58 protein-coding genes (2 of these 58 only partly in view) are annotated in these 56,175 nt (G+C 59.3%); 41 read left to right on the top strand and 17 right to left on the bottom strand.

Translation table 11 applies throughout. The features are described from left to right. Together dprA and tldD are read right to left on the bottom strand one after the other, a co-directional pair. A protein-coding gene (gene dprA, locus BM352_RS17140; RefSeq protein ID WP_090219339.1) for a DNA-processing protein DprA crosses the window boundary here: on the bottom strand, positions 1-687 show its 5' portion. The gene continues 444 nt to the left of window position 1, outside the view; the window shows 687 of its 1,131 coding nt (coding positions 1-687); its start codon is at positions 685-687; its stop codon lies off the left edge, out of view. A 180-nt stretch (positions 688-867) separates the two neighbouring features. Continuing rightward, positions 868-2,298, bottom strand: coding sequence for a metalloprotease TldD (gene tldD, locus BM352_RS17135; RefSeq protein WP_090219337.1), 1,431 nt, complete (start codon positions 2,296-2,298; stop codon positions 868-870). A 201-nt stretch (positions 2,299-2,499) separates the two neighbouring features. On the opposite strand from tldD, the gene coxB reads away from it, so the two are divergent. From coxB to BM352_RS17080, 11 genes are all read left to right on the top strand, one after another. Further along, positions 2,500-3,345, top strand: a complete 846-nt coding sequence (coxB, locus tag BM352_RS17130; protein ID WP_090220389.1) for a cytochrome c oxidase subunit II — start codon at positions 2,500-2,502, stop codon at positions 3,343-3,345. A gap of 59 nt (positions 3,346-3,404) precedes the next feature. Further along, the gene (gene cyoE / locus BM352_RS17125) at positions 3,405-4,343 is read left to right on the top strand and encodes a heme o synthase (protein WP_090219336.1); all 939 of its coding nucleotides are present in this window, start codon (positions 3,405-3,407) and stop codon (positions 4,341-4,343) included. 3 nt (positions 4,344-4,346) lie between these two features. Next, on the top strand, positions 4,347-4,538 hold the full coding sequence (locus BM352_RS17120; protein ID WP_090219334.1) for a hypothetical protein: 192 nt from the start codon (positions 4,347-4,349) through the stop codon (positions 4,536-4,538). Beyond that, entirely contained in the window at positions 4,538-5,134 is a 597-nt protein-coding gene (locus tag BM352_RS17115) for a cytochrome c oxidase assembly protein (RefSeq protein ID WP_090219332.1), read from the top strand. The genes BM352_RS17120 and BM352_RS17115 overlap by 1 nt, the downstream gene beginning before the upstream one ends. 23 nt (positions 5,135-5,157) lie before the next feature. Next, a complete protein-coding gene (locus BM352_RS17110; protein WP_090219330.1) occupies positions 5,158-5,958 on the top strand; it encodes a cytochrome c oxidase subunit 3 in 801 nt (266 codons plus the stop codon). Positions 5,959-6,026: 68 nt separating this feature from the next. Next, on the top strand, positions 6,027-6,701 hold the full coding sequence (locus tag BM352_RS17105) for an SURF1 family protein (RefSeq protein WP_090219327.1): 675 nt from the start codon (positions 6,027-6,029) through the stop codon (positions 6,699-6,701). Between the two features lie 11 nt (positions 6,702-6,712). Next, positions 6,713-8,101, top strand: coding sequence for a threonine synthase (gene thrC / locus BM352_RS17100; protein ID WP_090219324.1), 1,389 nt, complete (start codon positions 6,713-6,715; stop codon positions 8,099-8,101). Further along, positions 8,098-9,357 carry a M16 family metallopeptidase gene (locus tag BM352_RS17095; RefSeq protein ID WP_090219322.1) on the top strand — a complete coding sequence of 420 codons (1,260 nt, stop codon included), beginning with the start codon at positions 8,098-8,100 and terminating at the stop codon, positions 9,355-9,357. Before thrC ends, BM352_RS17095 begins: the two co-directional genes overlap by 4 nt. Further along, complete coding sequence (locus BM352_RS17090; RefSeq protein ID WP_090219320.1) at positions 9,357-9,941, top strand: GNAT family N-acetyltransferase; 585 nt, start codon at positions 9,357-9,359, stop codon at positions 9,939-9,941. Before BM352_RS17095 ends, BM352_RS17090 begins: the two co-directional genes overlap by 1 nt. An 85-nt stretch (positions 9,942-10,026) precedes the next feature. Next, positions 10,027-10,830: an MBL fold metallo-hydrolase gene (locus tag BM352_RS17085; protein ID WP_090219318.1), complete on the top strand. Its 804-nt coding sequence runs from the start codon at positions 10,027-10,029 to the stop codon at positions 10,828-10,830. Positions 10,831-10,867: 37 nt separating this feature from the next. After that, positions 10,868-12,280 (top strand): FAD-binding oxidoreductase, encoded by a 1,413-nt coding sequence (locus BM352_RS17080; RefSeq protein WP_090219316.1) that lies wholly within the window; start codon positions 10,868-10,870, stop codon positions 12,278-12,280. Here the strand turns inward: BM352_RS17080 and BM352_RS17075 are convergent. The 3 genes from BM352_RS17075 to BM352_RS17065 form a co-directional block, all read right to left on the bottom strand. Beyond that, complete coding sequence (locus BM352_RS17075; RefSeq protein WP_090219314.1) at positions 12,277-12,816, bottom strand: adenine phosphoribosyltransferase; 540 nt, start codon at positions 12,814-12,816, stop codon at positions 12,277-12,279. The two genes, BM352_RS17080 and BM352_RS17075, sit on opposite strands and share 4 nt — an antisense overlap. Before the next feature lie 61 nt (positions 12,817-12,877). Continuing rightward, on the bottom strand, positions 12,878-13,705 hold the full coding sequence (locus BM352_RS17070) for a M15 family metallopeptidase (RefSeq protein ID WP_090219312.1): 828 nt from the start codon (positions 13,703-13,705) through the stop codon (positions 12,878-12,880). 327 nt (positions 13,706-14,032) lie between these two features. Further along, a complete protein-coding gene (locus tag BM352_RS17065; RefSeq protein WP_090219310.1) occupies positions 14,033-14,908 on the bottom strand; it encodes an S-methyl-5'-thioadenosine phosphorylase in 876 nt (291 codons plus the stop codon). Positions 14,909-15,167: 259 nt separating this feature from the next. Here BM352_RS17065 and BM352_RS17060 point away from each other — a divergent pair, with 259 nt between their 5' ends. After that, the gene (locus BM352_RS17060; protein ID WP_425434561.1) at positions 15,168-16,769 is read left to right on the top strand and encodes a SulP family inorganic anion transporter; all 1,602 of its coding nucleotides are present in this window, start codon (positions 15,168-15,170) and stop codon (positions 16,767-16,769) included. A gap of 275 nt (positions 16,770-17,044) precedes the next feature. On the opposite strand, the gene BM352_RS17055 is transcribed toward BM352_RS17060, so the two are convergent. Continuing rightward, positions 17,045-17,650 (bottom strand): flavin reductase family protein, encoded by a 606-nt coding sequence (locus tag BM352_RS17055; protein WP_090219308.1) that lies wholly within the window; start codon positions 17,648-17,650, stop codon positions 17,045-17,047. Positions 17,651-17,731: 81 nt separating this feature from the next. Here BM352_RS17055 and BM352_RS17050 point away from each other — a divergent pair, with 81 nt between their 5' ends. Beyond that, the gene (locus tag BM352_RS17050; protein WP_090219306.1) at positions 17,732-18,223 is read left to right on the top strand and encodes a GNAT family N-acetyltransferase; all 492 of its coding nucleotides are present in this window, start codon (positions 17,732-17,734) and stop codon (positions 18,221-18,223) included. A gap of 50 nt (positions 18,224-18,273) precedes the next feature. After that, the gene (locus BM352_RS17045; protein ID WP_090219304.1) at positions 18,274-19,005 is read left to right on the top strand and encodes an EcsC family protein; all 732 of its coding nucleotides are present in this window, start codon (positions 18,274-18,276) and stop codon (positions 19,003-19,005) included. A 185-nt stretch (positions 19,006-19,190) separates the two neighbouring features. Here BM352_RS17045 and ptsP read toward each other — a convergent pair whose 3' ends face one another. The 5 genes from ptsP to BM352_RS17020 all read right to left on the bottom strand — a co-directional run bounded on the left by ptsP (position 19,191) and on the right by BM352_RS17020 (position 24,648). Then, positions 19,191-21,443, bottom strand: coding sequence for a phosphoenolpyruvate--protein phosphotransferase (gene ptsP, locus BM352_RS17040; RefSeq protein ID WP_090219301.1), 2,253 nt, complete (start codon positions 21,441-21,443; stop codon positions 19,191-19,193). 243 nt (positions 21,444-21,686) lie between these two features. Continuing rightward, the gene (locus tag BM352_RS17035; protein ID WP_090219299.1) at positions 21,687-22,925 is read right to left on the bottom strand and encodes an aspartate kinase; all 1,239 of its coding nucleotides are present in this window, start codon (positions 22,923-22,925) and stop codon (positions 21,687-21,689) included. 69 nt (positions 22,926-22,994) lie between these two features. Continuing rightward, on the bottom strand, positions 22,995-23,639 hold the full coding sequence (locus tag BM352_RS17030) for an SDR family NAD(P)-dependent oxidoreductase (RefSeq protein WP_090219297.1): 645 nt from the start codon (positions 23,637-23,639) through the stop codon (positions 22,995-22,997). Positions 23,640-23,652: 13 nt separating this feature from the next. Beyond that, positions 23,653-24,075 carry a DUF1178 family protein gene (locus tag BM352_RS17025; RefSeq protein WP_090219295.1) on the bottom strand — a complete coding sequence of 141 codons (423 nt, stop codon included), beginning with the start codon at positions 24,073-24,075 and terminating at the stop codon, positions 23,653-23,655. A gap of 96 nt (positions 24,076-24,171) precedes the next feature. Further along, entirely contained in the window at positions 24,172-24,648 is a 477-nt protein-coding gene (locus tag BM352_RS17020; RefSeq protein WP_090219292.1) for an NUDIX hydrolase, read from the bottom strand. 123 nt (positions 24,649-24,771) lie between these two features. On the opposite strand from BM352_RS17020, the gene BM352_RS17015 reads away from it, so the two are divergent. After that, positions 24,772-25,896 (top strand): acetoin utilization protein AcuC, encoded by a 1,125-nt coding sequence (locus tag BM352_RS17015; protein ID WP_090219291.1) that lies wholly within the window; start codon positions 24,772-24,774, stop codon positions 25,894-25,896. On the opposite strand, the gene BM352_RS17010 is transcribed toward BM352_RS17015, so the two are convergent. After that, positions 25,893-26,867, bottom strand: coding sequence for a threonine dehydratase (locus tag BM352_RS17010; RefSeq protein ID WP_090220380.1), 975 nt, complete (start codon positions 26,865-26,867; stop codon positions 25,893-25,895). The genes BM352_RS17015 and BM352_RS17010 overlap by 4 nt on opposite strands. 84 nt (positions 26,868-26,951) lie before the next feature. Here BM352_RS17010 and modA point away from each other — a divergent pair, with 84 nt between their 5' ends. The 5 genes from modA (at position 26,952) to BM352_RS16985 (ending at position 31,356) form a co-directional block, all read left to right on the top strand. Then, a complete protein-coding gene (modA, locus tag BM352_RS17005) occupies positions 26,952-27,656 on the top strand; it encodes a molybdate ABC transporter substrate-binding protein (protein WP_090219288.1) in 705 nt (234 codons plus the stop codon). Beyond that, positions 27,656-28,342, top strand: coding sequence for a molybdate ABC transporter permease subunit (modB, locus tag BM352_RS17000; protein WP_090219285.1), 687 nt, complete (start codon positions 27,656-27,658; stop codon positions 28,340-28,342). Before modA ends, modB begins: the two co-directional genes overlap by 1 nt. Further along, on the top strand, positions 28,339-29,430 hold the full coding sequence (modC, locus tag BM352_RS16995) for a molybdenum ABC transporter ATP-binding protein (RefSeq protein ID WP_090219282.1): 1,092 nt from the start codon (positions 28,339-28,341) through the stop codon (positions 29,428-29,430). The genes modB and modC overlap by 4 nt, the downstream gene beginning before the upstream one ends. Positions 29,431-29,606: 176 nt before the next feature. Continuing rightward, positions 29,607-30,662 carry a Hint domain-containing protein gene (locus BM352_RS16990; RefSeq protein ID WP_090219280.1) on the top strand — a complete coding sequence of 352 codons (1,056 nt, stop codon included), beginning with the start codon at positions 29,607-29,609 and terminating at the stop codon, positions 30,660-30,662. A 13-nt stretch (positions 30,663-30,675) separates the two neighbouring features. Then, positions 30,676-31,356: a M50 family metallopeptidase gene (locus BM352_RS16985; protein ID WP_342713613.1), complete on the top strand. Its 681-nt coding sequence runs from the start codon at positions 30,676-30,678 to the stop codon at positions 31,354-31,356. A gap of 141 nt (positions 31,357-31,497) precedes the next feature. Here the strand turns inward: BM352_RS16985 and BM352_RS16980 are convergent, their stop codons facing one another. Then, positions 31,498-32,145 (bottom strand): 50S ribosomal protein L25/general stress protein Ctc, encoded by a 648-nt coding sequence (locus tag BM352_RS16980; RefSeq protein ID WP_090219275.1) that lies wholly within the window; start codon positions 32,143-32,145, stop codon positions 31,498-31,500. 150 nt (positions 32,146-32,295) lie between these two features. On the opposite strand from BM352_RS16980, the gene BM352_RS16975 reads away from it, so the two are divergent. Then, positions 32,296-33,429 (top strand): MFS transporter, encoded by a 1,134-nt coding sequence (locus tag BM352_RS16975; RefSeq protein WP_090219272.1) that lies wholly within the window; start codon positions 32,296-32,298, stop codon positions 33,427-33,429. Here BM352_RS16975 and BM352_RS16970 read toward each other — a convergent pair. Then, entirely contained in the window at positions 33,426-34,589 is a 1,164-nt protein-coding gene (locus BM352_RS16970; protein ID WP_090219270.1) for an alpha-hydroxy acid oxidase, read from the bottom strand. The two genes, BM352_RS16975 and BM352_RS16970, sit on opposite strands and share 4 nt — an antisense overlap. A gap of 72 nt (positions 34,590-34,661) precedes the next feature. Continuing rightward, complete coding sequence (gene trpA / locus BM352_RS16965; protein WP_090219268.1) at positions 34,662-35,453, bottom strand: tryptophan synthase subunit alpha; 792 nt, start codon at positions 35,451-35,453, stop codon at positions 34,662-34,664. A 408-nt stretch (positions 35,454-35,861) separates the two neighbouring features. Between trpA and BM352_RS16960 the strand changes: the two genes are divergently transcribed. From BM352_RS16960 to BM352_RS16925, 8 genes are all read left to right on the top strand, one after another. Next, a complete protein-coding gene (locus BM352_RS16960; protein WP_090219266.1) occupies positions 35,862-36,599 on the top strand; it encodes a hypothetical protein in 738 nt (245 codons plus the stop codon). Positions 36,600-37,610: 1,011 nt separating this feature from the next. Beyond that, positions 37,611-38,231 carry a 30S ribosomal protein S4 gene (gene rpsD / locus BM352_RS16955; protein ID WP_090219264.1) on the top strand — a complete coding sequence of 207 codons (621 nt, stop codon included), beginning with the start codon at positions 37,611-37,613 and terminating at the stop codon, positions 38,229-38,231. A 66-nt stretch (positions 38,232-38,297) separates the two neighbouring features. Further along, positions 38,298-39,713, top strand: coding sequence for a homospermidine synthase (locus BM352_RS16950; RefSeq protein WP_090219260.1), 1,416 nt, complete (start codon positions 38,298-38,300; stop codon positions 39,711-39,713). A 380-nt stretch (positions 39,714-40,093) separates the two neighbouring features. After that, the gene (gene acs, locus BM352_RS16945) at positions 40,094-42,061 is read left to right on the top strand and encodes an acetate--CoA ligase (protein ID WP_090219258.1); all 1,968 of its coding nucleotides are present in this window, start codon (positions 40,094-40,096) and stop codon (positions 42,059-42,061) included. Continuing rightward, the gene (locus BM352_RS16940) at positions 42,061-42,747 is read left to right on the top strand and encodes an adenylate kinase (protein WP_090219255.1); all 687 of its coding nucleotides are present in this window, start codon (positions 42,061-42,063) and stop codon (positions 42,745-42,747) included. Before acs ends, BM352_RS16940 begins: the two co-directional genes overlap by 1 nt. A 343-nt stretch (positions 42,748-43,090) precedes the next feature. After that, the gene (locus tag BM352_RS16935) at positions 43,091-44,335 is read left to right on the top strand and encodes an MFS transporter (protein ID WP_175500718.1); all 1,245 of its coding nucleotides are present in this window, start codon (positions 43,091-43,093) and stop codon (positions 44,333-44,335) included. 66 nt (positions 44,336-44,401) lie between these two features. Beyond that, the gene (locus tag BM352_RS16930) at positions 44,402-45,271 is read left to right on the top strand and encodes a 50S ribosomal protein L11 methyltransferase (RefSeq protein ID WP_090219253.1); all 870 of its coding nucleotides are present in this window, start codon (positions 44,402-44,404) and stop codon (positions 45,269-45,271) included. A gap of 77 nt (positions 45,272-45,348) precedes the next feature. After that, a complete protein-coding gene (locus BM352_RS16925) occupies positions 45,349-45,702 on the top strand; it encodes a hypothetical protein (RefSeq protein WP_090219251.1) in 354 nt (117 codons plus the stop codon). A 73-nt stretch (positions 45,703-45,775) separates the two neighbouring features. Here BM352_RS16925 and BM352_RS16920 read toward each other — a convergent pair whose 3' ends face one another. Further along, positions 45,776-45,967 (bottom strand): DUF1127 domain-containing protein, encoded by a 192-nt coding sequence (locus BM352_RS16920; protein ID WP_090219248.1) that lies wholly within the window; start codon positions 45,965-45,967, stop codon positions 45,776-45,778. 339 nt (positions 45,968-46,306) lie between these two features. On the opposite strand from BM352_RS16920, the gene ruvC reads away from it, so the two are divergent. Genes ruvC through BM352_RS16900 form a run of 4 tightly spaced genes read left to right on the top strand, consistent with a single transcriptional unit; the run spans position 46,307 to position 49,186 of the window. Continuing rightward, complete coding sequence (gene ruvC, locus BM352_RS16915; RefSeq protein ID WP_090219244.1) at positions 46,307-46,813, top strand: crossover junction endodeoxyribonuclease RuvC; 507 nt, start codon at positions 46,307-46,309, stop codon at positions 46,811-46,813. Continuing rightward, positions 46,810-47,463: a Holliday junction branch migration protein RuvA gene (ruvA, locus tag BM352_RS16910; RefSeq protein ID WP_090219242.1), complete on the top strand. Its 654-nt coding sequence runs from the start codon at positions 46,810-46,812 to the stop codon at positions 47,461-47,463. The genes ruvC and ruvA overlap by 4 nt, the downstream gene beginning before the upstream one ends. Positions 47,464-47,515: 52 nt before the next feature. Next, complete coding sequence (ruvB, locus tag BM352_RS16905) at positions 47,516-48,538, top strand: Holliday junction branch migration DNA helicase RuvB (RefSeq protein ID WP_090219240.1); 1,023 nt, start codon at positions 47,516-47,518, stop codon at positions 48,536-48,538. 15 nt (positions 48,539-48,553) lie between these two features. Further along, positions 48,554-49,186, top strand: coding sequence for a hypothetical protein (locus tag BM352_RS16900; protein WP_090219237.1), 633 nt, complete (start codon positions 48,554-48,556; stop codon positions 49,184-49,186). On the opposite strand, the gene BM352_RS16895 is transcribed toward BM352_RS16900, so the two are convergent. After that, on the bottom strand, positions 49,183-50,166 hold the full coding sequence (locus BM352_RS16895; RefSeq protein ID WP_090219234.1) for a mechanosensitive ion channel family protein: 984 nt from the start codon (positions 50,164-50,166) through the stop codon (positions 49,183-49,185). The two genes, BM352_RS16900 and BM352_RS16895, sit on opposite strands and share 4 nt — an antisense overlap. Before the next feature lie 118 nt (positions 50,167-50,284). On the opposite strand from BM352_RS16895, the gene ybgC reads away from it, so the two are divergent. The 8 genes from ybgC to tilS all read left to right on the top strand — a co-directional run. Continuing rightward, positions 50,285-50,683, top strand: coding sequence for a tol-pal system-associated acyl-CoA thioesterase (ybgC, locus tag BM352_RS16890; RefSeq protein ID WP_090219232.1), 399 nt, complete (start codon positions 50,285-50,287; stop codon positions 50,681-50,683). A 111-nt stretch (positions 50,684-50,794) separates the two neighbouring features. Beyond that, complete coding sequence (gene tolQ / locus BM352_RS16885; RefSeq protein WP_090219229.1) at positions 50,795-51,490, top strand: protein TolQ; 696 nt, start codon at positions 50,795-50,797, stop codon at positions 51,488-51,490. 3 nt (positions 51,491-51,493) lie between these two features. Then, positions 51,494-51,970: a protein TolR gene (gene tolR / locus BM352_RS16880; RefSeq protein ID WP_090219226.1), complete on the top strand. Its 477-nt coding sequence runs from the start codon at positions 51,494-51,496 to the stop codon at positions 51,968-51,970. Positions 51,971-51,977: 7 nt separating this feature from the next. Continuing rightward, on the top strand, positions 51,978-53,099 hold the full coding sequence (locus BM352_RS16875; protein WP_090219224.1) for a hypothetical protein: 1,122 nt from the start codon (positions 51,978-51,980) through the stop codon (positions 53,097-53,099). A gap of 87 nt (positions 53,100-53,186) precedes the next feature. Continuing rightward, on the top strand, positions 53,187-54,527 hold the full coding sequence (gene tolB, locus BM352_RS16870; protein ID WP_425434560.1) for a Tol-Pal system beta propeller repeat protein TolB: 1,341 nt from the start codon (positions 53,187-53,189) through the stop codon (positions 54,525-54,527). Between the two features lie 83 nt (positions 54,528-54,610). Beyond that, positions 54,611-55,132, top strand: coding sequence for a peptidoglycan-associated lipoprotein Pal (gene pal / locus BM352_RS16865; protein WP_090219219.1), 522 nt, complete (start codon positions 54,611-54,613; stop codon positions 55,130-55,132). Between the two features lie 12 nt (positions 55,133-55,144). Next, positions 55,145-55,960, top strand: coding sequence for a tol-pal system protein YbgF (ybgF, locus tag BM352_RS16860; RefSeq protein WP_090219217.1), 816 nt, complete (start codon positions 55,145-55,147; stop codon positions 55,958-55,960). After that, a protein-coding gene (tilS, locus tag BM352_RS16855) for a tRNA lysidine(34) synthetase TilS (protein WP_090219216.1) crosses the window boundary here: on the top strand, positions 55,957-56,175 show its 5' end (the start). The gene runs 1,005 nt beyond the window's last position; 219 of the gene's 1,224 nt are visible here — the first part of the coding sequence; its start codon is at positions 55,957-55,959; its stop codon lies beyond the right edge, outside the window. Before ybgF ends, tilS begins: the two co-directional genes overlap by 4 nt.

Below are 56,175 nucleotides of genomic sequence, written 5' to 3'. Positions count from 1 at the left end.
GCCGGAAATTATACGATTGCGTCGCGGGAAGTCACGCGCTTGCGGCTGCAGGCCCAAAGGCCGTTCCGACAGGATCAATCCTTGCGCGGCAATCTGGTCATGCAACTTGGCGTTCTCGCGCGGATAGACCACATCAAGCCCCCCCGCGACCACGGCAATGGTTCCGTGGGGAAGGGCTGCCAGATGTGCGGCGGTATCGACGCCGCGCGCAAGGCCGGATGTAATCACGAAGCCAGCATTGCCTAGATCATTGGCCAGTCCTTGGGCCATTCTGGTGCCCAGAGAAGAGGCATTGCGTGCCCCGACCATGGCGATGCTGTGTTCTTCCGTCAGGGTCTGGTTGCCCAACGCCCAAAGCACTGGCGGAGCATCCTCAAGATCCATTAACGCGCGGGGATATTCATTTGAGCCATGAAGCAGCAACTGCGCGCCAATGCGCATCCCGTGTTCCAATTCGCGTCTTGCGACTTGTTCAGTGCAAGGGGTGTAACGCGACACACCTGCCGCAGAAGCTATACGGGGCAGCGCCTCGAGTGCAGCCTCCGCTGAACCATGCTCGTCGAGCAGGCGGAAAAACGTGCTCACGCCGACGCGGTGAGACCTGATCAGACGAAGCCAAGAAATCTCTTCGCCCTGAAGTCTTGGGGGTGCGAGGGGGGGTGGGGTAGACAGCAGGTCGCCGGCCATTCTTCGCTCCGTCTAATCAGTGAAGCTACTTTGGATCGGCGGAGTTAAAGGAAGGTGAACATGAACAATAAGATGAGATATTTCACCTAAGCATTTGAATATATGACATTAAAATTAAAACTAAATTGCATTGACCAAAGGGGCTGGAATGCCCGCACCTCGCCGCTCGAAGCGACTCACTCATGTTGCAGAGCCGCCAACAGTAAGTCCGCCAATCTTCAAGGTCGGCTGACCCACCCCGACCGGCACCCACTGACCGGCCTTGCCGCAATTGCCCATGCCCGGATCCAGCGCCATGTCGTTCCCGATAGCCTGAATGTGCTTCAATGCTGTGGCTCCGTCACCGATGAGTGTGGCGCCTTTCACGGGAGCGCCGACTTTGCCATCTTTGACGCGGTAGGCCTCGGTGCAGCTGAACACAAACTTGCCGTTGGTGATATCGACCTGCCCTCCGCCAAATCCTACGGCGTAAATTCCGTCCTTAAGATCGGCGACAATGCTCTCGGGCTCGGCATCGCCGCCGAGCATATAGGTGTTGGTCATGCGCGGCATCGGGGTGTGAGCGTAGCTTTCTCGGCGCCCGTTTCCGGTTGCACGGACGCCCATAAGACGTGCGTTCTGGCGGTCCTGCATGTAGCCGACCAGAACGCCATCCTCGATCAGGACATTCTTGCCGGAGGGCGTGCCCTCGTCATCAATCGTGATAGAGCCTCGGCGATCCGGGATCGTGCCGTCATCGAGAACCGTCACCCCCTTCGCCGCAATCTGCTGGCCCATAAGACCCGCGAAGGCCGAGGTTTTCTTTCGGTTGAAGTCTCCCTCAAGCCCGTGGCCGATAGCTTCGTGCAGCAAGATGCCGGGCCAGCCTGGCCCCAAGACCACGTCCATAACGCCAGCAGGTGCGGGCTCTGCTTCAAGGTTCACCAGCGCGATACGTAGTGCTTCGCGCACCAGACCTTGCCAATGCGCGGGCTCCAGAAGCCCGTCGAGCATTGTGCGCCCGCCGCCGCCTGCGGTGCCGTTTTCGCGGCGACCGTCCTTCTCAGCGATGACCGATACGTTGATACGCGTCATCGGGCGATTGTCTGTGGCCAAAGTTCCGTCTGGGCGCAGGATCGCCACCTCTTGTTGCGATGCGGCCAAAGAAGCGGAGACCTGCACAACACGCGAATCCAGCGCGCGGGCAAAGGCGTCGATTTCGCGCAGCGTATCGACCTTGGCGGTGAAGGCGATCCCTTCCATCGGGTCCATGTCGGAGTAGAGTTTGCGGTTGGTGCGTGCTGGGGCTGGGGCCAGCGTGCCACCACCTGCGCCAACAGCAAGGCGGGCCGTCTCAGAGGCGCGGATCAAGGCGTGCTCTGATATTTCGGTTGCATGGGCATAGCCTGCAGTTTCTCCGCGCACGGCACGCAGCCCAAAGCCTTCGGACGCGTCGTAACTTGCGGTTTTGAGGCGGCCATCGTCAAAGGCGAACATTTCGCCGCGCTTGCGTTCCAGAAACAGCTCCCCATCGTCGGCTCCGGCGGTCGCGGCTTGGAGAATCTCTAGTGCCCGATCTTCGTCCAACATGGTCTCGAACGGGCGGAACGGGGCGGCGTTAGCGGAGGTCATTGGTGATTCCCTTGATTTAGCGCAAAATTGTGTGCGGCATCGTGGCGCTTTCAACGTGTCTGCGCTTGCCCCTTGCATGGTAATATGGTTTCTCACGGGCCAGACGCAAGCGGGGGAGCGCGTGCCAAAAGTGCATCGCCCTGACAACGACGGGAACACTAGATGAGAATTGCAAAACTTTTTGCTGCCGTAGGGGGCCTGATGGCTGCTACTGGCGCCCATGCGCAAGCTGCGCTGGATAACTTGGAAATCATCGGCAAGCCAAACGCCGAAACATCCTTGAGTTTCCAACCAGCGGTCACCGAATTGGCCCGCGATATTCATTGGTTGGACCAATTTGTATTCGTGATCATCACAGTGATCACCATTTTTGTAACGGTCCTGCTGCTGTGGTGTGCCTATCGCTTTAATGCGAAGCGGAACCCGAATGCTGCGACCTTTACCCACCACTCCACCCTCGAAGTGGCCTGGACCATGATCCCAGTGGTTATTCTGGTCATCATCGGCGCGTTCTCAGTGCCGGTGCTGTTCAAGCAGCAACGCATTCCTGAAGGCGACATCGTTATCAAGGCGACTGGCTATCAATGGTACTGGGGCTACGAATATGTTGACCATGGTTTCGGCTTTGACAGCATCATGATCGGCGCTGGCGAAAACCGCCTGACGCCAGAGGTTGAGACTGAGCTGGTTGAAGCCGGTTACAGCAAGGACGAATTCTTGCTGGCCACTGATACCGCAGTTGTTGTGCCCGTTGGCAAAACCGTTGTGATGCAGGTCACCGGTGCGGACGTGATCCACTCTTGGACCATTCCAGCGTTTGGCGTGAAACAAGACGCCGTTCCAGGCCGTCTGGCAGCCCTTTGGTTCAAAGCCGAGAAAGAGGGCATCTACTTTGGTCAATGCTCCGAGCTATGCGGTCAGGCCCACGCTTACATGCCGATCACCGTGAAAGTCGTTAGCCAAGAGGTATATGACGCTTGGCTGGAAGGCGCGATCGAGGAATATGCGGGTACCCCGCTTTCCGTGCAGGTCGCTTCGGCTGACTAATCTTAGGTGCGGCGGGGTCACCCCCGCCGACCACTCATTCCGCAACCGGGTGTAACGCCATGTCTGACGCGACACAAAACATCGGAACGACAGCTGGCGAAGGTCAGTTCGGCGACTATTGGGCGCTGCTGAAGCCGCGCGTGATGTCGTTGGTTGTCTTTACCGCGGCTGTTGGGGTCTTCGTGGCACCTGTCAGCGTGCATCCGTTTGTCGCGATGGTGTCTATTTTGTTCATCGCGTTGGGCGGTGGGGCCTCTGGCGCGCTGAACATGTGGTATGACCACGACATCGATACCATTATGAAGCGCACCGCCAACCGTCCGGTTCCTTCGGGTCGGGTTGCGCCGGGCGAGGCTCTGACGCTTGGGCTGTGGCTGTCGTTTATTTCTGTCACGATGCTGGGGCTGGCGTCCAACTGGGTTGCCGCTGGCATCTTGGCCTTCACCATCTTCTTCTACGCTGTCGTCTACACCATGTGGCTCAAACGCTGGACGCCGCAGAACATCGTGATCGGTGGCGCTGCTGGCGCGTTTCCTCCGATGATCGGCTGGGCCGTGGCAACGGGCGGCGTGTCTGTCGAAAGCGTTTTGCTGTTCTGCCTTGTCTTCATGTGGACGCCGCCCCATTTCTGGGCTTTGGCGCTGTTCATGAACAATGACTATACCAATGCAGGCGTGCCGATGCTGACCGTGACACACGGCAAGCGCGAGACCCGCAAGCAGATTTTCATCTATGCCGTTCTTCTGGCACCGCTCGCGATTGGCGCGGCCTTCACCTCCATCGGCGGCTGGATTTACCTGACCGCTGCGATCTTCCTGAATGCCAAATTCGTTTGGGGTGCGTGGAAGCTGTGGCAACGCGACGAAGATGAGGCAGAGGCTGACATCTACGCCGCCGAAAAGGCCTATTTCCGATTCTCACTGGTTTACCTGTTCGCCAGCTTCTGTGCGCTTCTGGCGCAAGCTGTCTGGCTGAAATCCGGCATGGGGGCTTGGTAAGACATGGCACTGAAGGTAGAGCACGAGCTTCACAAGCGCCGCTTCGGCCGTAACTTGGGCGTTGGCCTGTTGTTGGTAGGATTTGTGGCCATCGTATTCGGATTGACCGTCGTCAAAGTGCAGAACACGGGCTTCGTTGAGGGCTACGATCACGTCGCACGCCCAGCCTTGATCGATCAGGCGGAGGGCAACTGATGCTCAAGAAGCTTGATCCAAAGCAACGCACGCTGGCCGTATTGGTGGGCGTTGTGTTGACGATGGGCGCTCTCGGTTTTGCGTCGGTACCACTGTACGATCTGTTCTGCCGCGTGACCGGATACGGTGGGACCACTGCGCAGGCGGATGCAGGCTCTGACGTTATCCTAGAGCGGACCATAAATGTACGGTTCGACGGCTCGCTGGCCTCTGGGATGTCTTGGGAGTTCAAGCCAGAGCAAACCGAAATGACGGTGCGTATCGGTGAAACTGGACTGGCTTTCTATGAGGCCTACAACCCCACTAACCGTCCGATTGCGGGGCAGGCGAGCTACAATGTCTTCCCGTTCACCGCTGGTGGCTACTTCAACAAGATCGCTTGTTTCTGTTTCACCGAACAGGTTTTGCAACCCGGTGAGCGTATCCAGATGCCCGTGACGTTCTTCGTCGACCCAGAAATCGTCGATGATCCGGACGGAAAGTTTGTCGAGGAAATCACCCTCAGCTATACGTTCTACGAGATCGACCTGCCCGAGCCGGCAGCGCAAGCTGCGCTGACACCCGAGCAGCCCGCAAAAACAACTGAATATAACTAAGCCCACACGAGGGAGCCCACGAAATGGCACATGCCAAGAACCACGACTACCACATCCTGCCGCCCTCCATTAACCCGTTGCTCGGTGCTGTTGCGGCTTTCGCAATGCTCAGCGGCGCGGTCCTTTGGATGCACGACAGCAGCCCTTGGCTGTTCCTGATCGGTTTCGCCGCTGTGCTTTACGTAATGTTCAGCTGGTGGTCCGAGGTGGTCGACGAAAGCCAGCAAGGCGATCACACCCCAGTGGTGCGCATCGGTCTGCGCTACGGCTTCATCTTCTTCATCATGTCCGAAGTCATGTTCTTCGTGGCGTGGTTCTGGTCGTTCTTCAAACACGCCATGTACCCGATGGGCCCGCTGAGCCCTGCGGTTGACGGCCAATGGCCACCTGCCGGGATCGAGACCTTCGACCCTTGGCACCTTCCACTGATCAACACGCTGATCCTGCTGTGCTCCGGTGCTGCGGCGACATGGGCGCACCACGCGCTGGTCCACGAGAACAACCGCAAGGACCTGAAAAACGGCCTGATCCTCGCGATCCTGCTTGGGGCTTTGTTCACCGTGTTCCAGATTTATGAATACAGCCACGCGGCCTTTGGGTTCGCTGGAAACATCTACGGCGCCAACTTCTTCATGGCGACCGGCTTCCACGGCTTCCACGTTTTGGTCGGCACCATCTTCCTGCTGGTCTGCCTGATCCGCACGTATAAAGGCCACTTCACGCCAGAGCGTCACGTCGGCTTCGAAGCTGCTGCTTGGTACTGGCACTTCGTGGACGTGGTCTGGCTGTTCCTGTTTGCCGCAGTTTACATTTGGGGCGGCTAAGCTCTACTTAAGTGACTGCAAGATTACAGGCGCGAGGGGAAACCCTCGCGCTTCTTCATTGAGGTGACATGACCAAACGAATGATCCTGCCCTTGCTGTTCGGCCTGATCGGCTGCGCTATTCTGGTGAGCCTTGGCACTTGGCAGGTGAAACGCCTCGCCTGGAAAGAAGCGATGCTGTCGGAAATCGACGCGCGCATCGGGGCGGAACCTGTCGCGCTCCCCGACCAGCTTGATGCCGACGTGGACCGATTCCTTCCCGTGACAGCCACCGGAACTTTTGGCGCGGACCGCCTGCGTGTGTTGGTCAGTCAAAAGCAGGTCGGGGCGGGCTACAGGATCATCAGCCCGTTCATGACCCAAGGCCGCACCATCTTGGTCGACCGTGGCGTGCTTCCTATCGCGGATGATCTGCCCGCGGTCCCTACTGGTGACGTCACCGTGACGGGCAACCTGCACTGGCCGGACGAGGTCGACAGCTACACGCCGGAGCCGGACGAAGCGCGCGACATCTGGTTCGCCCGCGACGTCGACCGCATGGCTTCCAAGCTGGGCACCGAGCATGTCTTGCTCATCTTGCGCAACGCGAACCCCGCGACCCCCGAAATAACCCCGCTCCCCGTCAGCCGTACTGGCATACCCAATGACCATTTGTCCTACGCGATCACGTGGTTTTCGCTCGCGGTGATATGGTTTGGGATGACAGTCTTTTTGCTTTGGCGTATCAGGCAGCGGACCGTTTGAAGGAATACCCCATGCGTTACATCTCTACCCGCGGCAAAGCCCCTGTCCTGACATTCGAGCAGGCCATGTTGACTGGCCTTGCTCGTGACGGCGGTTTGTACCTGCCCGAGACCATTCCTACGCTGGATCAAGACACCATCCGCGCCATGCGCGGTGCGTCTTATGAGGAAGTCGCCTTCACCGTGATGCGCCCTTTCATTGGCGACACCTTCACCGACGCTGAGTTCCGCGAGATCATCGCGAAAGCCTATGAAGGCTTCGGCCACGACGCACGCGCGCCTTTGGTACAGCTGGGCAGCAACCATTACCTGCTGGAGCTATTCCACGGCCCGACGCTAGCGTTCAAAGACTTCGCCATGCAGATGATCGGGCAGATGTTTCAGGCGGCGCTCAAGCGTTCTGGCGAGCGGGTAACCATCGTGGGGGCCACTTCCGGCGACACAGGCTCCGCCGCGATCGAGGCGTTCCGGGGGCTGGATGCGGTCGACGTGTTCATTTTGTTCCCGCAGGGCCGCGTCTCCGACGTGCAGCGCCGACAAATGACCACCCCGTCGGAGGACAATGTTCACGCGCTGGCCATCGAAGGTGACTTTGATACCTGCCAGGCAGCCGTCAAAGACATGTTCAATGATTTCGACTTCCGCGACGGTGTGCGCCTCGCTGGGGTCAATTCGATCAATTGGGCGCGGGTCTTGGCGCAGGTGGTATATTACTTCACCTCCGCCGTGTCGCTGGGTAGCCCCGACCGCGAGATCAACTTCACCGTGCCTACCGGTAATTTCGGTGACATCTTCGCGGGCTACATCGCCAAGCAGATGGGCCTGCCCATCGGCGAGTTGGTGATCGCCACCAACCAGAACGACATCCTGCACCGCACGCTGGAAACCGGCGCTTACACGACCGACGGCGTGAAGCCGTCGATCAGCCCGTCGATGGATATTCAGGTGTCCTCCAACTTCGAGCGCGCGCTGTTCTACGCTTACGGCCAAGACGGTGCCGCAGTATCCGAGCAGATGGACACGCTGAAAACCACCGGCGAGTTCAAGGTCAGCCAAGGGGCCTATGAGGCGCTGAAGGAAACCTATGCGTCGGGCCGCGTCAGCGAGGAAGAAACCTCCGCCATGATCACCCGCGCCAATGCGACGATGGGCGAATTGCTTTGCCCGCACTCCGCCGTGGGCGTGAAAGTGGCGATGGACCATCTGGGTTCTACCCCGATGATCACGCTCGCCACCGCGCACCCCGCGAAATTTCCCGCCGCTGTGGAAGCCGCATCTGGTCATCACCCAGAGCTACCTGACCGCATGTCGGACCTGTTCGAGCGCGAGGAGCGCATGACCGAATTGCCCAATGACATCGAGAAGATCAAAGCCCTGATCCGCGAGCGTATCAACGCATGACGCAACAGCTGACCACCCTGTCAAACGGGTTTCGCATCGTGACGGAACATATGCCGTCGCTGGAAAGCGCAAGCGTAGGCATTTGGGTCAATGCGGGCGGGCGCCACGAGCGGATCGAGCAAAATGGCATCGCGCATTTCCTAGAGCATATGGCCTTCAAAGGCACCAAGCGGCGCAACGCGTTGCAGATCGCTGAAGCCATCGAAGACGTGGGCGGCTACATCAACGCTTACACCTCACGCGAAGTCACGGCTTACTATGCCCGCGTATTGAAGAACGACGTGCCGCTGGCAATGGACGTGATCGGCGACATTGTGCGACATCCGGTGTTTGACCCGCGCGAGATCGAGGTGGAGCGTGGCGTGATTTTGCAAGAAATCGGCATGTCGCTGGATACCCCCGACGATGTGATCTTCGACTGGCTGCAAGAAGCGGCTTATCCGGGCCAACCCATCGGACGCACCATCTTGGGACCGACGGAGCGGGTGTCCAATTTTTCCCGCGCCGATCTGTCCGGCTTTGTGGCCGAGCATTACGGCCCGCAGAACCTGATCCTGTCCGCCGCAGGGGCGGTGGATCACGACGAGATTGTGCGGATTGCGGAAGAGATGTTCGGTGATATGCCAGCATCCGTGTCCAATGTGGCGGAGCTTGCGCATTTTGCCTCGGGCGAGCGGCGCGAAGTGAAGAAGCTTGAGCAGGCCCATTTCACCCTCGCGCTCGAAGCACCCGGTTACCGTGACGATGAATTCTATACCGCGCAGGTGTTCGCGTCGGCCTTTGGTGGCGGCATGTCCTCGCGCTTGTTCCAAGAGGTGCGCGAGAAGCGCGGGCTTTGCTATTCGATCTATAGCTCCATCGGCAGCTATTCCGACACGGGCATGATGACGGTGTACGCGGGAACGTCTGCTGGCGACATCGCCGGTCTGGCCGACATCACCGTGGACGAGTTGAAGCGCGCCGCAGGGGATATGTCTGAAGCCGAAGTGACCCGCGCTCGTACGCAGATGAAGGCGGGCATTCTGATGGGGCTGGAAAGCCCGTCCTCGCGGGCCGAGCGGCTGGCACGGCTGGTTGGCATCTGGGGGCGTGTGCCGCCGCTGTCTGAAACCATCGACAAGATCGACGCGGTTGAAGTGGGGCAGGTACGCGATTTTGCAGAAAGCTTGGCGACAGCGCAGGCCGCTATGGCGCTATATGGTCCGGTCTCGGGTGCACATAGCCTAGAGCACGTGACCCGTAGGCTCGCCGCTTGATGCTAGGGCGCAAGCGGAAGGTCCGTATCGAGACGGAACGCATGACGCTGCGCCTTCCCATGCATGGCGATTACCGTGAATGGGCGTCGCTGCGCTCTGCCTCGATCGAGTTTCTCGCACCTTGGGAGCCGTCTTGGGCGTCCGACCACCTGACCCGAAAAAGCTTCACCAACCGCGTCTACTGGGCGCAACGCTCGGTCAATAACGGCAACGCCATACCGGTGTTTCTGGAACGCCGCGAAGATAAGGCGTTGCTGGGGGCGATCACGCTCGACAATATCCGTCGTGGGCCTGCGCAGGCGGGAACGCTGGGCTACTGGATGGGGCAGCGCCACGCGCGCAACGGCTACATGCAAGAGGCGATCCTTGCCTTGGTCCACTACGCCTTCACCCAGCTGGACCTGTCCCGGATCGAGGCGGCCTGCTTGCCCGAAAATACTGCGTCGCGCGGCGTGTTGGAAAAGTCCGGTTTCAAATATGAAGGCGTGGCGCAAAGCTATCTGCAGATCAACGGACGGTGGCGCAATCATGTGCTGTTTGCCAATTTGCGTGGCGACCGGCGTGGAAGAACGGATGTCGGGTAGGCAAAGCAGCCTTTTTCGAACACGTTTGAGGTGATGAAGCCTATTTGATTTTGCCAAACCGCGCAGGCGGTCTATCATCTATCCCATGCGTTGGTTCATTCTCTTTTTGTTAATGCCCATCGCGGCCGCGGCGCAGGACCGTCGGCCGAGCCATTGTATCGCTTTGGCGGAAGCGCCGGGTATCGAGTATGTCCATCGCGCCGCTTTTGGGGAGGCGCTGGAGGATTACACCGTCCGGCTAAGCTACATCGCGCATGCCACCTTCGTACTGGAAACCGCAGGCGGGCTGACTGCGGCGACGGACTATACCGGCTTTTTGGGTGTGCGGGATTTCGTCCCCGACGTCGCCACCATGAACCATGCCCATTCCAGCCACTGGACCGCCAGCCCTGACCCGCGCATCAAGCATGTGCTGCGCGGCTGGCAGGAAGAGCACCATTTGGACCTTGGCGAGATGCTAGTGCGCAATGTGTCCACGGATATTCGTGGGCAGTTCTCTGGCGGGGTCGAGGTCGATGGCAATTCGATCTTTGTGTTCGAGGTCGCGGGGCTGTGCATCGGGCATTTGGGGCATCTGCACCATGAACCTGATCAGGCCCAATACGCGGCGCTGGGACGCTTGGATGTGGTGATGGCACCTGTGGATGGCGGGTTGACGCTGGACCTGCCGACGATGGTCAAGGTTCTCAAGCGTCTCAAGTCTTCTGTGGTGATTCCGATGCACTGGTGGGCCGATGGGTCATTGGGGCGCTTCGTGAACGGCATGTCAGACGAGTTCGCGATTGATCGCCGAACCGACAGCTCGCTTGAGATTTCCCTGCGTACATTGCCCAAACGGCCCACTGTCGTGACGCTTCGGCCAGCTTATTTGCGTGAACCGATTGATTAGGCGTTTTCAACGCAACATCTGCGCGTAATAAAGAGCCATGTTGAATTCTGTGACCGACGCCCTTCGGGCCGACCTAACCTCCAAACTTCCTGCGGCTGCGTTTCGCGAATTGACCGAAGCCTACCTTCGGGAACCGCGCGGACGCTACAAAGGGGCCGACGGCTTTCTGGTTGCGCCTGATTGCACGCAAGACGTGGCAACTGTGGTGCGCGCGTGCTCCGATGCGGGCGTCGGGATCATTCCCTATGGCGGCGGCACCGGTCTTGTGGGCGGGCAGGTGATGGAAAGCGGGCCGACGCCTGTGATCTTGTCGCTGGAGCGAATGACAAAAATTCGCGACGTCTTTCCCAAAGAAAACGTGCTGGTCGCCGAAGCGGGCGTGATCCTGGCCTCTGTCCAAGAGGCGGCCGATGCAGTTGACCGCCTGTTCCCCTTGTCTCTGGCCTCCGAAGGCTCCGCGCGGATTGGCGGCAACCTTTCCACCAATGCTGGCGGGGTGAATGTGCTGCGCTACGGCAATGCCCGCGACCTGTGTTTGGGGGTTGAAGCCGTCATGCCCGATGGCTCCATCCTGAACGGGCTGTCGCGGCTGAGGAAAAATAACACCGGCTATGACCTGCGCCACCTGTTGGTCGGCGCGGAAGGAACGCTTGGCGTTATCACCGCCGCGTCGTTGAAGCTGTTCCCGAAACCCGCGGGCGAGGGCGCGGCCTTGATGGCGGTGCCGGATCCGCAGGCAGCGATCGACCTACTGGCGCTTGCCGGGGATTTGCTGGGGCATCAGGTCTCGGGGTTCGAGTTGATAAACCGCATGGGCCTGACATTCCTTGCCGAGGTCGGGCCAGAGGTTCGCGCGCCGTTCGACGATCCACCAGAGTGGATGGTGCTGATTGATGTTGGTTGCGTCGCTGGGCTGGACCCGGCTCAAGCGCTGGAGCGGTTGTTCGAAGCCGGGGCAGAGCGCGATTTGGTGACGGATGGCGTGATCGCGCAGTCGGGCGCGCAGCGCGATGCGTTCTGGAACATCCGTGAAAGCATCCCAGAAGCGAACCGCCGGATCGGCTCGGTGTCATCGCATGACATCTCTGTTCCAGTCGGCCGCATCCCCGAGTTCATCTCGCGGGCGCAGCAGGCGATTGCACGTGTGGACGATTTCCGGATCAACTGCTTCGGGCATGTCGGCGACGGGAACCTGCATTTCAACATTTTCCCTGTCATCGGGAATTCGCGGGCGGATCACGATCATCAGCGCAGCGATGTGAAGCGGATTCTCCATGATCTGGCCGCGGATATGGAAGGCTCCATCTCGGCAGAGCATGGGATCGGTCGATTGAAAGTGGCCGATCTAAATCGCTACAGCGACCCGATCAAGCTGGCCACGATGCGGACGATCAAGGCGGCGCTGGACCCCAAGGGCATTATGAACCCAGGTGCGGTGATCTCGGCCTAATCGCCTTCGAATTCGCATAACACGTGGACGGATTGGCCCATCGCCTCCAGCTTGGCGCGGCCGCCCAGATCGGGCAGGTCGATGATGAAGCTGCAGCCAATGACTTCCGCACCCAGCTTTTCGATCAGTTTGATGCCCGCCTCGGCGGTGCCGCCCGTGGCCAGCAGATCGTCGACAAGAAGCACTTTTTCACCGGGCTGAAGGCTGTCTTCGTGCAGCTCCATCGTCGCCTCGCCATATTCAAGCTGGTAGCTCTGCTCGATGGTTTTGCCGGGCAGCTTGCCCTTCTTGCGGATCGGGACAAAGCCCGTGGACAACTGGTGAGCAATCGCGCCGCCCATGATGAAGCCGCGCGCTTCTAGCCCTGCGACCTTGTCGAAGCGCTGGCCCGCATAGGGGTGAAGCAACTGATCGACCGCCATGCGAAAGCCGCGCGCGTCCAGAAACAGGGTGGTGACATCGCGGAACATGATCCCCTCATGGGGGAAGTTCGGGATGGTGCGAATGTAGTCTTTGACCTGCTTGGAATTTGGCATGTCGGGCTCCGAAGATTGCGTGCTTCTTCGGATACCCTAGCGCCGCAGAGGTTAAAAGCCATTAACCCAAACGCGCGGCCTGCACATGCATCCAGTCAAAGTTCTTGATGCGCCCAAGGGAGGTCCAGCCTTGCCGTTCCCAGATTTCCCAAAAGTCAGCGCAATCAGGGTGGGCAAAGCTGGCACGGTCACGGCCCCATTTCAGGCGGTTGCGCTCGGGGTCAAAGTCGATGGCGATCCCCCAACTATGGGTGGACCAGCTGCTGCCGCCACGCATCTTGCGCGGGTTGTAGTCGCCACCGAACAGATCAAAACCCAGCCGCTCAATCTCGGCCAAGCCGTAGTGGTCATGCACTCGCTCGACAATCTCGCCCAGACTGTCGGCCACCTTCTTATGCACCTTGAAGCCGGACCGGCGCTGCGACTTGTTCCATGCGATCTTCAGTGGCCAAGGGCAGGGGACACTCACCAGTTCGGGAGAACGCCCGCCGGGCTCGCCATGAGGGCCGTAGAAATTGGTCATCTGGGATTGCTTGGGAAATTGGTGCGGGTTGGCTTCAATCGGCTCGACATCACGCCAGGCGTGGATGAACCCGTTTTGTAGCTTCTCCTCCAACGCGTCTGCGGCCCATGCGGTTTGCGGACCCCAAAACCCGTCCACTGTGCCCGCGTTGACATCGCTGGCGTGGCAGTAGAGTTGCAGAAACATGATGGTTTGCCGTTTGCCGCTTTGGCTTTTCCATCCCGCTGGCGGCGTGCCGCCAATCTGCGGAATACCCTTTTTGACGGCGGCGTGTGTCTTCGGGCCTCTATCCCCGTCGATGCGGCCGGTATAGTGCCCCATCTCTTTGAGCTTGGATTGCACAAGCTTGATGGCTGCTGTGTCCATGCGAAAATTCCTCACAAAAAAGTCGGTTTGAATAGAGGAAGTTTACCATAGGTCAGCCATCTGCCGACGTGAAATGCGGCAGTTATGTGCAAGCGCTTGTTTTCAATGTTTAAAGAGGGGCCGAATTAATTGCTCCAGCCTTCTCATCACGGTTTTATCACGGGTTGATGCAGGTATATCCCGATCAATGTTCCCCCTGATAAGCGCCGTTTGGGGCCTCCAAACCGTAGCGAGCGCAGTGCAGGGCAAGGTGGGGCAGGTGTCGGGTGCAGCCAAAGGCGAGGCGCAAGAAACAGCGCGATCAGCCCGAGGCAGCCCCAGAACAGTTTACGCAAGAACGCGACCCGCCACAGCGTCGAGCTTATCGATCAGGGCTTTGTCTCGAGCGTCGGGGGCGGTGAGGATCGCGTATTCCAGCGCACGGTCACAGCCGTGGACGCAAGGGTCGCGCTCGGCCCCAAGCAAGGTTGGCAGTTTGGCGACCATGTCGCGGGCCTTGCTGGCGTTGCCCATCAGGGTGGCGATGATCTGGGTCACGTCCACTTCGCCGTGGTCTGGGTGCCAGCTGTCATAGTCGGTGATCATGGCGACGCTGGCGTAGCACAGCTCTGCCTCGCGGGCGAGCTTGGCCTCCGGCATGTTGGTCATGCCGATCACATCCGCGCCCCAGCTGTCGCGATACATTTTGCTTTCCGCGAGGGTCGAGAATTGCGGACCCTCCATCGCCAGATAGGTGCCGCCGTTGTGGACGGTGATGCCGGTGTCCTTGGCCGCTTTAAGGCAGGCGGCCCCAAGGCGCGGACAGGTCGGGTGTGCGACCGAAACATGGGCCACACAACCGGTGCCAAAGAACGACTTTTCGCGGGCGAAGGTGCGGTCGATGAACTGGTCGACGATGACGAAATCGCCCGGCGCCATTTCCTCGCGGAAGGACCCGCAGGCGGAGACAGAGATCACATCCGTCACACCTAACCGTTTCAGTGCATCGATATTCGCGCGATAGGGGACGGTGGTTGGCGAATGCACATGCCCCCGCCCGTGGCGCGGCAGGAAGGCCATGCTGACCCCGTCCAGCTTACCGGTCAGGATTGCGTCAGATGGCGCGCCCCACGGGGTCTCGACGCTTTGCCACGTGGCATTTTCCAAGCCGTCAATTTCATAAAGGCCGGAGCCGCCGATCACACCGATCATTGTGTCTGCCATTTGGGTGTCCTTTGTCGCGAATGTCATATGTTGGCGGCATACTGGCGGAACGTTTCACAGATGGAAATGCACCGGTCGCCAGTTCACGCACTCGTTTGAGCAACTATTCCGTGCAATCCCCGACTGTGTGCGCTAACAGGCGCGCAACTCATCTACATATGTGACCTAAACAAGAGGCAGCAGCGTGACCAACAAGCTGATGGCGTCCCTCGCCAAAAATCCTATTCTGAACGAGTTGAGCCTTGCGCCCTCCGGCCCAATGGGGGCTGCGCGATGGCGTATCGAGATACTGTCCGGCCTGACCGTGGCACTGGCCTTGGTGCCGGAAGCCGTGGCCTTTGCCTTCGTGGCAGGGGTTCACCCGCTGGTGGGGCTTTACGCGGCTTTCATCGTCGGGCTGATCACAGCTTGTATCGGTGGGCGTCCGGGGATGATCTCTGGCGCGACGGGGGCTTTGGCGGTCGTGATGGTGGCTTTGGTGTCCGCCCATGGGGTCGAGTATCTGTTTGCCACCGTCATCCTGATGGGATTGATGCAGATCGCGGCAGGCGTGTTCAAACTGGGCAAGTTTATCCGGCTGGTTCCGCATCCGGTGATGCTGGGCTTTGTAAACGGTCTTGCCATCGTTATTTTCCTCGCTCAGATGAGCCAGTTCCAAATCCCGGGCACGGCTGAAGGCGGCGGGCATGCAATGGCCAATGGGCAATGGATGACCGGCCTTCCGCTGGCGATGATGTTGGGTCTGACGGTGCTGACGATGGCTATCATCTGGGCCACGCCCAAGGTGACGTCACTGGTCCCTGCGCCGCTTGCGGGCATCGGTATCGTGGCGCTGATCGTGATCGGCTTCGGCATCGAAGTGCCGCGTGTGGGTGATCTGGCCTCGATCAAAGGCGGGCTGCCGCCATTCCACATCCCGTTCAGCTTTGGCGCTGAAGGGGGCACAGGGCTTTACGGTGATATGCTGGCGCCGTTCAATCTGGAAACTCTTGTCATCATCTTCCCTTACGCGCTGATCCTTTCGGCGATTGGGCTGATCGAAAGCCTCCTGACGCTGAACCTTGTGGGCGAGATCGTCAACAAACGCGGTGGCGCAAGCCAAGAATGCGTGGCCCAAGGTGTGGCGAATACTGTGACCGGCTTCTTTGGTGGCATGGGCGGTTGCGCGATGATCGGGCAATCTATGATCAACGTCAAATCCGGCGGGCGCACCCGAGTGGCTGGCATTGCTGCAGCGCTATTCCTGCTGACGTTTATTCTGGTGGCTTCACCTCTGATCGAGCAGATCCCGCTGGCTGCCCTCGTGGGCGTGATGTTCATGGTGGTCATCGGGACGTTCGCGTGGAACTCGTTCAACATCATGCGCCGCGTCCCACGTATGGATGCGTTTGTCATCGTGCTCGTGACCATTACCACCGTGATGTATGACCTTGCGATTGCGGTTGTTGTCGGGGTTATCGTTTCGGCGCTGGCCTACGCGTGGCAGAACGCCCGTCGCATCCACGCTGTGACCTATGACACGCCCGAAGGTGCCAAGGTCTACAAGGTCCAAGGCCCGCTATTCTTTGGCTCTGCCGAAGGCTTCTCGGAGCTGTTCACCCCGAAAGACGATCCGTCTTTGGTCGTCATCGACTTCGCGGATAGCCGTGTGGCCGACCAGTCTGCGTTGCAGGCAATCGAGGCGATCGCGGGCAAATACGAAGCCGAGGGCAAGACCGTGCAACTGCGCCACCTGAGCCGTGACTGCCACGAGTTGCTGACCAAGGCAGGCCAGTTGATGGTCGATAGCGATGATGACCCGGACTACGAGATCGCGGTGAACTACTCGGTCAAAACCGGCGTTATGGCAGGCGGGCACTAAGCGCCGCACGCAGGCTTAGCCAAAGGTTAACGAGGGGCGGGTAGAACCTGCCCCTCGACGTCGAACATAGCTCGTGGAATTCAGGGTCTCTTTTAAGGGACCATCTGTATGACGCATGCGTTTGGATGCAGGGGGTGACGCCCCTGTCTGGCTGACCCCGCGACAGGCGGCGCCGCCATCTATGTATCAGCGCCCCGCAATTTGGCGCATTTTCCCGAATTGAGATGCACAGACGACCCCGCGCCGGAATTCCGTGTTCGGGGCGTTTGGCGTGCCTATTCGCCCGGTCGGGTCAGGCTGAACACGTCTTTGACGAAGGTATAGTCCTTATATCCAAGCCGCGCCAAAGGTTGGAACTTGGTCACGTCGAACAGCCCGTCTACCATGCAGTCGTCGCGCATGTGCACACCGATGACCTCGCCGAACACCGCGAAGTTCGCCTCGCCCGGAAGTTGCACGATCTGGGTCAGCTTGCATTCAAGATTGGCTGGCGCGCCCGCAACCCGGGAGCAGGGAATGGTCTCGCAATCCACCCGATCAATGCTGGCCTTGGCGAACTCGTCTACCTCTTTGTCCCAAGGGCCGGAGGTGACGTTCATCGCGTCGCGCATGGCATATTCAACAATGTTCACACAGAAGACGTCGGTATCGCGAATGTTGGCGACGCTGTCTTTCGTTCCGTCGCGATCCGGTTTGGCGGAGGTAGACGAGAACATGACCTGCGGCGGGAAATAGGCAACCGCGTTGAAGAACGAGTATGGCGCAAGGTTTTCGGAGCCGTCCGTTCCGCGTGTCGATATCCAGCCAATAGGGCGCGGCGTTACAATCGCGTTGAACGGGTTATGGGGCAGGTCGTGGCCGTCTTCGGGGCGATAGAACATCTGTGGCGTCTCCTTCTTGGTTGCCCAAGGGGTAGCGCCATGTAGACTGGCCGGAAAGCGCAAAAACGACGGGCAGGGCAATTGCAACTAAGGCTGGAAACTCCGCAAGACTGGTGGGCGGTCGAGGCGCTGTATGATCTGACATTCGCGCCTGGACGCACGGCGCTGTCGTCTTACCGTTTGCGCGATGGCGTGGATCCGGTGCCCGAGCTGTCGCTGGTCGCAAGTGACGAGGACGGCAGCCTTGGCGGTGCCATTCGGTATTGGCCGGTGCGCGTCGGGGCGCATGATGCGTTGTTGCTGGGGCCGGTTGCGGTCCACCCCACCCGTCAGGGTGAAGGGCTTGGGGGCGCTCTGGTGCGCGATAGTCTGGCCCGCGCCGAGGCGCTGGGGTGGCAGCGGGTGCTGCTGGTCGGGGACGCGCCATATTACGGTAAATTCGGGTTCCGCAAGATCAACGGTGTCCAGATGCCGCCGCCCACCAACCCTGACCGCGTGTTGGGTCTTTGGGATTGGGATGGGGTGACGGGCGAAGTGACGTCCTTGAAAACCGACGAACACGGCAACATGTAATTGGTATGACACAATCTGTTTTGCCCCCCACTCAGTCTGCGAACCCGCCCATGAAAGACCAAGTCAAGGACTTGGCCATCCGCTACCGCAATGCGCGTGGTGTCGGGCTGAAAGTGTTGGGCGCTCTCGGGGCCTCCGCAGAAGGGTTACTTGACAAACTGCCCGCCTCCGCACGCGACGGATTGGACAACGCGACCTTGAAGGCGTTGGAAATCAGCTTCGACACAGCCGCCAGAAGCCGTGGCAGTGTCCCTGATACCGGCCAATGGCTGACCCGCGCCCTGACCATAGGCACAGGCGCCGCAGGTGGCTTTGGTGGGCTACCGTCCGCATTGGCTGAACTGCCCATTACTACGACCGTCATCTTGCGCGCCATTCAGGGTATTGCGGAGCAACATGGGTTTGATCCGTCTGATCCGGATACACGCGCCGAATGTCTTGAGGTGTTCGCCTCGGCTGGGCCGCTGTCCGAAGATGATGGCACGGATCTGACCTTTCTGACCCTTCGGATGAGTGTCACTGGCGCTTCGGTGCAGGCGCTGCTGAAAAACGTCGCGCCAAAGCTGGCGCTGGTGCTGGGGCAGAAGCTAGCAGCGCAGACAGTTCCGGTTCTTGGGGCCGCCACAGGGGCCGCCATTAACTACAGTTTCACCAGCTATTATCAGGAAATGGCCCATGTCAGCTTCGGGCTGCGAAAGCTGGCGGAAGACACAGGCTCGGACCGCGCCGCGTTGATCGAGGCCTTCAGGCAGCAGGTCTCTGGCCTAGCTCTGAGCCGTTAACTTTTTCGTAACTCTATTGGGATTATCTGCGCGTGCATGAGGCAGTAATTTACAGACTATGACCGCCTAAGGCACGAGTATGTAACAAGTTTTTCATCAGTGGGTCTTCCCTCTCACTGAGCGACCTGCCCATCGGACAGCTCCGAACGGCAGGTCGATTTGCTTCGTAGCAAGGGCGTTTCCGACTACTTGTTGGCGCGTCCGGTCAGCCAATCAACCACTGCCTCGCGCACCGACTGCACGCCGGAGTCCCGTGCGTCGTCGATGACTTTTTTGGCCTCGTTAAGATCAGTGCGGCGTAGCAGACTTTTGACCGGCCCGATCGAGGCAGGGCGCATGGACAGCGACCGCAACCCCATCGCTGCAAAGCACAAGGCTTCGACCGGACGGCCCGCATCTTCGCCGCAGAAACTCATTGGCGTATTGCTTTCGCGGCCCCGTGCGACGATCTGCTCTAGGAAGCTCAAGAAGCTGACATTCAACGTGTCATAGCGTTTGCGCACGCGCTCGTTCTCGCGGTCGGCGGCAAAGAAGAACTGCTTCAGATCATTGCCGCCGATGGAAATGAAGTCGGCCATCTCGAAGAACTGCTTGGGCGCGAAGGCGAGCGACGGCGTTTCCAGCATTGCCCCGATCTTGACGTCGGAGGGCAGGGAATGGCCCAGCTTCTTCTCACGCTCCAGCTCGTCCAGCAAATGCTGACGCGCGTCGCGGAATTCGTCGAACTGGGCAACGAACGGGAACATGATCGACAACGGCCGGCCGTTCGCCGCGCGGATTAGCGCTTGCAGCTGCATCCGCATCACGCCCTTTTTGTCCAATGCCACGCGGATCGCACGCCAGCCCATTGCTGGGTTCGGCTCTTCGGTTGGCTTCATGTAGGGCAGGACTTTGTCCGACCCGATGTCGAGCGTTCGGAACACCACTTCCTTACCCTTTGCAGCATCCAGCACAGAGCCATAAATGGACGCCAATTCGGAGCGGCGCGGCACGCGCGCGCGGGTCAGGAATTGCAGTTCCGTACGGAACAGGCCCACGCCTTCGGCGCCGGAACTGACCAGCGACGGCAAATCCGCCATGAGGCCGGCGTTCATGTTCAAAGCAATCGTCGTGCCGTCCAGCGTGGTTGCAGGCTTCTCGCGGATCGAGGCATAGCGTTGCTGCGCCTGTGTCTGCATGGCGATTTTTTCGCGGAATGCGGCAGCAACGGCATCCTCCGGGCGCAGGTGGACCACGCCTTGATCGCCGTCCACCAGAATGTGGTCACCATTCAGGGCTTCGGTCAGGATACGCTTGGCGTTGATCACCAGCGGAATGGCCCAAGCGCGTGCGACGATGGCCGCGTGCGAGCCGACGGAGCCCTCTTCAAGCACAATCCCTTTGAGTTTCTTGCCATAGTCCAACAATTCACCGGGGCCGATATTCTTGGCCACCAGAATAGGGTTGTCTGGCATCTCTGCACCGGTATCGCTGCCTTGGCCCGTCAAAAGACGCAGCAAACGGTTGGACAGGTCGTCGAGGTCATGAAGTCGTTCGCGCAGATAGGCATCCGGCACGCTTTCCATGCGGGCACGCGTGGCGGATTGCTCTTTTTCGACAGCAGCTTCGGCGGACAGACCCAGCCCGATGTTTTCTTCGATCCTGCGCCCCCAAGAGCGGGAGTTGGCGAACATCCGATAGGCTTCAAGCACCTTCATCTGCTCTTTGTCAGGGTTCTTGCCGACGGCGCCCAGCATGTCATCGACCGAGCCGCGCAAGATCGTCATCGCATCTTCCAGCCGCCGTAGTTCAGCGTGGGGATCGTCTGCAATCGGGTTGGTGACCACGACGCGGGGCTCGTGCAGATACACATGGCCTTCTGCCGCGCCTTCTTGCGCAGTGCCGCCGCGGAACAGTGCTTGTTGCGTGTGACGTGCGCCCATCGCGGCACCTTCGCCCACGAAAGCGCCCAGTTCCGTCATCTCGGCCAGAACCATCGCCACCACTTCCAAGGCGTAGACCTCGTCATCGGTGTAGACACGCGCATCTTTGGACTGGACGACCAAGACACCAAGTGTCTCGCCAAGGCGCTGGACTGGAAGCCCGAGGAAGGACGAGAATATTTCCTCGCCCGTTTCTGGCATGAAGCGGAAGCCACGGGCCGAAGGTGCATCTGGTGTGTTGACCGGCGTGGAGGTTTTTGCAACGCGCCCGACAAGCCCTTCGCCGACCCGCATCCGGGTCTGGTGAACAGCCTCTTTTTTCAGGCCCTCAGTAGCGCAAAGCTCCAGAGTTTCGGTGTCGCGAAACAGATAGATGGAGCACACATCGGTACCCATAGAACTGGCGATCAGGCCGGTGATCCGGTCAAGCCTCTCTTGGCCCGCGCCTTCTTCGGCAAGGGTGTCGCGCAAACGGCCCAGCAGTTTGCGGCTTTCGCTTTCTGATCTTTCGGGCAAATTCTTCGCCCCCCTTGGTGTACTTACTTTCAGCTATAGGCGACTTCCGAAGGGAAGTGGAGAGCAGAGACAGACGGCCAAGACGGAAAAGCGCCGATGGCTACGATTTCACATCTCGGAGACCATGCGGGGCGGTTTGTGGCAAATTTTTAGGCAGTCGCTTAGCGGGCGGGCAATGGCGCGCCCGGAACATGCAAACACCCGCGCCATGACGCGGGCGATGCATTAAAACCGTGGACGCGTTTAGCTTACTTTTTCAAGCTCGAAGGCGTCGTGGAGCGCCTGCACGGCCAACTCCATATATTTGCGGTCGATCAGCACGGAGATTTTGATCTCCGAGGTGGTGATAACCTTGATGTTCACGCCTTCAGCTTGAAGGGCAGCAAACATCTTGGCGGCTACACCCGCGTGGCTGCGCATCCCGATGCCGACGACAGACACTTTGGCGACTGCAGTATCGGCCACCAGATCGTGATAGTTGATAGAGCCAGAGGCTTTGGCTTCTGCCATCGCCTTTTCGGCGCGCGCAACTTCGTTCACGGGGCAGGAGAAGGTCATGTCAGTGCGACCCTCTTCCGAGATGTTCTGCACGATCATGTCGACGTTCACGCCCGCTTCGGACAGTGGCCCGAAGATTGCGGCTGCGATGCCGGGACGGTCCGCGACCGAGATGAGGGTCATTTTGGCTTCGTCTCTTACGAAGGCCACGCCTGCGACTACGTTGCTTTCCACGATATCCTCCTCGGCACAGACCAGTGTGCCAGCGTTGTCGTCCATTTCTTCAAAGCTTGATAGAACCCGCAGCTTCACGCCATAGCGCATGGCCAGTTCGACCGAGCGGGTTTGCAGCACCTTCGCCCCAAGCGAGGCCAGCTCCAGCATTTCTTCGAACGCGATGCGGTCCAGCTTGCGGGCCTTGTCCGAGACGCGCGGGTCCGTGGTATAGACGCCGTCCACGTCAGTGTAGATGTCGCAACGATCCGCGTTGAAAGCAGCTGCGAACGCCACCGCTGTGGTGTCCGAGCCGCCGCGACCCAGTGTGGTGATACGACCCTCAGGGCTGATGCCTTGAAAGCCAGCAACGACGGCAACTTTCATGCCTTCCGCGAATTTCGCGTCCAGATTGTGTGTCGGGATTTCTTCGATACGGGCAGAGCCATGCGCATCGGTCGTCATCAACGGCACTTGCCAGCCCTGCCAGCTGCGCGCCGGAACGTCCATTTGCTGCAAGGTCAGCGCCATCAGGCCTGCTGTCACGTTCTCGCCGGAAGACACGATGGCGTCGTATTCGCGCGCATCATATAGGGGCGAAATTTCGTCGACCCAACCCACCAACTCGTTGGTTTTGCCGGACATCGCCGACACGATCACGATAACTTCGTAGCCTTTGGCCACCTCTACGCCCACGCGCTTGGCGGCGCGGCGGATGCGGTCCAGATTGGCGACAGATGTGCCGCCGAATTTCATAACCAATCTTGGCATGGGTATTGCCCTTTGTCGTATCGTGCAGCGTCTTATGATGCTGCGGCGCGAAGGGCAAGGGCCGTAGGGTCAGTAAGGCATAGGCTCGCCGTTCCACATCTCGAAGCAGCCCGTGGTTTTCGGGCCAAGCGCATCAAAGCGCTTGATCAATCCTGACGAGGACTCCGCCACTGAGATTGCCGCCGCTTCGCCACCCATATCGGTCTGCACCCAGCCCGGGTGGTAGATGCCCACTGCGATGTCCGGCGCAAGCTCCACGGACAGATTGCGCCCAAGGTTCAACGCAGCCGCTTTTGACGCGCGGTAGACAAACGCATTTCCGGACGCCCGTTCGCTGGAGCCCATCTGCGAAGAGATAATCGCGATCTTGCCGCCGGCTGCACGCAAGTTTGGCAGAAGCGCTTCGATGGTGAGGAACACGCCGGTGACATTGGCGGCGAAGGTGTCAGCCCAAACATCCGCGCCGTAGCCAGAGCCAAGCTCGTGACCTTTGTCGAGATATACGCCAGCGTTGCAGACCAGCAGGTCCAGCGGCCCACCGTCCAGTTGCACGGCCATCGCGCGCACAGAGGCAGCATCTGTCACGTCCGCTTGTACGAACCCGTCGGACGGCGTGCCGCGCGTTGTGCCTGTGACGTCATCGCCGCGTGCCACATAGCCGTCAAAGAGTGCCCGCCCGATACCGCGATTTGCGCCTGTGATAAGAACATTCATGAGGCTGGCCTTCCTAGTTTGTTTTCCGGTTTGGTCCGAAGGGCAGGGGAACGACGGGGATACCGTCCTCGATCAATGCCTTCGCATCCTGAATTTTTGCCTCGCCATAGATGGAGCGTTCGGGGGCGGTGCCGTCATGCATCGCGCGCGCCTCGGCCGCGAAGTTCGTGCCGACATTCTCCGAATTGGCTTCGATCTGTGTGCGCAACTCGCGCAGCGCTTGTTCGGCGGGGGAGGCGGGAGCTGATAGGGGCGTTTCGCTTGTGGCCTCTGACGTGCGGACCCTTGGCGCCATGATCGACTTCTTCACCTCGGTATCGCCACAAACTGCGCAGGTCACCATGCCCGCCGTTTGCAACTTGTCGAAGGCCGCCGCCGACTGAAACCAGCTATCAAACGCATGGTCTTTCGCGCAAGTGAGAGCATAGCGGATCATCGCAGGGCGCAGTCCTTTTCGGGCGTGGGGTCAACGGTCGACTAAATCTAAGCGGCAACGGGGCGATGACAAGCCCTAATCCCATGCGGCTTAGGCTTAGGCGCTTAGCAGCGAGGCGTCAAAATTCTTGATAATCTTGCGTAATTCCGGTTCGCGCACACGTGCAGCGGCCTTCTTCACGCTAAACCATTTGCGCGTCCGTTCCTTGCTTTCGGGCCAGACTTTGAGCGTTTTTTGAACCTTTACCGGAAATACCGACACCGCGCAGGGCAGGTTTTCGGAGCGGCCCATGAACTTGGTGTAGGAATAGAGCCCGAGGCAGATGTTAAACGCTTTGCCCTCAACGCCAGCTTCCTCAAACGCCTCAATGGCGGCGGCTTGGGCGGGGGATTGATCTTCCATCGGCCAGCCTTTGGGAATGATCCAGCGCCGCGAACTGCGCGAGGTGATCAGCAGCACCTGTGTCTCTTCCCCTTGCACGCGGAAACACAGCGCCCCGAACTGGGTGCGCACATCGCGTTTGTGAGACCCTTCCATACGCAAGGGCGGATGTTTCAATTTGATCAGCGACATGCTCGGCTCCGCGGGCGCATTTTCACGCCTTTTTCTTAAGTTAGCCTTTGCGCAGAGGTTTTTCAAAGAGGAATCGGTGATTTGCCTGTTCAGGCGCGCGACTTACCCTAAATTGCCAAACAGATGTTGACCGATCCGCTATTCATTGGCTCCGAGATTTATCGGGGCTCGTCTTACGGCCCGAACCACCCGTTGCGTGTGCCTCGGGTGTCGACGGTCATGGATCTGAGCCGCGCCCTTGGATGGCTGCCGGCCGAGCGGTTTGTAACGTCCCCCCGTGCAAAGCCCAAAGCGCTAGAGATCTGGCATAGTCGTGCCTATATCGGCGCGCTCCAGCGGGCGGAAGAGACGCAGCATGTCAGCTCAGAGACCCGCTCGCGGCACGGCATCGGCACCTCCAACAACCCTGTCTTCCCCGAGATGTTTCGACGCCCTGCAACCTCTGCCGGTGGTGCATTGTTAGCAGGCGAGTTGCTTGCCGAAGGCGGCGTCGTCTACAGCCCCGCAGGCGGGACGCATCACGGATTTCCAGACCGTGCGGGGGGCTTTTGCTACCTGAACGATCCGGTGCTGGCGATGCTATCGCTGCGCCGCCAAGGCGTGCATCGCATCGCGTATGTGGATATCGACGCGCATCATCCTGACGGGGTGGAACACGGGTTTGCCGGCGACCCTGACATGCTGATGATCTCGGTTCATGAGGAAGGGCTTTGGCCGCGCACAGGGGGACTGGACGATGTAGCAGGCGGCTCGGCGTTTAACTTGCCGGTGCCAGCGGGGCTGAATGATACGGAGATGGCGATGATCCTTGACCGTTTGATTATGCCTGCGATCACTGCGCACCGGCCAGACGCCATTGTGCTGCAATGTGGCGCAGACGGTGTAGAGGAGGACCCGCAATCGCATCTGAGCCTGTCGAACAATGCGCACCTAAGGGTGCTGCGCGCGCTGCGCCCGCTGGCCCCGCGTCTGCTGGTTTTGGGCGGCGGCGGCTACAACCCGTGGAGCGTCGGGCGTCTATGGACAGCGATCTGGGGCGAACTTGCAGGGCATGACGCCCCCGACCGTATGCCGCCCGAAGCCGAAGCGGTGCTGCGGGACTTGCGGTTTGACGGCAACCGGCGTGGGCGCAACCCGCCGGAGCATTGGTTCACTACGCTGATTGATTCCCCGCGTGAGGGGGGCGTTCGGGATGACATCCGTGCGCGGCTGGATCACCTGACTGCGCGGCTGGTTCCCGTAAATTAAGGGGTCGGGGTATGGCCCGCCAACACCTTCAAGAACCAGTCGGTGTCGATGTTGCCGCCGCAAAGGATGACCGCACAAGTCTTGCCCTTCATACGGTCTTTCTCCTGCAACAATCCCGCCAGCGGCGCGGCACCGGCACCTTCGGCCAGATTATGCGTGCAGTGGTAATAGGCGCGGATGGCGTCCGCGACCTCGTCATCGCTGACGGCAATGATCCGCTCGGCCCCCTTGGAATAGATGTCATAGGCCTCTTGAACAGGCAGGCGCACAGCCATGCCGTCGGCGAAGGTGTTGGCGCTTTCTGTTTCAATCAATCGGCCTGCCTCAACCGACAGTTTGGCGGTCTGTGCGCGGTCGGACACCACGCCCACGATTTTGGTTTTCAATCCCAACGCGTCGCGGGCCAGAATGGTGCCGCAGATGCCAGAGCCGCAGCCGATGGGCACATAGATCGTATCGAGATCGGGTTGGGCCGAGAGTAGCTCGAAGGCGTAGGTCGCGACGCCGCGCACCAGTTCCTTGTGGAAAGGTGGGACGATGAAGAGGCCTTGCTCATCGGCCACACGGAAGGCCTCCGCTTTGGCTTCGTCGAAATCCTGTCCATGTTCCACCAATTCCGCCCCGAAGGCGCGCATGGCGGCATTCTTTTCGACCGAATTGCCGTAGGGCACGTAGATCAACGCCCGAAGCCCCGCCGCTGTGGCCATCCGCGCTTGACCCTGTCCGTGGTTGCCCTTGGTCGCCGTGCAGATGCCCGGCGTGTCTGGGTGGGTGCGGGTTAGCCAGTCCATGAACGTGATCGCGCCGCGCATTTTGAACGCGCCGGTTGGGCCGTGGTTCTCGTGCTTGACCCAAGTGGGCGTGCCCGTGCGGGCGTTCAGCATTGGCCAGCTATATTGCGGCGTTGGGGCCATGTGGCGGTAGACGAGGGCGCAGGCGTCCTCCAGCTCGGATTTGGTGAATGTCATCATGAGGATTAGCCTAGCGGACGCGCGCAGCGCTGCAACCCGCATTTGGCCTTGCACCTGCCTGCGCATTGCTCACAATCCTCCGCCATGATCCGCCGTGTTTTCATAGCCTTGACCTTGTGTTGTGCCGCCACGCCGATTTGGGCAGCGGATGTTGTGATCTTTGCGGCTTCCAGCTTGAAGCCGGCATTGGATGAAGTCACGCAAGGCCTGCCCGTGCGCATCTCCTACGGTGGCAGCGGTCTTCTGGCGCGCCAGATTATGCAGGGTGCGCCTGCGGATATTTTCTTTTCTGCCAATGAGGTCTGGATGGATGCGGCCATTGCGGGCGGCGTTGTCCGGCCCGAGACCCGCATCAACCTGCTGTCAAACGCGCTGGTCATTGTCGGGCGGGATGCGGCCACCTTTGAGGACATGCTTGCCGGCGAGGGCCGCGTGGCCACAGGTTTGGTGACATCTGTGCCAGTGGGCATCTACGCCAAGGCCTATCTCGAACGGGAAGGTCATTGGGAATCCATCGCGCCACGCATTGTGGAAACCGAAAGCGCACGGGCAGCGCTGGCCTTGGCGTTGCGGGGGGAGGTGCCGTTTGCAGTGGTCTATGCAAGCGACGCCGCGGCGGAGCCCGACATGCAGGTGATCCACGCTGTGCCGGACATGCCCGATATGCCGATCCGTTACCCTGTCGCGCTCACGACCCGTGCGACCCCAGAGGCGACAGCTGTTTTGGATGCGCTGCAAAGCGAAGCGGCGCGGGCGATCTACGCTTCACACGGGTTCGGGGTGCCATGATGCTGGGACTTGGACCTCAGGAATGGGCAGCGGTCGGGTTGTCGGTGCAGGTCTCTGTGGTGGCGACCTTGGCGTCCTTGCCTTTGGCGATCTGGGTTGCCCATCTGCTGGCGCGGCGTGAATTTGTGGGCAAAGGCGTCTTGAACGCGCTGGTGTTGCTGCCTTTGGTGCTGCCGCCTGTGGTCACGGGCTACCTGTTGTTACTGACTTTTGGCACTCAAGGCGTGATCGGCGGCTTTTTGGACAATATTGGCATTGTGCTTGCCTTCCGCTGGACTGGGGCCGCTTTGGCAGCCGCGATCATGGCCTTCCCATTGATGGTGCGCGCCATCCGGCTTGGCTTTGAGGCGAGCGATCCGAAGCTGGAACAAGCTGCCACTACGCTTGGCGCGTCGCCGTGGCGGGTGTTTCGTACGATCACCTTACCCGCAGCATTGCCCTCGGTCATCGCGGGGGCGGTGTTGGGCTTTGCGAAGGCGATGGGTGAGTTCGGCGCGACGATTACCTTCGTGGCGGCCATTCCGGGGCAGACGCAAACCATTCCCTCGGCCATTTACGCGTTCTTGCAGGTGCCGGGCGGCGAAAGTCAGGCAGGGCGCTTGGTGCTGGTGTCGCTGGTGATAGCGCTGGGGGCCGTTGCCGTTTCTGAATGGGTCGCGCGGCGCGTGGCAAGGCGGCGGGCATGAGCACGCTGATCGATATCAAGCAACGCCTCGGCGCGTTCCAACTGGAAGCGCGGTTCGAGGGCGAGGGTGGGGTGACCGCACTGTTCGGCCCGTCGGGCAGCGGCAAGACGTCCGTGATCAACGCGATCGCGGGCCTGAGCAGGCCAGATGCCGGGTATATCCGCCTTGGAGATCAAGTGCTGTTTGACAGCGACGGTGGCGTTTTTGTGCCGCCTCACCAGCGTCGCGTGGGCTATGTCTTCCAAGAGCCGCGTCTGTTTCCTCATATGAGTGTCGCGCAGAATATCGCATACGGACGCCCCAGCCAGCAGTATTCCACAAACGGGGACGCGGGGCTGTCGGCGCTGGGGATCGAGCATCTTGAAGACCGCTCCCCGCGTGATTTGTCGGGTGGGGAGGCGCAACGTGTGGCCATTGCGCGGGCTTTGATGAGCCAGCCCAAGGTGCTGCTGATGGATGAGCCATTGGCGGCGCTGGACGAGGCCCGCAAAGCAGAGTTCCTGCCGTATCTCCAAGCGTTTGTGGCGAAGACCAATATACCGGTTTTCTATGTCAGCCACGCCATGAATGAGGTGGCGCAGTTGGCCGATAACCTGGTGGTCATGCGCGATGGACGGGTGGCGCGCTCTGGCCCGTTGGCGCAGATTTTATCGGACCCGGCTGCGATCTCGGATATCGGGGTGCGCGAGGCGGGGGCCATTCTCAACGTCACGGTCGCCCGCGCCGAAGCAGGTGACGGGTTGAGCGAGCTGACTTCCAGTGCGGGCCGGTTGTACCTGCCACATGTGCATGTCGAGGATGGTGCTGCAATGCGCGTGCGTATCCGCGCCAGTGATGTGATCTTGTCCAAGGACAAACCCGACGGGCTTTCGGCGCTCAATATCCTGCCTTGCACTGTTTCGCGGGTGCATGAGGGGCAGGGGCCGGGTGTGGCAGTGGCGTTGCGGTCGGGCGAGGATGTGCTGATGGCGCGGATCACCCGACGCTCTGCCCGCGCGATGGGGCTGCGTGCTGGTTTGAGCTGCTATGCGGTGATCAAATCGGTGTCGGTCGCCCCGGCAGACATGGGCGGGCATGCCAGAGGCTAGAACTGATCATGCACTTCAAGTTGGTCTGGTGCCGAGCGCAAAAGGGAGTCCTCGCTGCAACAGATGAGCTGCGTGTCTTAATGAATTGTTAACACAAACCTATTCAGACGTGGATTTTCGTGCTACGGCTCAAAAAAAGACGACCAAAAATAAAAAAACTTGAGCAGGTAACGGACATGAAAACGGGCTTCCAAGGCACGTATGTCCTCACGTCAGACCAAATTCAGTTGGATGGGACCGTATCGGCACCCGACCAGCTGCCTCAGACCGGTCAGGTCTGGTCATGGCACGGGGACGCCGTGCGTCTGGACGGGACGCATTCTCCATTGATCCTCACGGACGCAATTGGGCATGATGACATGCGCCGGCGCGTGGCGCGGGTTGTTCAGCGCAAATTCGACCTTCCCGAACATGGCGAAGTGCGCGTGGGCGAGGATGACCAGATCGGCCCAGACGGCTTCGTGTTGTCGGACGGCGAGGTCCAGTTCACTTTGGTACCCATTCGATCGCCCCGTCTTGCAACGGTTTTGTGGTGGTGCGCTGATGGCGTGCCGCTGGCCGGTCGTGACTATCGCGTCACCTCTGTTCCCGGTGCGTCGACTGTGCAGCATCGGTCCACCGATTTTGGCGGCGACGTGATTTGCTTTACGAAAGGCACCCGTATTCGCACCCCTGACGGTGACACTCCGGTGGAGCAACTGTCCTTAGGGGACGTGGTGCAGACCAAAGATGACGGCCCGCAAGAAATCCTTTGGATCGGGCAGCGCCGTATGTCGGGCGCGCGGCTTTATGCGATGCCGGAGCTGCGACCCGTGCGTTTGCGTGCGGCTGCTCTTGATCAAGACGTGCCGGACGAAGACCTTCTTGTCTCCCCGCATCACCGTATCTTGTTCTCTGGCCCCAATGCCCAAGCCCTGTTCAATCAAAGCGAAGTGCTGGTCGCGGCCTCCGATCTCATCAACGACAACACCGTTTTTGTCGATCATGCGGTGAAGGAGGTGACATATATTCACCTGCTTTTGTCGCGCCATCAGGTGCTGTGGGCGAACGGTGTGGCCACCGAAAGCTACCATCCGGCCAACACCACGCTGAAAACGGTGGATGCGTCACAGCGCAGCGGTTTGCTAGAACTCTTCCCGGAACTAAAGCGCGACCTGCATAGCTATGGGCCGTTCGCACGGCGCAACCTGGACCGCTCGGAAGCTGCGATCCTGATGCACGATATAGTGTAGACCTTTGGCCTTTGTGAAAGGCCATTGGCAGTTGTTGGCATTGGTGGCTGTGATCTTCGCCCTTTGGTCTACGCCTGTGATGGTGCCCCTGAAGATTGTCGTTGTCCTGCTGCACGAGCTGTCGCACGGGCTGGCGGCCTTGCTGACTGGCGGCTCCATCGAACAGATCACCATCTCCCCCGAACAGGGCGGTCTGGCGCTTACGCGGGGCGGGTCACGTTTTTTGACTTTGACGGCGGGCTATTTGGGGTCGCTGGTTCTAGGCATGGCGTTGCTGTTCGCGGCGCTGCGCAGCACTGCGGACCGTGCGGTTGTCGCCTTGCTTGGGCTGGGGCTGCTTGTTGTGTCTGCGCTGTATCTGCGGGACCTCTTCGCGCTGGTGTTTTGTGTAGGGCTTGCGGCGGCGCTGCTGGCCGTGGCGCGTTGGCTGGACCATCGTGCGAATGATCTGGTGCTGCGCGTTATCGGGCTAACCTCGATGATATATGTGCCGTTCGACATCTTTTCGGACACTATTGCGCGGTCGCATTTGCAATCAGATGCGTGGATGATGGCAAACGAGTTTGGCGGAGCTACCGTGTTGTGGGGCGGCCTTTGGTTGGTGCTGAGTGTGCTCGCGATTGGCGCAAGCCTGCGCTACGGGCTGGGCGAATCCAGCAACATCGCGTTTGGTAAAACGTCCAGCGACATTTGACCCACCCAACAGAGCCGTATGCCCTTAGCTTTTCGCCGCGGCACTGGCTTGCCTAGGGGATGCGCGTCAAATCCCCAACGAAAAACGCGCGGCCCGTCAAGGCCGCGCGTTCCAAATTGTGTCGCTTGACGCCTGAGAAGATTACTCTTCGGTGGCGGCTTCTGCTTCTGGAGCGTCTTCGCCTTCATCCTCAGACTCGTCGTCGCCAGCGGATTTCAGGCTCGATGGAGCGGAAAGTGTTGCGATAACGAAATCACGGTCGATCGTTGGCTTCGCACCGGCTGGCAGCTTCACGGACGAGATCGTCACGTTTTCGCCGACTTCGGTCTCGGAGACGTCGATGGTGATGCTCTCAGGGATATCACCAGCAGTGACCATCAGCTCAACCTCTGGGCGAACCAGAGTCAGCGTGCCGCCTTTTTTCAGGCCGGGGGAGACGTCTTCGCCCACAACATCAACGTGAATGAACAGGTTGATTTTGGAGGTGCGGCGCAGGCGCATGAAGTCGATGTGGGTCGGCAGATCTTTAACCAGATCGCGTTGCACGTTCCGGCAGATGACGCGAACGTCTTCCTGGCCTTCGATTTTCATGTTCTGCAGCGTTGACATGAAGCGGCCTGCGCGCAGTTGCTTCAGCAGCTTGTTGAACGAGAGCTGGATGGCTTGCGGCTCTTCGCCACCACCATAAACAACTCCTGGCACCATGCCGTTACGGCGTGCTGTGCGAGCGGCCCCCTTGCCCGTCCCCGCACGTGCCTCGACTTCAAGATCAGGGATCTTACCAGCCATGACTATATTCCTTTTTCAAGTTAGAGCGGCTGCCTCCAAGGGTGTCGGGCCGCGTGAAGTGTGCCGTATAGGAGGGAATCGCCTGTTTGAAAAGGGGTTTCGCGTCGTTTTGGATTGCCAGCTGCAAGGGGGCGGACTAGCGATGTCAGGATGTCAGTCTTAAACGCCCTGCGCCTGTCGCATATCCCAGCTTTGGCCTTTGCCATTCTAGGCCTCTACTGGGGCAGTTTTGCGGCCTTTGTTCCCCTGTTGAAAGAACGCGTTGGCGCGGGGGACGCGCTGTTTGGTCTGCTCCTTTTGGGCACGGCCTGTGGGCTGGCGACGACCATGTGGTTCGCCCCGATGGTGGACCGGTGGCTGGGCCGTTGGTCTATGGCGCTGAGCACGTTCGCGCTGTCGGTCGCCTTCTTGCTGCCCGGACTTGTCACGTCGCCGGTTGGCTTCTTTCTGGCGATGTTTGCGTGCGGGCTGGCGTCGGGGCTTACGGACGTCATCATGAACGCCCGCGTGTCCGATCTGGAGGCACAAACCGGGCGGTCTTTGATGAACGCCAATCACGGCTCCTTCTCGCTGGCGTATGCAGGCGGTGCATTCATCACCGGCTTGGCCCGCGAAGCAGCGGTGCAGCCGGCGCTATTATTTGTTGTCCTAGGTGCTTTGGTGCTGCTGGTGCTGGCCCGACTTCGTATGGCGCCGGCGCTGAGCCATGACGATGGTGTGCCAGTCAATTTGCCATGGGGCATTGTCATCCTGTGCGGCGCGGTCGTGCTGATTGCGTTCATGTCCGAAGCCGCCGTGGAGGCGTGGTCGGCCTTGCACGTGGAGCGCACCTTGGGCGGCAGCGCCGCTGAAGGCGCGTTTGGGCCGACGATGTTGGGGCTGACCATGGCGGTGGGCCGCTTTAGCGGGCAGGCCGTTAGCGAACGGTTGAGCGATACAAGCGTGATTTTGTGGGCGACTGCGATGGCGGTGGTCGGGACGGCATTGGTCGTCATCGCCCCTGTGCCAATGGTCGCCTATCTGGGCTTTGGCATTATGGGGCTTGGCGTCTCGGTCATCGGCCCGCTTGGGTTGGCATTGGTGGGGCGCATGGTCCCGCCCGCTTTGCGCACGGTCGCAATTTCGCGCACCGCCGTGCTGGGTTTTCTGGGGTTCTTCGCGGCGCCCGCCATAATGGGTTTCGTGTCGGAAGGCTACGGATTGCGCGCCGCCTTTGGGGCGGTCGCGCTGTTGCTTTTGATACTTGTGCCTCTTGTCTACGCCCTCAGGGCGCGGGGCGCTTAGGCCCAGTCGCCGTAAAAGTCGCGGGGCACCAGAAGGTTGTGCTTGCCGAGATCTTGAACCTTCCGCTCACCGCACAGTGCCATGGTTGTATCCAGCTCTGAGTGGATGACGCGCAAGGCTTCCTCCACCCCGTGCTGGCCCATCGCGCCCAAGCCATAGACAAAGGCGCGCCCGATATAAGTGCCTTTTGCGCCCATCGCGAGTGCTTTCAACACGTCTTGGCCGGACCGGATACCACTGTCGAGATGCACCTCGATCTTGTCTCCCACTGCGTCCATGATCGACGGCAGTGCCTTGATTGAAGACATCGCCCCGTCCAGCTGCCGCCCGCCGTGGTTGGACACAACGATCGCATCTGCCCCGACGTTCAATGCCATCTTCGCGTCGTCGGCATCCAAGATCCCCTTGAGGATCAGTGGCCCGCCCCAAAGCTCCTTGATCTCTTTGACGTAGTCCCAGTCGAGCTTCGGGTCGAAGCTCTCGGCGGCCCAGACAGACAGGGAAGTCATGTCGGTGATCCCGTCGATGTGGCCCACAATGTTGCCGAAGCTATGGCGCTTGGTTTGCAGCATCTGCAAGCCCCACCGCCATTTGGTCGCCAGATCAAGGATCGTGTGCGGCGCCAGCTTGATCGGAACAGAGAGGCCGTTTTTGATATCTTTGTGGCGTTGTCCCAGAATTTGCAGATCCAGCGTTAGCACAAGGGCGGAGCACTTGGCATCTTTGGCGCGCTGGATCGCGCGCTTGGTGAATTCGCGGTCCTTCATGACATAGAGCTGGAACCAGAACGGCGCGGAGGTATTCTCGGCCACATCCTCAAGCGAGCAGACGGACATGGTTGACAAGGTGAAGGGCACGCCAAATTTCTCGGCAGCCTTGGCGGCAAGGATTTCGCCGTCGGCATGCTGCATTCCGGTGGAGCCAACAGGAGCGAGCGCCACGGGCATTGCCACATCTTGGCCGATCATCTGGCTCGCCGTGCTGCGGCCCGTCATATCAACCGCCACGCGTTGACGTAGCTTGATCAGGTCGAAGTCTGACGAGTTCTCGCGGAAGGTCTGCTCGGTCCAGCTGCCGCTTTCGCAATAATCGTAGAACATCTTCGGCGTGCGCCGCTTGTAGAGGCGCTTCAGATCTTCAATTTCAGTGATTCTAGCCATTTCACAGCCCTTACCGTCCAAATTGGTTAGGTCTTGTTACCAATTTGGACGGTTTCGAGTCAATGCGGCGATTTAGGCCCGATGCGCGCCGTCGGCGAGTGACTTCACAAATGCCAGAACGTCAGCCGTGCTTTCGCCGTTTGCAATCTTTTGCACGATGGCGGAGCCAACCACAGTTCCGTCCGCCACGCCGGCGACGGCCTGCGCAGTTGCCGGTGTTTTAACGCCGAAGCCCACGATGATGGGCAAGTCCGTGCTTTCCTTGATCCGCGCGACCTCTGGGGCGACATCGGAGGCACTGGCCTCGGCCGCGCCGGTGATGCCAGTGATTGAGACGTAGTAGACGAAGCCGGAGGTATTCTGCAGCACCTTAGGCAGGCGCTTGGCGTCTGTCGTGGGCGTGGCGAGGCGGATGAAATTCATGCCCGCCGCTTGAGCGGGGATGCACAGCTCTTCGTCTTCTTCTGGTGGCAGGTCGACGATAATCATCCCGTCGATGCCAACGTCCTTGGCCTCTTTCAGAAAACGCTCCACACCGCGCGAATAGATCGGGTTGTAGTATCCCATCATAACAATCGGAGTGGTGTCATCGCCCGCGCGGAAATCGCGCACGAATTGCAGGAACTTTTCCAACGTCATGCCTGCTTCGAGGGCGCGCTGGCCTGCAAGCTGAATGGTCTCACCATCTGCCATCGGGTCGGTAAATGGCATCCCAAGCTCGATAATGTCGACGCCTGCAGCGGGCAAGCCTTTGACGATCTCAAGCGCCCGAGCCTCATCGGGATCGCCCGCCATTACATAGGTCACGAAAGCTTTTTTGCCCTCGGCCTTCAGCCGCGCGAATGTGTCGTCGATGCGTGTCATATGCCGTCCCCTGACTTATAGCTGCAAGGGGTTTGCACCATGATGCAGGGGGAAATCAACGGGCGCAGTGGATTATTCTGCACCTGCCTTGCCCAAGGCCGTAAATTGCTGACGACTTTCGAAACCGCCGTCCGCAGTCGAGTGTGCTGGGCTGTATTCAAACAGGGGGCTTACTTGGGTGCTTTGCAGTCGAAGTGGTAGTTAATTGCAAGGTCCTTTCTTGGCTCAAAAAGACTCCATGAGCGATTGGCAGAGGAGCGTATTTTCTGGCCCTCTAAAATTATGGCTTCATGAATATCACAGCACCAAAGCCTCTTAGAGTTTTGGGAATGCTTAGGGCGGGCAGGGGGCTGATAGGGTTCTTCACCGTGGCAATCACGACTTGGAGGTGAATTTTCAAACAATGATTTGCCAGAACTCAACCTTCCCAATACCATCCTTTCCACTGTCCATGATTTTACGAACATTTTATATGGCTTCCGCTTTTTGGAGTTTGCCCATGCAAAAAATAGTTTTTTCGGGAGGAAGATTTCTATCTCCAGAAAGACAGAGCTTCCAGAAAATACAGAAGCGTTTCCGTTCTCGGACAAGGTGGATGCCCTAAGGTTTTTGCGAAGTGCTAAAAATCAAGGCCGGAATATGCAAGTGTTTCGCAAGGTTCTGCATGCTGAAAGCTATTGCTCTCCACTCTATCAGCTGGATGACCAGCAAGTCCTTAGAGTGTTGTCTGGGCTGATATATGCCCGCCGGATCATTTTGTATGATTTCGAACCGCGCGATATGGCGGAACGGGTGAGCTCTGGCGGTGATTTCTCGGCATTTGTCGAGGCGAAGCCACGGCAGAGAAGGGAGCCGCCTCGCATAGTGCGACAGCGGCGACGCCCCGATCAGATCATGGCGGATATACCCGTTCTTGTCCCTGAAGATATTGCTGATGCGAAGCGGACTTGGATCGAAATACAGTTGATCGGCGAAGATGACATGCCCATTGCCAATGCGAATTACGTCCTGTCCGGCCCCGGCAAGCATATAGTGATACGCGGCACACTCGATAGTGATGGGCTTGCGCGCCACGAAAAACTGATGCCGGGAAACTATCAGGTTAATTTTCCTGAGCTGGATAAAGATGCGTGGGAGGTCGTGTAGCCTACTTTCAGCTCGCTTCGACCCGTCATTTTCTACCAGCTCAGCAGATTATTCCCGTTTCTCGACCTCGCATCGAAAGCGTCTTGGGGCAGCTGTCCCTTACTTTACTTAACACAGCTCTTAAACTCTGATGACCCAGTGGTATTTTTGAAGACCGGCTTGAGTGCCGATTATTTGAGCGGCACAGCATTACGGCAAATAGCCTAGAGATGGTTGGGTTTCACGTCGCAAGTAACTCGATCCAGGTTCCGCCGCACTATTTGATCAACGCGGCTTCACCCGCTTAGCTTAAGGTGAATTTAAATGACGAAATATAAGCTCTCTCCGGGTGACTGGGCCGCCTCCTTGGGCGAAAGATTTGGGCATTTTTGGCAGACTATTTGGGATCACCCCGCAAACTCAGAATTGCGGGAGAAATGCAAAAGTGCGGAAACACTTATGCCAAACCTCGACGTTGAAATCCGGAGTTGAGGGCCAAACATGTTGCCTGCGAGACCGGCAAGCGACATGTGTTTCGCCGCAGAGGCGTTCCGGCGCGGATCGCATTCACCGTTGTTTCACCCGAAGCTAAACCCATCAGCGACAGGCCTTACACGTTGACAGTTGGTCGTCAGGTCTTCGAAGGAAAAACCGACAGCACAGGGCGATTGGAGCACTGGGCGCCGCCGCAAGCGACAGATGGCACGCTAGAGATAGATGTTGGTGACGCCAAACATCCCAATCCCATCGTTTGGAACATGAAAATTGGCCATGCACGCCCCGTGGATTCGATTGAAGGTGCTCCGCGCCACTTGGCTAGGCGCGCGTTTCAGGTGTCTGCCGCGCCACGCCTCGGCGCGAGATGCACTCCGTTTCGGCAACCTGCTAGAAGCCGATTGACTCCCTATATAAGCCGTCTATAAGCGCGATTTCATTGGTGTTGGTGGCCCTCGCAAGAGGATGCCCTGTCGCTGCGGCAAAATCCGCAGAGAGGACAACGCCCTCTTAGAACCTGAAAGAGGAGATCAGCGTATGACTAAACGTACCGCTGCCAAATACAAAATTGACCGCCGGATGGGCGAAAACATCTGGGGTCGTCCAAAATCCCCAGTTAACCGCCGTGAATATGGCCCCGGCCAGCACGGTCAGCGCCGCAAGGGCAAACTGTCGGACTTCGGTCTGCAGCTGCGCGCCAAGCAGAAGTTGAATGGCTACTACGGCGACCTGACCGAGAAACAGTTCAAGCGCACTTACGTTGAAGCTGCTCGTGTTAAAGGCGACACCGGTGAAAACCTGATCGGCCTGCTGGAGCGTCGTCTGGACGCAGTTGTTTACCGCGCCAAGTTCGTGCCGACCGTTTTCGCGGCCCGTCAGTTCGTCAACCACGGCCACGTGACCGTGAACGGCCAACGTGTGAACATCCCTTCCTACCGTGTGAAAGAAGGCGACGTGATCGAAGTTCGTCAGAAGTCCAAGCAAATGGCGCTGGTGATCGAAGCATCGCAACTGCCAGAGCGCGACGTTCCTGACTACCTTGAGGTTGACCACTCCAAAATGATCGCGACCTTCGTGCGCACTCCGGGTCTGGGCGACGTGCCTTACCCAGTCATGATGGAACCTAACCTCGTGATCGAATATTACGCTCAGAACTAAGGTTCTCGTGCCATTCAGTCCCAAAGGCCGCCCCTCGGGGCGGCCTTTTTGCTTTGGAGGAAGATAATGACTTATCCTGTGTATGGTCGCATCGACGGCCCCATCGTGATGATCGGCTTCGGCTCTATCGGCAGAGGCACTTGGCCTTTGATTGAGCGGCATTTCGAGTATGACGCCGACAAGTTTGTGGTGATCGAGCCGAATTCGGACAATCACAACTTCCTCAAGCAACACAATATCCGCTTCGTGTCTGAGTCCGTGACCCGCGACAACTACCGCGACCTGCTGGGCGGTTTGCTGGAGCAGGGCAAAGGCTTTGTGGTGAACCTATCGGTGGACACGTCCTCGCTGGATCTGATGAAGTTCTGCCGCGAGATGGAGGTGCCGTATATAGACACCGTGGTGGAGCCGTGGGACGGGTTCTATTTCGAGACGGAAAGCAACGCGGACCGGACGAATTACGCGCTTCGCCAGAAAGTGCGTGACGAAAAGGCGGCGAACCCCGGCGGCTCCACAGCGGTGTCGTGCTGCGGGGCCAATCCGGGCATGGTCAGCTGGTTTGTCAAAGAGGCACTGCTGACCTTGGCCAAGGACACCGGCGCCGATGCAACCGCGCCCACCAGCCGCGACGGTTGGGGCAAGCTGATGCAGGGGCTCGGGGTCAAAGGCGTGCATATTGCCGAGCGCGACACGCAGGCACGTCGTCTGCCCCGTCCGCGCAACGTATTTGTGAACACATGGTCCGTAGAGGGATTCATCGCCGAAGGCTTCCAGCCCGCCGAGTTGGGTTGGGGCACCCATGAGACTTGGTTCCCAGAGAACGCACATCGTTACGACGTTGGCTGCCAGTCGGCAATCTGGCTGGAGCGCCCGGGCGCAATTACCCGCGTGCACACATGGTGTCCGACACCCGGCCCGCAGTTCGGCTATCTCGTGACCCATAACGAGGCGGTGTCGATTTCGGACTACTACACCGTTGGTTCGGCGGGTGCGCCTGAATACCGCCCGACCTGCCATTACGCCTACCACCCGTGTGACGATGCGGTGCTGTCGCTACACGAGATGTTCGGCTCTGGTCGCCAGCAGGTGGAGCATGAAATTCTCGATGTGGACGAAATCGTAGAGGGTATCGATGAGTTGGGCGTGCTGCTGTACGGGCACGAAAAGAACGCGCTTTGGTTCGGCTCGCGCCTATCCAATGCCGAGACCCGCAAGCTTGCGCCGTATCAGAATGCCACGGGATTGCAGGTAACGTCGGCCGTTCTGGCTGGGATGGTTTGGGCGCTTGAGAACCCGAATGCCGGTATTGTCGAAACAGACGAGATGGATCATGCGCGGTGCCTTGAGGTGCAGCGTCCTTATCTGGGACCTGTTGAGGCGCATTACACCGACTGGACGCCGTTGCAGGACCGGTGGCAGCATTTTCCTGAAGACATCGACGAGAGCGACCCTTGGCAATTCCGCAACGTGCTTGCGAGTTGAGAATCGCAGGCCGTCCGTTTTTCGGGTGGCCTGACTGCCGCAAGGGCAGCCTGCGCCAACCTGCCGCGCGACGTTGGTCTGATATGATTGCTGGCACGGCTGGGAATCGCCTTTTTCGGCGTGCGCCTGCCCCCTCCGCCGCGCTGCGGCAACTGTATGAGGCGGCACATAATTTACAAAATTTACTGCTTTCTTCACTGCCTGCCGGTGGCTGAGAAAAACAAATTTACAAAATTATCTTTCAATACCCGTTGCTTGGCGGCAATTATAAAATCTGCGTGCTATAAGCAGCGGTGAGGGAGTGATATCTTAAGTGATTGGACGCGTGGCATGGATGCCGTTGCGTCAAGCTCCCTGCACAGAGTTTGCGGAGGACACCCATGACGACCCCATCCAATCCAGATACGACTTATGCCCCAGACCCGGCCTTCGCTAAGAAAGCCCACGTGGATGCGGCAGGCTACGAAAAAATGTATGCGGCCTCGATGGCTGACCCGGATGCCTTCTGGGCAGAGCAGGGCAAGCGACTGGACTGGATCAAGCCGTTCACCAAAGTCTCCGATGTCGATTTCACCCTCGGCAATGTCCACATCAACTGGTTTGCGGACGGCACACTGAACGTTGCTGCCAATTGCATCGACCGCCATCTGGCAACGCGCGGTGACCAGACCGCGATTATCTGGGAGCCGGATGATCCGAAGGACGACGCCAAGCACATCACCTATAAGCAGCTGCACAAGTCGGTCTGCAAAATGGCCAACGTGCTGGAAAGTCTTGGCGTTCGCAAAGGCGACCGCGTTGTAATTTACCTGCCGATGATCCCTGAGGCCGCTTACGCCATGCTGGCCTGCGCCCGCATTGGTGCGATCCACTCCATCGTGTTCGCGGGCTTCTCGCCGGATGCATTGGGGGCACGGATTAATGGCTGTGACGCCAAGGTTGTGATTACCGCTGACGAGGCCCCGCGTGGCGGCCGCAAGACTGCGCTGAAATCGAACACCGACCAAGCGCTGCTGCACTGCAAAGACAGCGTGAAATGTCTCGTCGTAAAGCGCACCGGTGGCCAGACCACGTGGACCGACCGCGATTACGACTACAACGAGATGGCGATGGAGGCGGATGACTCGTCCCACCCTGCCGAGATGAACGCCGAGGACCCGTTGTTCATCCTGTATACGTCGGGCTCTACCGGCCAACCAAAGGGTGTTGTTCACACCTCTGGTGGCTATCTGACCTACGCGGCAATGACGCAAGAAATCGTTTTCGATTACCACGAAGGCGACATCTTCTGGTGCACCGCAGATGTGGGCTGGGTCACGGGCCACAGCTACATCGTCTATGGCCCGTTGGCCAACGGTGCGACGACCATCATGTTTGAGGGCGTGCCAACCTTCCCCGATGCCGGACGGTTCTGGGAAGTGTGCGAGAAGCACAAGGTTAACCAGTTCTACACCGCGCCGACCGCACTTCGCGCGTTGATGGGGCAGGGCGACAGCTTTGTTGAAAAATATGACCTGAGCGACTTGAAAGTGCTGGGCACCGTGGGCGAGCCGATCAATCCAGAGGCGTGGACTTGGTACTATAACGTTATCGGCAAAGGCAAAGTCCCGATCGTCGATACGTGGTGGCAAACCGAGACCGGTGGCCACCTGATGACCCCTCTGCCAGGTGCGACCAACCTGAAACCGGGCTCTGCACAGCAGCCGTTCTTCGGGATCAAGCCGCTTGTGCTGGATCCGCAATCGGCTGAAGTGATCGAGGGCAATGACGTGGACGGAGTGCTAGTGATTGCCAACTCGTGGCCAGGCCAGATGCGCACCGTTTGGGGCGATCATGAGCGGTTCGAGAAGACCTATTTCAGCGACTACCCCGGCTACTACTTCACCGGTGACGGTTGTAAGCGCGATGCAGACGGCGACTACTGGATTACTGGCCGCGTGGATGACGTGATCAACGTCTCCGGTCACCGCATGGGGACCGCCGAAGTCGAAAGCGCGCTTGTGGCGCATGCTCAAGTGGCCGAGGCCGCCGTGGTGGGCTACCCGCATGACATCAAAGGCCAAGGCATCTATGCCTACGTGACCTTGATGAACGGCGTGGAGGCAACCGAGGAGTTGCGCAAAGAGCTGGAGAAATGGGTTCGTACCGAGATTGGCCCGATTGCCAAGCCGGATCTGATTCAGTGGTCACCGGGCCTGCCGAAGACACGTTCGGGCAAGATCATGCGCCGCATTTTGCGCAAGATCGCAGAGGATGATTTTGGTGCGTTGGGCGACACCTCCACTTTGGCAGAACCCGCCGTGGTGGATGACCTTATTGCCAACCGCATGAACCGAAAGGACGCGTAATGGACGGAACCAAGACCGCCGTGACCTCGCCTGTTCTGATCTTGCTCGGGCCTCCGGGTGCGGGCAAGGGCACCCAAGCGCGTATGCTGGAAGAAGGTTTCGGGCTTGTGCAGCTGTCGACGGGTGACCTGCTGCGCGCTGCCGTGGCCGCAGGAACTGACGCGGGCAAGCAAGCCAAAAGTGTCATGGAAGCCGGTGGGCTGGTCAGCGACGACATTGTGCTGGCCATTCTAAAGGACCGTCTGGCAGAGCCTGACTGCGCCAAAGGCGTGATCCTAGATGGCTTCCCGCGCACGACGGTGCAGGCAGAGGCACTTGATGATCTGCTGGAGGCTACCGGCCAGCGCATCAATGCAGCGATTTCGCTGGATGTGGACGACGCCGAAATGGTCACGCGCATCGCCGGCCGCTTCACCTGCAAAGGCTGCGGTGAAGGGTATCACGACAGCTTCAAAGCTCCAGCCGTTGCGGAGACCTGTGACAAGTGTGGCTCCACCGAAATGGTGCGCCGTGCGGATGACAACGCCGAAACCGTGGCGTCCCGATTGGAAGCATACCATGCACAAACCGCGCCGCTGATCGATTATTACGACGGGCAGGGCGCTTTGGTGCGTGTGGACGCGATGGGCGATATCGGTGCTATTTCGTCAGAGCTTGGCGCAATCGTCAGCCGCGTATCGGCCTGAGCCTGATCCCGCCGAAGCGCGGGGCGATCGAACATGAAGGGCGCGCTTGGGTGCGCCCTTTGCTACGTTCGGGCCGTTCTTCCTGTTCAAGGTCATTGCCCGATGAGAAGTGGCCGCGTCAGATTTCAAAGCCAATTTCCTCCTGATCAACCAACCCGACGGTTGTATTGCCGACGAGGAGGCTTGGCGTGAAGCAGGGGTGCAGGCGCTGTTGGTTGGGGTGGTCGACGCCGATTGCTATGCCAGTGACCGCACGAGAAGAGGTTGAGGTGGTGTAGTAGCGGCGCCAATCGTGCCCACGATTTTGCTCGCCAAGGCCGCGGGACGGGCGTAAGTCTTCACCATGTTCGGGGATAGCATCAGACGCATGGATTTGGACGAGGCGAAGGCGTTGCCCTTCGTGCGCCAGCCGGTGTTCTTGCTGTTCCTCATGGCGCTTGCCATGCCAATTGCCTTCGCCACGTGGTCTGCGTTGCTCAATAACTTCGTGATCGAGGTTGCCGGGTTCACCGGTGTCGAAATCGGCTGGCTTCATACCGTGCGCGAGATACCGGGGTTCCTTGCCATCGGTGTGATCTTCTTGATCATTTTTGTGCGCGAACAGGTGCTTGGGCTGATTTCATTGATCTTGCTTGGTCTGGCCACGGCCATGACTGCCTACTTTCCGCAGTTCGGTGGCATTTTGATGCTGACGCTGCTGTCGTCCATCGGCTTCCACTATTACGAGACGGTGAACCAGTCTTTGCAGTTGCAATGGATCGAAAAGGCCAAAGCCCCGCAGACTTTGGGTTGGCTGACCGCTGCGGGCAGTTTCGCGTCGCTGATCGCCTACGGGCTCTTGGTGCTGACGTGGAAAACTTTCGATCTGAGCTATGAGGTCGTGTACCTGATTGCCGGTGGAGTCACCGTGCTGATTGCGGGCTTCTGCCTGATCTACTTTCCGCAGTTCGAAACGCCAAATCCCCAGAACAAGACCATGGTCCTGCGCAAGCGGTACTGGCTCTATTATGCGCTGCAATTCGTTTCGGGCGCGCGGCGTCAGATTTTCGTGGTTTTTGCGGCGTTCATGATGGTCGAGCGGTTCGGATTTGAGGTGCATGAAGTGACGGCACTGTTCCTGATCAACTACGTTGCCAACATGATCTTTGCCCCGCTGATCGGGCGCGCGATTGGCGTCTATGGCGAGCGCAATATGCTGATATTCGAGTATGTCGGCCTGACAATCGTGTTCCTCGCCTATGGCGGGATTTACTATTTTGGCTGGGGCGTTGTTTTGGCGGCCTCTTTGTATGTGGTGAACCATCTGTTCTTCTCGATGGCGTTTGCGTTGAAAACCTATTTCCAGAAGATCGCTGATCCTGCAGATATCGCCCCGACGGCTGCGGTGGCCTTTACGATCAACCACATCGCCGCCGTCTTCCTGCCGGTTGTGCTGGGCTACATGTGGATCAATTCGCCCGCATCGGTGTTTATCGCGGCGGCCTGCATGGCGATTTCGTCTTTGCTTCTGTCGCTGCTGATCCCGCGGCACCCAGAGCCTGGGCACGAGACGATATTTGCCCGCCCGGAGGCAGCACCCGCCGAGTGAGCCTGCTAGGGGTTGCGTCAGCGCTGGCTGCGGCCTAATCGGACGGCAACACGAAGGAGCCACCTGATGCCGACATATACCGCTTTGACCACCCTTATGGGGGAACCTGCCGCTCAAGCCTTGGGCGAGGCTCTGGAGGCGCTGGATCCGGCGCCGACTGGCGTGGGTGTGTTCGAGGTGGAAGACGGCTCGGGCCTATGGGAAGTGGGCGGCTATTTTCTGGACCAGCCCAACGACATCGAACTGGCGCTTTTGACTGCGGCGCATGGAGCAAAGCCGTTTGTGGTGTCGGAAATCCCCGAGACGGACTGGGTGGCTCATGTGCGCCGCGAGCTTGCGCCAGTCGAAGCGGGCCGGTTCTTCGTCTACGGAGCCCACGACGCTGACAAGGTGCCCGCAGACAAAGTCGCGCTGTTGATTGAGGCCGCAATGGCCTTCGGGACGGGCCACCACGGCACCACACAGGGCTGTCTTTTGTCTTTGGAAGATTACGTTGCTGAGGGCCGGAAAGCGACGAATGTCATCGATGTAGGGTGCGGAACTGCGGTCTTGGCGATGGCTGCAGCTGCCGTTTGGGACCAAGCGGTCATCGCGTCGGACATTGATCCGGTTGCGGTTGAGGTCGCGGAAGTGAATGCCGAGGCCAACGGGATGGCCGACAAGATCACATGCCTTGAGGCCATCGGTTTCGGGCATGAACAGATCACGGCCAAAGCGCCGTTCGACCTGATTTTTGCCAACATTCTCAAAGGGCCACTGATTGATTTGGCCCCCGATATGGCTGCGAATTGTGTTGAAGGTGGCACTATTATTCTGTCCGGATTACTCATTGATCAGGCGGCAGAAGTGCAGGCCGTTTACGAAGCCGCAGGCTTTGAGGTGTCGCAAAGACGTGACATTGGGGAATGGTCTGCGCTGCGAATGTATAAGAAATAGTATTTTTCGTAGGTATTTTACCACTAACCTGTTAGCCAAGTTGTAAATGTGCAAATCATAAGCACTGGGAACAGGTTTTGGCAGACGTTAATAAAGACCGCTTCATAGAGCGGTTAAATGCGATTCAGCAAAAAAGCGACCCCAACAAGAAGGTCGTTCGCAAGGTCAACAAAGATGGCCTTGTCGTCGAGGTTGTGAAGCCCCGCCGCAAGAAACTTGTCCCTGTCAAAAGCATCCTCACCGCAGCCCTCATTTTCGTTATGCTTAAGGGCTTCGTTTTTGCCCAGCTGGGGGACGAAGAGTATTCAAGCCGCATTGATACGCTCAAAAAGGGCCAAAGTGTGCAGGTGTTCGCGGCGTTTCTTCTGGACGCCGACCCCGCGACCCTCGCCATGGCGCGCGGTTTGGATGCGATCCTTCGCGGCAAATAATAATTGAATAGTCCACAAAGAAAAAGCCACCCCAAGGGTGGCTTTTGATCTTTAGCGGCGACGTCTGATTGGCTCAGACGTTGTAGATATCGCCACGGCTCAGCCCGATATCGTCCAGCTCGCGGGAGGTCAGGCAAGACAGTGCATTGCGTGTGACGCGACGGTCATTCCATGCCACTACGGCACCGATCAGGGAAGCGAAGACGCCACGAGCGTCGGCGCGGACGCCTTCGTTCAGCGAGCGGGAGGTTTCAAATACAGCCATACGAGTCGTCCTTTTGTTTTGTGCTCATATCTTGAGCAATGTGTGTGTCTGAGCGGCATCTAGGGTGCCAATCGCCATGCCACAAGAAAATTTTTTGCATGGCACCTATGCGCTTTCAGCATATGTCTTAGCGTCACCTAAAGCCCTTATAAATATGGCGGAATCTGGACCTCAGTTCTGTCGTAAATGACGCTCCGGATGACGATTTTGACCGACAAATGAGCCTGCCGCTACGGAACTTGGTTTCCGGCGCCACAACGCCCCCTGCACAGGCCATCTTGGCAAATGTTCGCGTTTCGTGCTACTTGTGGCTCAAGAACAACAAAAAATGAGCAGGCCATGCGCGTCATAGGGATTGATCCGGGGTTGAGAAACCTTGGATGGGGAGTGATCGACACAGATGGTGTGCGCATCTCCCATGTTGCCAATGGCACCTGCCATTCGACGGGAACAGAGTTGGCCGCGCGACTTCTTAGCTTACATGTCCAACTGACTGAAATTGTCACCCGATACGCGCCTGACACGGCGGGGGTGGAGCAAACATTCGTTAACAAGGATGGGGCGGGCACGTTGAAGCTCGGCCAAGCGCGCGGGATCGCGATGCTGGTTCCGGCGCAGGCTGGGTTGAGTATTGGCGAGTATGCCCCGAACAAAATCAAGAAGACTGTCGTCGGAGTTGGTCACGCCGACAAAACTCAGGTGGCGCATATGGTGAAGATGCAATTGCCCGGCGTGGTAATAACTGGGCCGGATGCCGCAGACGCTTTGGCGATTGCGTTGTGTCATGCGTTTCATGCGCGGGCGGGCAACACGCTCAGCGCAGCATTGGCGAGGGCAGGGGCATGATTGGAAAATTGTCAGGCCGGTTGGACTACCGGGCGTCGGATCACATCCTGATCGACGTCGGCGGCGTGGGCTACGTGGTTTACTGTTCCGAACGGACGATGGCGGTGTTGCCCGGCCCTGGAGAAGCCGTTTCGCTTTTCACCGAGCTATTGGTGCGCGAAGACCTGCTGCAGCTCTTCGGGTTCACCTCGCTGGTGGAAAAGGAATGGCACAGATTGCTGATGACTGTGCAAGGGGTCGGTGCCAAGGCATCGATGGCGATCTTGTCGACCTTGGGGCCTGATGGCGTGTCGCGCGCTGTGACCTTGGGGGACTGGAATGCGATCAAAGCCGCCAAGGGGATCGGTCCCAAGACCGCGCAAAAGGTTGTGCTGGAGTTGAAAGACAAAGCCCCCAATGTGATGGCGATGGGGGGCAGCTTGGCCGCTGCGCAAGGCAATGTGGTGAAAGCCACAAGCGAAGATGATGTGCTGGAGCCGATCTCAGCGCCAACTGCTTCGGCACAGGCGGAGGCGCTCTCGGCCTTGGTTAACCTAGGTTACGGCCATGGCGATGCGGCAGGCGCGGTTGCGCAAGCTGCAGGCGAAGGTGCGGCGGAGACGCCTGCACTAATCCGCGCGGCGTTGAAGCTGCTGGCCCCGAAGGATTAGAGCGTGAACCTTCCTCTGGAAGATCATTCCCCCCTGCGGCATAGAGATAATCATGAGCGAACCTGACCCAACCTTGCGCCCGGAGCGGCGGCCTGAAGACGCGGACCGTGCGTTGCGCCCGCAAGGGCTGGATGAATTCATCGGGCAAGCTGAGGCGCGCGCGAACCTGCGCGTGTTCATCGAAAGCGCAAAGACACGCGGCGAGGCGATGGATCACACACTTTTCCACGGCCCGCCCGGCTTGGGCAAAACCACGCTCGCTCAGATCATGGCGCGTGAGTTAGGGGTAAACTTTCGCATGACCTCTGGGCCGGTGCTGGCCAAAGCGGGTGATTTGGCGGCGATCCTGACCAATCTTGAAGCCCGCGACGTGTTGTTCATCGACGAAATCCACCGGCTCAACCCGGTGGTGGAAGAGGTACTTTACCCCGCACTGGAAGACTTCGAGCTGGATCTGGTGATTGGCGAGGGGCCTGCCGCGCGGACCGTTCGCATTGAGTTGCAACCGTTCACGCTCGTGGGGGCTACCACGCGGCTCGGGCTGCTGACGACGCCCTTGCGTGACAGGTTCGGAATACCGACACGGCTTCAGTTCTACACCGAAAGCGAATTGCACGAGATTGTCCGGCGCGGTGCGCGCTTGCTGGGCGTTCCGACCGAAGATGACGGGGCGCTGGAAATTGCCCGGCGTGCCCGTGGCACACCGCGCATAGCGGGCCGTTTGCTGCGGCGCGTTGTGGATTTTGCCGTGGTCGAAGGCGGTGGCAAGATCACCCGCGCATTGGCGGACAGCGCTTTAACGCGGCTGGGCGTGGATCACCTGGGCCTCGATGGCGCTGATAGGCGATATCTGCGGCTGATTGCGGAGAATTATCAAGGCGGGCCGGTTGGCATCGAGACCATGTCCGCCGCTTTGTCCGAAAGCCGTGATTCTTTGGAAGAGGTCATTGAGCCGTTCCTGCTGCAACAAGGGCTGATCCAGCGTACTCCGCGCGGGCGGATGCTTGCGCAAAAAGCATGGACGCATCTGGGGCTGGCTGCGCCGAAAGGGCGGACCGACTTGTTTGAGAGCTGAGTTTGGATTTTCGAGATGTCTGACATAATTGAGACTGTGACGCGCTATTTCACCCGCGCAGACGGAAGCTACCTGTTTGCCCGCTGGGGCCGCCCGATTGCGCCTGTGGCGTTTGGCGTTGAGGAAAGCACTGTGGCGATCCTCAAGGGCGCGATTGAGGCTGTCTGCCAACTGGCTGGCCACGAGATGGCAGAGACGGACCCAGAGCTTGGCTCCAACTTCATGGTGTTTTTCCTGCGCGATTGGCAGGAACTTATAGAGACACCCAATCTGGACCGGATGATCCCCGAACTTGGCGCTTTGGTTGAGCGCCTGAAAGCGGCTGACGCCAACCAATACCGCCTGTTCCGCTTCGAGCCGGATGGCGGGATCAAGGCGTGCTTTGTGTTTATCCGCATGGATGATGCCATGGCAGAGCTTCCGGCAGAGACCATTTGTCTGGGCCAAGTTGTGCAATCCATCGTGCTTTGGTCGGATCAGGCGTTCGTGGGATCATCGCCCTTGGCTTTGACCGGCAAAGATGTAGCAATCCTCAAGCCCGAGATCGCGTCAGTCATCCGCGCGGCCTATGATCGGGTTATGCCAGTCTCGGCGGATGATCCGTCCCACGCCCTTCGTCTGGCCGCGCGCTTGCAAGCCCAGCATTAGGACGCCGACTTGTCGCAGACCGCGTCGGCTACGCGGCGCGGCTTGGGATCCCCGTCGGACGAGGTGGGCCAGCCTTCACGCTGACGTGCACGGTCGCCGTCATGTTCGTCTGTTTGGTCATGCCAAAGCTGCACATGCGTCGGGTACGGCATGTCGATCGCGGCCTCATCCAGAGCCTTGTAGACTGCCTGAAGAACGTCACCTTTGACGTGGATGACTGTGGCGCGGTCGGCTTTGGTCCACCACCGCAGTCGGACAATGTTGGCGAAATCACCGAGTTCCACCGGAATGGTCTCTGGTGCGGGGTCATCCAGTACGCCGTCCACCTTCGCGCATGTCTCTTTCATGATTTTGCGGGCCTTGTCCCAGTCATCGTTGCAGCCGATACCGATATCGTATTGCGACCGGCGGGTATCGAAGGCGGTGTTGACGATGACGCTGTCCGTATAAATGTCGGCATTGGGGATGACGACGCGACGCCCGTCATAGGTCTTGATCAGCGTGGCGCGTGTTTCAATTTTTTCCACCGTCCCCTCGTGTCCGCCCGAGACGATCTGGTCACCGACCTCAAACGGCTGTCGGAGCAGGATCAGAATTCCGGCGAGCATGTTCTGAAGGATGTCTTTGAACGCAAAGCCGATCGCAACCGATCCAACCCCCAAACCAGCAATGAGGTCTGCTGGCTTGATGGATGGTGCTACGATCGTGATCGCAAGCATGACGCCCAGAATGATCACGGCCCACTTCACGAGGCTGCTGGCCACTTCGGCAAGGCTTGGACGGTCTCGCCGGTTCGCTGAACGGTGGATGAGGGCGGCGAGCCCTTTGGCTACGAGCCAGAAAATCACGATGACGACCAGCGCCACGCCGATGTTTGGGAGCAGCCTGAAGAAGCCGTCGAGCCACGCATCAATCTTGTCGAAGATAAGTTCCGGTTCGGCGTCTATCTGCTCGGCGATGCCAGTTTCTTCGTTTTCCATCGCGGGACTCCTTTAGCGAACCTTTCATCTAAACGCGCCAACACGGTGAGGGTTCCCAGCATAGTGAGGTCACAATGCCGGGTTGCGCGTCGGAAGGGTGCGTGATTTGGTTGCTTACATGAGCAGCCCGCACATCTTTTCATGCCGTATTTACTACGAAGATACCGACCTTGCGGGGATCGTGTATTACGCCAACTACTTGAAATTCATTGAGCGCGCCCGAAGCGAATGGGTGCGCGAGATTGGCGTCGATCAGGTTGCGCTGAAAGCAGAGCAGGGTATCGTCTTTGCTGTGCGTCGTGTCGAGGCGGACTACCTGTCGCCTGCCAAGTTTGACGATGTGATCGCAGTTGAAACGCGGGTGCAGGACATCTCGGCGGCACGGATCACGCTCACGCAAGATGTCAGTCGGGGCGGGGTGGCGCTGTTCAGGGCGGTTGTCACGCTTGTTTGCCTTGGCGCGGATGGTCGTCCGACACGCCTTCCGGCGGATATTCGCCAACTGATGCAACGGTAACAAGAAATTTTATGCCCTTGTCGCGTGGAATGTAGCAATGCAGTTCTGTTGCGGCTATTCTACGGTCAATCAAGCCGCACAAAGCGGTAAAAAACAAGGCGAGCGGGTTTTATGGAAGCTGAGGCAATCGGCCTAGCCAGCGACGTGGACTTTTCAGTCACGGCGCTTTTTTGGCGGGCAACACCAACTGTTAAAATAGTCATGCTGATGCTGATCGGGGCCTCGTTCTGGGGCTGGGCGATCATCGTGCAGAAATTCATCAACTTCCGTGCTGCGCGGCGCGAGGCCGAGGCGTTTGACCGCGCCTTTTGGTCCGGCGAGCCGCTGGACGAGCTGTTTGACAAAGTGGGCGCCGAACCTGATGGCGCGGCACATAAGATTTTTGCGGCGGGAATGAGCGAATGGCGCAGGTCGCACCGCGAGGACGGGCAGCTGATTGCAGGGGCCACCGCTCGCATCGACAGGTCTATGGATGTCGCCATTTCCAAGCAGGAAGAGAAGCTGAACTACGGTCTTGGCTTCTTGGCCACCACTGGCGCGACGGCCCCGTTTATTGGATTGTTCGGTACGGTTTGGGGCATCAAGCACGCCTTTGAAGAGATCGCAATTTCGCAAAGCACCAACCTTGCCGTTGTGGCACCAGGTATTGCTGAGGCGCTGGTTGCCACCGCATTGGGCCTGCTTGCAGCTATTCCGGCTGTTATCTTCTACAACAAGCTAAGCGCTGACTCCGACCGCATCATGTCGGGCTATGAAGCGTTCGCGGACGAATTCACCACCATTCTTTCGCGCCAACTGGACGCCTGAGCCATGGGAGCGGGTGTTCAGCAAGGCGCGTCTTCGGGCGGGCGCAGGGGCAGGCGGCGTAAAGGCGGCTCCAAGCCGATGTCAGAGATCAACATCACGCCCTTCGTGGACGTTATGCTGGTGCTGCTGATCATCTTCATGGTTGCGGCCCCGTTGCTGACCGTGGGGGTGCCGGTGGAACTGCCGAAAACCGCCGCATCGGCGTTGCCGACCGAGCAGGAAGAGCCGCTGACGATAACCATCGAAGCAGACGGGCAATTGTCGATCCAGAACACCGAGATTGAAGACGAAGCGCTGATTGGCCGCTTGCGCGCCATCGCGGCGGAGCGGAGCAACGACAAAGTGTTTTTGCGGGCTGACGGCTCCATCCCTTACGAGCGTGTTGTGCAAGTCATGGGCGCGCTGAACAAAGGTGGCTTCTCCAATATTGGTTTGGTGACAGACACCGGCGGCCCTTCGCTTGACGGGCAGGGCGGGTAGCGCGCGCATGCGCATCTCTCCACATACCGGCACATATGTTTCCGGCGCAGGCCACGCAGCCTTCATCCTCTACCTGATCGTAGGGGGGCTTTTTATTGCGCGCGACACTGACTTTGAAGTGAAGGTGAGCAACGTCTCGATCATTTCGGGTGAAGAGTTTGCCGCGATGCAGGCCCAATCGCCGGGCGAGCCTGACTTGCCGCCCGCACCAGAAGCGCCTGTGCAGGTGGATCAGCCCGCGCCTGCTGTCGAGCCAGAAACACCTGTGACTCCGCCAAGCCCACCCGCGCCGGTGGAGCAAGCCGCACCTGAGCCAGATCCAGTGATCCCTGAGCCTGCAGAACCGACTGTCACCCCGTCGGTGCCAGACCAACCTGACGCACCTGACACCGATGGCGATCCGGGCGCGACCTTGATCGCACCGGATGAGCGCCCGGTGCCGCGCCCTGCGGAGCGGATTGCCGAAGAGATCGTTGAAGAGCCTGACCCGGAAGTTGTGGTAGACGACGTTGACCAAGCCGCCGCAGCGCCTGCGGCGGAACCGACGCCCATAGAAGAGGCGCGGGAGGAAACGGCCCGCGAGGCCGCAACCACGGAGATCGTGACCGAAGCGGACGAGCCTTCGACCTCCGCTCCGACCATCTCGACGCGCCCGGGCCGCAAGCCTAAACCGCCTGCTCAACCGGCCCCCCAGGTCGCCGAGTCAACTGCGCCTAGCCTTGCTGACAGCATCGCCAACGCTGTGGCCGAGGCAAACACGGAGACCGCTGTTGCCAACAATGCCAATCCCGGTGGCGGCACGTCTTCACCGATCACGCGGTCCGAAAAGGGCGCCTTCATTCTGGGTATCCAGAAATGCTGGAACGTGGGCGCTTTGGGCACCGACGCGCTTGCCGTGTCGGTCGTCGTCGGGTTCCAGATGGAGCAGGACGCAAAGCCTGTGACCAGCTCGATCCGGATGATTTCCAGCACCGGCGGCAGCGGGGACGCGGTGAAGCGCGCCTATGAGGCTGCGCGACGTGCGATCATTCGCTGCGGTGCCACCGGCTATGACCTTCCCCTCGACAAATATGACCAGTGGCGCGAAGTTCAGGTAAGCTTCAACGCGACACGCCGAGAGATAAGATGACCAGAATGGCGCAAAAACGCCCATCCGCACCGCCTCGCAGGCCAAGAGCCTTGCACTTATGCGTTTGCGTGAAAGGATAAGAGCATGATGAAAAGACTTCTCAGCTGTTTGGTTGCGGTGGCGACCTTGTGTATTGGCACAGTCGCCGCAACGCCTCCGGCGATTGCGCAATGCGCCCAAGGTGTGCTTTGCATCGAGTTGGACAATCCCAATATCGAGCCGCTGCCCTTTGCGGCCCCTTCGTTCATCGCCGAGACCGCAGGTGCGGATCAATACGCGCGGGACCTCGCATCAGTGGTTGCTGCGGATTTGCAGGGCTCCGGCCTCTTTCGCGCAATCAGCCAAGACGCGTTCATCAGTCAGATCACCAGCTTTGACAGCCCCGTTCAATATGCGGACTGGAAGGCGATCAATGCACAAGCATTGGTGACCGGCGCTGTGTCCACGACAAGTGACGGTCAGATCATCGTCAAGTTTCGCTTGTTCGATGTATTCTCCGAGGACCAGCTGGGTGAGGGGCTGCAATTCGTAGGCTCCACCAATGGATGGCGGCGGATGGCGCATAAGGTGGCCGATGCCGTTTACTCGCGCATCACAGGTGAAGGCGGGTATTTCGACAGCCGCGTGGTGTTCGTATCCGAAACCGGACCGAAGAATGCCCGCCTGAAGCGATTGGGCGTCATGGATTACGACGGCGCGAACCAACAGTTCCTGACCGACGCGCAAGCAATTGTTCTGGCGCCACGGTTTTCACCGACCGGCGATCGCGTGCTTTATACCAGCTACGAAAGCGGCTTCCCGAAGATCTATGTGCTTGATGTGGCCTCGGTCGGGCGGCGCGTGCTGCAAGACCAGCCGGGCACCATGAGCTTTGCGCCACGCTTTGCACCGAACGGTCAGGATGTTGTATTCTCTCTGACGACCGGCTCCAACACCGACATCTACAAGCTGAACCTTCCAAGCGGGCAGCGCACGCAGCTGACATCCAGCCCTGCGATTGAAACGGCGCCAAGCTATTCGCCGGATGGCACTCGGATCGTGTTCGAGAGCGACCGCTCTGGCACACAGCAGCTTTACGTGATGAACGCCAGCGGCGGCGAAGCCACGCGAATTTCCTTCGGGCAGGGGCGTTATGGCACGCCGGTTTGGTCCCCACGTGGTGACCTGATCGCCTTCACCAAGCAAAACCGTGGACGGTTCCACATTGGCGTGATGCGCACGGACGGGTCCGGCGAGCGCTTGCTGACAGCGTCGTTCCTCGATGAAGGTCCGACTTGGTCGCCGAATGGTCGCGTGATCATGTTCACCCGTGAGACTGCCGGTTCCGGCGGGTCATCCACACTATATTCGGTGGACATCTCGGGGCGGAACCTGAAAGCGGTGCAGGCCAATGCCTCCGACCCGAACTGGTCGCCTTTGCTGAAATAAACCGTGAGATTCCCTTTGACTCCGACACATGCTACGTTCGGAGCAATCGAGCCAATAAATATGACCCATGAAGGATCAAACCGATGAAGACGCTTACCAAGGTTGCACTGCTGACCACCACTCTGGCGCTGGCTGCTTGTGCCAAAAGCCCCTTTGACCGTAGCGGCGACGGCGCTGGCGGCGCTGGGGCAAACGGGCTGAACAATGGCGGCATTTCCACCTCTGCTCTCGACCCGAACAGCCCCGCTTACTTCAGCCAGACCATCGGCGATAAGGTTCTGTTCGCTGTGGACCAATCCACGCTGGGCGACGAAGCCCGTTCAACATTGGGTCAGCAAGCCAACTGGCTGTCGAACAATCCAAGCTATTCCGCGATCATTGAAGGCCACGCCGACGAGCAAGGCACCCGCGAATACAACCTTGCGCTTGGCGCACGCCGCGCGGCAGCTGCCCGTGATTACCTTGTGGCAAATGGTGTTGCAGACAATCGCCTGCGCACGGTGAGCTTCGGCAAAGAGCGCCCGCTTGAGGTCTGTTCAGTCGAGTCCTGCTATGCCAAAAACCGTCGTGCAGTGACTGTGATCTCTGCAGGCGTTGGCAGCTGATAGGGTAAGATTATGCGCAAGGTTCTGATGTGTTTGGGGTTCGCTTTGAGCGTGGGGCCAGTCGCCGCACAGGACTCGAGCCTTGCGGATATTCGTACTGAACTGGGCCAATTGAACGCCAGTATCGTTCAATTGCGCTCGGAGCTGTCGAGCGGCAACACTGGTGGGCTAACCATCACGGGTGACACGCTGCAACGGATCGATATTATCGAGGCGGAACTGTCCCGCCTGACCTCCAAAACCGAAAGTCTGGAAAACCGTATCAACCGCGTGGTCACAGATGGCACCACCCGCGTCGGCGATTTGGAATTCCGCCTGTGCGAGCTGGAGCCGAATTGCGATCTGGGCGCGATCGGCGAGACGCCCGCTTTGGGCGGCGGAACCGGAGCCGCACCCGTAGCCGTTGGCCCGGCACCAACGCCAGATACTGGCGGTGCCGAACTGGCCGTTTCTGAACGGGCCGACTTCGAGCGGGCGCAGGAGGCGCTCGCAGCCGGTGACTTTCGCAGCGCCGCGGAGCAGTTTGCGGCCTTTAATGAATCCTACCCGGGCGGACCGTTAGCGTCCGACGCGCATTTCTTCCGGGGCCAGGCTCTGGCGCAGTCGGGCGACTGGAACAATGCCGCGCGATCTTATCTGGAGAGCTTTTCCGGCTCCCCCGACGCGCCGCGTGCCCCAGAAGCCTTGTTCCGCTTGGGGCTGGCTTTGTATGAACTCGGGCAAGCTGAGGAGGCCTGCCTGATGCTTCAGGAAGTGGGTGTCCGCTATCCGGGCTCGGATCAGGTGCTTCCCGCCAATTCTTCGATGCGCAACCTCGGCTGCCAGTGACCGCGACCACACTTCCCGACGATTTTCTCAACAGGCTAACGCCCGGCACTTTAATTGGTGTCGCCGTGTCCGGCGGTGGCGACAGCATGGCACTGCTGCATCTGATGCTGAAGGCTGGCGCCCGCGTGAGCGTGGCAACTGTGAACCACAATCTGCGAGATGAAGCCGCTGACGAAGCGCAAGCCGTCGGCGCGTTTTGCTCTGCTCATGACGTG

Origin of the sequence: Litoreibacter janthinus, from assembly GCF_900111945.1 — a bacterium.
GTDB lineage: Bacteria > Pseudomonadota > Alphaproteobacteria > Rhodobacterales > Rhodobacteraceae > Litoreibacter > Litoreibacter janthinus.
The sequence above is the reverse complement of the archived record's forward strand: the minus strand, read 5'-3'. Positions and strand labels throughout refer to the sequence as shown.

Bases quoted from the DNA above. Each gene is read 5' to 3' on its own strand.
- ruvA (WP_090219242.1), top strand. From the start codon at position 46,810: ATGATTGGAAAATTGTCAGGCCGGTTGGACTACCGGGCGTCGGATCAC.
- BM352_RS16940 (WP_090219255.1), top strand. From the start codon at position 42,061: ATGGACGGAACCAAGACCGCCGTGACCTCGCCTGTTCTGATCTTGCTC.
- acs (WP_090219258.1), top strand. From the start codon at position 40,094: ATGACGACCCCATCCAATCCAGATACGACTTATGCCCCAGACCCGGCC.
- BM352_RS17105 (WP_090219327.1), top strand. From the start codon at position 6,027: ATGACCAAACGAATGATCCTGCCCTTGCTGTTCGGCCTGATCGGCTGC.
- modB (WP_090219285.1), top strand. From the start codon at position 27,656: ATGCTGGGACTTGGACCTCAGGAATGGGCAGCGGTCGGGTTGTCGGTG.
- ybgF (WP_090219217.1), top strand. From the start codon at position 55,145: ATGCGCAAGGTTCTGATGTGTTTGGGGTTCGCTTTGAGCGTGGGGCCA.
- tolB (WP_425434560.1), top strand. From the start codon at position 53,187: ATGAAAAGACTTCTCAGCTGTTTGGTTGCGGTGGCGACCTTGTGTATT.
- BM352_RS17075 (WP_090219314.1), bottom strand. From the start codon at position 12,816: ATGCCAAATTCCAAGCAGGTCAAAGACTACATTCGCACCATCCCGAAC.
- BM352_RS17110 (WP_090219330.1), top strand. From the start codon at position 5,158: ATGGCACATGCCAAGAACCACGACTACCACATCCTGCCGCCCTCCATT.
- ruvC (WP_090219244.1), top strand. From the start codon at position 46,307: ATGCGCGTCATAGGGATTGATCCGGGGTTGAGAAACCTTGGATGGGGA.
- BM352_RS17085 (WP_090219318.1), top strand. From the start codon at position 10,027: ATGCGTTGGTTCATTCTCTTTTTGTTAATGCCCATCGCGGCCGCGGCG.
- rpsD (WP_090219264.1), top strand. From the start codon at position 37,611: ATGACTAAACGTACCGCTGCCAAATACAAAATTGACCGCCGGATGGGC.
- trpA (WP_090219268.1), bottom strand. From the start codon at position 35,453: ATGACACGCATCGACGACACATTCGCGCGGCTGAAGGCCGAGGGCAAA.
- thrC (WP_090219324.1), top strand. From the start codon at position 6,713: ATGCGTTACATCTCTACCCGCGGCAAAGCCCCTGTCCTGACATTCGAG.
- modC (WP_090219282.1), top strand. From the start codon at position 28,339: ATGAGCACGCTGATCGATATCAAGCAACGCCTCGGCGCGTTCCAACTG.
- BM352_RS17055 (WP_090219308.1), bottom strand. From the start codon at position 17,650: ATGTTCTATCGCCCCGAAGACGGCCACGACCTGCCCCATAACCCGTTC.
- BM352_RS16980 (WP_090219275.1), bottom strand. From the start codon at position 32,145: ATGGCTGGTAAGATCCCTGATCTTGAAGTCGAGGCACGTGCGGGGACG.
- tldD (WP_090219337.1), bottom strand. From the start codon at position 2,298: ATGACCTCCGCTAACGCCGCCCCGTTCCGCCCGTTCGAGACCATGTTG.
- BM352_RS17045 (WP_090219304.1), top strand. From the start codon at position 18,274: ATGAAAGACCAAGTCAAGGACTTGGCCATCCGCTACCGCAATGCGCGT.
- BM352_RS17095 (WP_090219322.1), top strand. From the start codon at position 8,098: ATGACGCAACAGCTGACCACCCTGTCAAACGGGTTTCGCATCGTGACG.
- BM352_RS17060 (WP_425434561.1), top strand. From the start codon at position 15,168: ATGGGGGCTGCGCGATGGCGTATCGAGATACTGTCCGGCCTGACCGTG.
- BM352_RS17080 (WP_090219316.1), top strand. From the start codon at position 10,868: ATGTTGAATTCTGTGACCGACGCCCTTCGGGCCGACCTAACCTCCAAA.
- BM352_RS16930 (WP_090219253.1), top strand. From the start codon at position 44,402: ATGCCGACATATACCGCTTTGACCACCCTTATGGGGGAACCTGCCGCT.
- coxB (WP_090220389.1), top strand. From the start codon at position 2,500: ATGGCTGCTACTGGCGCCCATGCGCAAGCTGCGCTGGATAACTTGGAA.
- BM352_RS16970 (WP_090219270.1), bottom strand. From the start codon at position 34,589: ATGGCTAGAATCACTGAAATTGAAGATCTGAAGCGCCTCTACAAGCGG.
- BM352_RS16895 (WP_090219234.1), bottom strand. From the start codon at position 50,166: ATGGAAAACGAAGAAACTGGCATCGCCGAGCAGATAGACGCCGAACCG.
- tolQ (WP_090219229.1), top strand. From the start codon at position 50,795: ATGGAAGCTGAGGCAATCGGCCTAGCCAGCGACGTGGACTTTTCAGTC.
- ruvB (WP_090219240.1), top strand. From the start codon at position 47,516: ATGAGCGAACCTGACCCAACCTTGCGCCCGGAGCGGCGGCCTGAAGAC.
- BM352_RS17115 (WP_090219332.1), top strand. From the start codon at position 4,538: ATGCTCAAGAAGCTTGATCCAAAGCAACGCACGCTGGCCGTATTGGTG.
- BM352_RS17090 (WP_090219320.1), top strand. From the start codon at position 9,357: ATGCTAGGGCGCAAGCGGAAGGTCCGTATCGAGACGGAACGCATGACG.
- BM352_RS16975 (WP_090219272.1), top strand. From the start codon at position 32,296: ATGTCAGTCTTAAACGCCCTGCGCCTGTCGCATATCCCAGCTTTGGCC.
- BM352_RS17015 (WP_090219291.1), top strand. From the start codon at position 24,772: ATGTTGACCGATCCGCTATTCATTGGCTCCGAGATTTATCGGGGCTCG.
- BM352_RS17070 (WP_090219312.1), bottom strand. From the start codon at position 13,705: ATGGACACAGCAGCCATCAAGCTTGTGCAATCCAAGCTCAAAGAGATG.
- tolR (WP_090219226.1), top strand. From the start codon at position 51,494: ATGGGAGCGGGTGTTCAGCAAGGCGCGTCTTCGGGCGGGCGCAGGGGC.
- BM352_RS17120 (WP_090219334.1), top strand. From the start codon at position 4,347: ATGGCACTGAAGGTAGAGCACGAGCTTCACAAGCGCCGCTTCGGCCGT.
- BM352_RS17025 (WP_090219295.1), bottom strand. From the start codon at position 24,075: ATGATCCGCTATGCTCTCACTTGCGCGAAAGACCATGCGTTTGATAGC.
- BM352_RS17065 (WP_090219310.1), bottom strand. From the start codon at position 14,908: ATGGCAGACACAATGATCGGTGTGATCGGCGGCTCCGGCCTTTATGAA.
- ybgC (WP_090219232.1), top strand. From the start codon at position 50,285: ATGAGCAGCCCGCACATCTTTTCATGCCGTATTTACTACGAAGATACC.
- pal (WP_090219219.1), top strand. From the start codon at position 54,611: ATGAAGACGCTTACCAAGGTTGCACTGCTGACCACCACTCTGGCGCTG.
- BM352_RS16920 (WP_090219248.1), bottom strand. From the start codon at position 45,967: ATGGCTGTATTTGAAACCTCCCGCTCGCTGAACGAAGGCGTCCGCGCC.
- BM352_RS16950 (WP_090219260.1), top strand. From the start codon at position 38,298: ATGACTTATCCTGTGTATGGTCGCATCGACGGCCCCATCGTGATGATC.
- BM352_RS17010 (WP_090220380.1), bottom strand. From the start codon at position 26,867: ATGATGACATTCACCAAATCCGAGCTGGAGGACGCCTGCGCCCTCGTC.
- cyoE (WP_090219336.1), top strand. From the start codon at position 3,405: ATGTCTGACGCGACACAAAACATCGGAACGACAGCTGGCGAAGGTCAG.
- BM352_RS16900 (WP_090219237.1), top strand. From the start codon at position 48,554: ATGTCTGACATAATTGAGACTGTGACGCGCTATTTCACCCGCGCAGAC.
- modA (WP_090219288.1), top strand. From the start codon at position 26,952: ATGATCCGCCGTGTTTTCATAGCCTTGACCTTGTGTTGTGCCGCCACG.
- BM352_RS17020 (WP_090219292.1), bottom strand. From the start codon at position 24,648: ATGTCGCTGATCAAATTGAAACATCCGCCCTTGCGTATGGAAGGGTCT.
- BM352_RS17035 (WP_090219299.1), bottom strand. From the start codon at position 22,925: ATGCCAAGATTGGTTATGAAATTCGGCGGCACATCTGTCGCCAATCTG.
- BM352_RS17030 (WP_090219297.1), bottom strand. From the start codon at position 23,639: ATGAATGTTCTTATCACAGGCGCAAATCGCGGTATCGGGCGGGCACTC.
- BM352_RS16875 (WP_090219224.1), top strand. From the start codon at position 51,978: ATGCGCATCTCTCCACATACCGGCACATATGTTTCCGGCGCAGGCCAC.
- BM352_RS16935 (WP_175500718.1), top strand. From the start codon at position 43,091: ATGTTCGGGGATAGCATCAGACGCATGGATTTGGACGAGGCGAAGGCG.
- BM352_RS16990 (WP_090219280.1), top strand. From the start codon at position 29,607: ATGAAAACGGGCTTCCAAGGCACGTATGTCCTCACGTCAGACCAAATT.